The organism is Bacillus cereus group sp. Bc061, assembly GCF_027715825.1.
Classification (GTDB): Bacteria; Bacillota; Bacilli; order Bacillales; family Bacillaceae_G; genus Bacillus_A; species Bacillus_A paranthracis.
In genome coordinates this window covers 115,344-173,014 of sequence record NZ_JAQFTZ010000007.1, presented here as the reverse complement: position 1 = coordinate 173,014, position 57,671 = coordinate 115,344, and the positions used below count along the sequence as shown (strand labels likewise).

Sequence of the window (57,671 nt, the reverse complement as noted above, 5' to 3'; positions counted from 1 at the left end):
CCTTGTAGAAGATACGGTTAGGGAGGAAATACAATGAGAACAAAGTATGTGATGCTTGCTATATGCTTATTCTTTGTCTTTACAATTGTAGGATGTGGTAAGAAACAAGCAGAGGCTGTGGCAATTGATGAGAAGCATGATAAGTGTGATATTTGCCAAATTGGGGTAATGGATAATCAATTTGCAACAGAAATCATTTTAGAAAATGGAAAAGCATTAAAGTTTGATGATATCGGTTGTATGTATAAATGGATGGAGATTAATCCAGGTGAAAAGACGAAAGAAAAATTTGTTCGAGATTATGATTCGAAAGATTGGGTTTCGTTAGAAGACGCTACTTATGTATATGATAAAACAATTACAACACCAATGGCTTATAATGTCATTTCATTTAAAAACAAAAAAGATGCAAAGAGCTTTGTATCTAACTATAAGGGGAAAGTTCTCTCGTATAAAGAGCTAGCAGAGCATAAATGGGAAATGAATAAAGAAATGATGGGGAACACGAAAAAGGGAAATCACGGTGGGCATCATTAATACTAGAAAAAGACAACTGCATAGTTGTCTTTTTCTAGTATTATTCAGGTGCAAATATAGAAAAGGTGTAAAATTTTTAGAAGAACGGTTACAATGGAATGTAGTGACCTAAAGCAACCATGTATGTACTTTTTAGAAATGTATACAAATGCGGTGAAAACGTGCTAAACTAATTGCTTCATAATGCTAATGATGAGGCCATCAGGCGTATCATTCCAATAGGTTGAGAAACATCATATAAGTTTAAGATAATCCAATTAAAGAAGGAATATAAAGTGCTTATGGATAAATGTACTCAAGAAGAGTTATTGTATGTGATGGAGGAATGGTTAAGAAAACATTATCTTTCATAGGAGCTGTAGTTGTGAAAAAACAAAAAATTTTATTATGTATGTTATTAGGACTTTTAATGACGGTAGTGGCTTGCGATAAGCAAGAAGAGCCAGAATCGAAACCGGTTCATGTGAAAAACGAAAAGAAACAAGAGAAGCATAAAGAACAGGAAGAATCTAAAGAAGAAAAAAGTATAAATTTAATGGACAAACAGTTGCTACTTTCTGCCACTCTTGGAGACACAGAAACAGCTATGAAGTTGATTCAAGATGGAGCGAATATAAATGTAGAAGGTGACAACGGAGAAACACCTGTCCTTGCAGCAACGTACCAAAATCATGTAGAGACAGTGAAAGCATTAATTGGTGCAGGTGCTAATATTGAAATTAAAGATGAGAAACAAAGTAATCCACTTCTTTATGCGAGTAGAGAAGGATATACGGATATTGTAAAAGTATTAATTAATGCAGGAGTTAATACGAAAGAAACGACTAAGTCAGGTGGAACAGCACTTATTTCTGCATCTGAGCGTGGCCATGTAGAGGTCGTAAAAGAATTGTTAGAGCATACAGATATTGATGTCAATTATAAAAATGCTCGTGGTGGAACAGCTTTAGTAGAAGCAATTGTATTAGGAAATGGTAGTGAAAATCACAAGAAAGTAATTCAAATGCTTATTGACCACGGGGCAGATGTAAATATGGCCAATAAGGAAAATATTACGCCACTGCAATATGCTGAAAAAAGAGGTTTTAAAGATATTGCAAATATGTTGAGGGTAGCTGGAGCGAATGAAGTAGTACAGCCACAACCGCAACCGGTAGAATAACAAGTATGAAATAATCCCATTTAGATAGACAGAATGAAGAAGTCATTGAGTATGATGGATTCAGTAATGTGTATGTAAATGGGATTTTTGTTTTGGGCATGAAAAATAGATTATGAATGGTATATGGAGTAACTAAGGAGAATATAAATGAGGCTCTCAGAACTTGATTTAATAGCAATTCAGGTAGAGGTTTTATTTGTTCATAATCAAGTAGGAAAAATGAAATATGTAAATGAACAAGGAAATCCGAAAGCACCACGCTGTTTTCTTGGCAGAACTCGTGAAGGGAGTATAACGAGATATCATTGTGATCTGGATGATGAAACGGTAGGTAAGATTGAGAAATTAATTCGAGAACCTTCAAATCATATAGAGATAGCAAAGATTATCCATGTATTAAATGAAGAAAGAACAGTAAAAAATATTTGGATGGGCCCTGCTTTCATGTTCTCTAATAATTTACATAAGCCAACTAGAACAATACAGATAACAGAGAAGAATAAAGAGCTTTTGCGAGAAAATTTTCCTAATCTAATAGAACAGATGGAGTGGAGGCAACCTTACTTTGCAATTGTAAAAAATGAAAAGGTAGTTTCTATATGTTGCAGTGCTAGGAGTACACCTGTAGCTGCTGAGGCGAGTGTGGAAACTTTAGCGGAGAATGGGTATGGTACTGATGTTGTTACAGCCTGGGCGATATCAATACAAGAAGAAAACCGCATTTCACTTTATAGTACTTCTTGGGATAATTATGCCTCACAAGAAGTTGCGAGAAAACTAAAATTGATTAACTATGGAATGAATTTGCATATTACTTGAATTTTAAAGATAGTTGTTTGCTGTTGGGGGTTATTCGTATATCTAGATTAATGTTAAGAAAATATGGTGAATATTAACATTCGATTAACAGCTAATTAACAATCTATCAAAACTGACTTAATAAATGCATACTATAGTAAAGGTAACAAAATAACTAGGGTAGAGAACATTTGAGAACACCCGCTTACATATAACGTGCCACTTTCTTAGGTGTGCTCTATTCCCTAGAGTTCAAATAAGGAGAAAGGTGTTCTATGTAAGTAGGTGTTTTTAGTTTGGATAAAAACAGAAAAGCTAGGTGGAATGAATGTTTAAAGAACCTTATATTGCGATGATAAAGGATTGGAAAGGATACAACACATACAAAAAATTACCGAAAACAGTTTTTCTTATGACGGGTTCAATGCTGGAGTTACCAGAGCGTGTATATGAATTACAGAAACATGGACATGATGTCTTTCTTCATTGTGATTTTATACAAGGTTTAAATACGAATACAGAGGAAGCACTTTTGTATATTCAAGACGTTATCGGAGCACAAGGTATTATTTCAACAAAAGGATCTACAATTCGAAATGCCAATAAAATTGGATTAAAAACGATCCAACGTATTTTTATTGTCGATACTTTATCTCTTACAAAATCAATTGAAAATTGTAAAACGACTAAACCGAATGCAGTAGAGATTATGCCTGGTATTATGCCTTCCATTATTAAGCAGTTAGCAGAGGAAATAGAATTTCCTATCATTGCAGGCGGACTGATTCAAACACGAGAAGATGCGGAAATTGCTATTCGTGCAGGCGCAAGTGCAATTTCAACGAGTCATTATGAAGTATGGATACAAGAAGAAAAAAGGAGTGCAACTTTGTGATTGAATTGAAAAATGTTTCAAAGGTATATAAAAATGCAGAAGAGACAGCGGTTAAGGGGGTATCGGTTCACATTAAAAAGGGTGAGTTTTTTGTTTTAGTTGGGCCTTCAGGATGTGGGAAAAGCACATTATTACGAATGATCGCTGGCCTAGAAGAAATTTCTTCGGGGGATTTAATTATTAATGAACGTGTTGCAAATGATTTAGAGCCGAAAGATCGTAATCTATCAATGGTATTTCAAAATTATGCACTATACCCACACTTATCTGTAGAAGAAAATATTTTATTTGGACTTAAGGTAAGGAAAGTACAAAAAGAAGAGCGGCAAAAGAGATTAATGGAAGCTATTGAAATGGTAGGGCTGAAAGAGTATGTGAAAATGAAACCAGGTCAATTATCAGGTGGACAAAGACAGCGTGTTGCGCTTGCTAGAGCGATTGTGAGCCAAGCACCGATTTGTTTAATGGATGAACCACTTTCGAATTTAGACGCGAAATTACGTGCGCAAATGAGAATTGAAATTAGAGAAATTCAGCAGCGTTTAGGAATTACAATGATTTACGTTACTCATGATCAAATAGAGGCGATGACTATGGGAGATCGCATCATGGTTTTAAATAAAGGAAGCATACAGCAAGTTGGAACACCGCTTGACATCTATAACGAACCAGCAAATGAATTTGTTGCAAGTTTTATAGGGTCTCCTTCGATGAATATAAATGATGGAGAAGTAAACAAAGAAAAAGGTGTATTACATATAGGGCAATTGCAAATTCCGTTATCTATTGGACAGTTAAAGCAATTACCAGAAGGAATAATTCGCATAGGCATGCGTCCTGAGCATATTGCCCTGTCTGAGGAAGGACAAGAAGTTACGCTACAATCTGTAGAAGTATTAGGCAACGAATCTATATTAAACTTCGCAATAAATGGAACAACTTGGAGTGCAAAAGTCATTGGACAGCTAATCCTGAACAAAGGTGACAAAGTAAAATTATTATTCTCACAAGATAAGTTATGCTTCTTTCATCAAAATACGAATGAACGATTAAAAGTGGTAGCTGAAGAAGAGTTGAAAGTGGTGGCGAAATAATGATTGAAGTAGGCAAGTTACCAGCCCAAGCAAAGGTGGCAAAAAAGAAGAATTTATGGAGTAGAACGAAAGATTTAAGAATAGGATTATTATTTTTAGCGCCATCTATTTTATTGTTCTCGATTTTTCTTTTTTATCCATTATTTAGGACGATTTACTATAGCTTTTATTTAACAGATATACACGGAGAAGCTAATCTTTTCGTTGGCTTAGAAAATTATCAATACTTATTTTCTGATCCTGCTTTCTACAAAAGCATAAAGTCAACTTTATTATTTGTTGTATATACAGTGCCTACGAGTATTATACTCGCTTTATTTCTTGCATTGATTGCAAACGGAAAGGTAAGAGGTATTGGGTTATTTCGAGTTCTGTTTTCTTCGACAATGGGAATATCAGTAGCTGCTAGTGCAGTAATTTGGTTATTTTTATTTCATCCAAGTGTCGGGTTATTCAATAATATATTAGCTTCTATGAATCTTCCTGCAATTGCATGGTTAACGAGTCCGGACTGGGCACTATTCTCTGTATCAGTTACAACGGTTTGGGTGAATACAGGATTTGCATTTTTAGTTATATTAGGTGGTTTACAAAATATTGATACGTCTTTATATGAGAGTGCATCTATAGATGGTGCTAGCTATTTATATAAGCTTCGTCGTGTTACATTACCGATGCTATCACCAACTTTATTCTTTATCGTGACAGTAACGTTAATTAGTGCGTTCCAAAGCTTTGGACAGATTGATATTTTAACGCACGGTGGACCAAATGATGCAACAAATTTAATTGTATATTCGATTTATAAAGAGGCATTTGTGAATCATCAATTTGGGACAGCAAGTGCACAAGCTATGGTACTATTTGTTTTCATTTTCATTGCTACATTACTTCAATTTAAGTTTGCTGAGAGAAAGGTGCATTATAAATGATCGTTAAACAGTGGAAACAAAATTTCCTGCTATACATGCTGCTCATAATTAGTGCAGTAATGGTATTTTTTCCTGTGCTGTATGCGTTTTTAATAAGTTTTATGACACCAGACGATATTCAAATGAGAAGGATATTTCCAACTCAATTTACTTTTGATAATTTCATTAATATTTTTCAGAAAGTACCACTTTTTACATATTTATATAACAGCTTAGTTGTATCGACAGTTGTTATGATTGGACAACTTATCGTGTCAAGCTTAGCGGCGTATGCTTTTGTCTTTCTTCAGTTTAAGGGAAGAAATCTTATTTTTTTCCTGTTTATTTCAACGATGCTTATTCCGTGGGAAGCGACGATGGTACCTAACTTTTTAACGATTCAAAACTTTGGCTGGATCAATAGTTTCGCTGGGATGACAGTGCCGTTTTTTGCAACAGCTTTCGGTATTTTCTTGTTACGCCAACATTTTATGACACTTCCGAATGAACTGAAAGAAGCTGCTTTTATTGAAGGGATTGGAAATGTAAGATTTTTGTTCAGCGTTGTAATTCCGTATTGTAAAACGAGTTTTATTACGCTTGGCGTATATAGTTTTTTAACAACATGGAATATGTACTTATGGCCACTTTTAGTGACCACTGATGAAAAGGTAAGAACAGTTCAAATTGGTGTGAAGCAGCTTCAATCTCAAGAAGTTGCAACTGATTGGGGAAGCGTAATGGCTGGCGTTACGGTTATCGTTATACCAACATTGATTCTATTATTTTTAGGACAAAAGCAATTACAACAAGGATTAACAAAAGGTGCAATTAAATAACTAAGAGAAGGTGAGATTAAAATGAGTCTAGTTAAAAAAGGTGCTGCTCTATTAATGGTAGCAACAATGGCATTATCTAGTGCTGCTTGTTCAAATAGTAAAACAGAAGGAAAACCTGAAGCACAGGCGAAAGTAGCACCAGTTGAAAAAAATGGTGATAAAACTGTAATTCGTTTTTGGCATGCGATGGGTGGAAAAACACAAGGGGTATTAGATGGGCTTGTTGCGGACTATAATAAGTCACAAAATAAATACGAGATAAAGCCAGAGTTCCAAGGGACATATGAAGAGTCTTTAACGAAATTTAAAACGATGTCTGCTACGAAAGAAGCGCCAGCTCTTGTTCAGTCGAGTGAAATTACAACAAAATATATGATTGATAGTAAAAAGATTACGCCAATTGATAGTTGGATAAAAAAAGATAAGTACGATACTTCAAAGTTGGAAAAAGCAATTACAAATTATTATTCAGTTGATGGAAAAATGTATTCTATGCCATTTAATTCATCTACACCAGTATTAATTTATAATAAAGATGCTTTCGCAAAGGCGGGCTTAGATCCAGAGAAAGCTCCAAAAACATATGCGGAATTGCAAGAAGCAGCGAAAAAGTTAACGATTAAAGAAGGCGGAAATGTAAAACAATATGGATTTTCAATGCTGAATTATGGTTGGTTCTTTGAGGAATTGTTAGCGACACAAGGCGCTTTATATGTAGATAATGAAAATGGTCGTAAAGATGCTGCAAAGAAAGCTGTATTTAACGGTAAAGAAGGACAGAAAGTATTTGGGATGCTAGATGAGTTAAATAAAGCTGGTGCACTAGGAAAGTATGGAGCAAGTTGGGATGATATTCGTGCCGCGTTCCAGTCTGGACAAGTTGCTATGTATTTAGATTCTTCAGCTGGTGTTCGCGACTTAATTGATGCATCTAAGTTTAATATAGGCGTGTCATATATTCCATATCCAGAGGATTCGAAACAAAATGGTGTTGTTATTGGAGGAGCATCATTATGGATGACGAATATGGTTTCAGAAGAAACACAACAAGGTGCTTGGGACTTTATGAAATATTTAACGAAGTCAGACGTACAAGCAAAATGGCATACTGCAACAGGTTATTTCTCTATTAATCCAGATGCATATAATGAACCATTAGTAAAAGAGCAATATGAAAAATATCCACAGTTAAAAGTAACAGTAGATCAATTGCAAGCGACGAAACAATCTCCAGCAACACAAGGTGCTTTAATTAGTGTATTCCCAGAATCACGAGATGCAGTTGTAAAAGCATTAGAAGCAATGTATGACGGAAAGAATAGTAAAGAAGCGTTAGATGAAGCTGCCAAAGCGACAGATAGAGCAATTAGCATTTCAGCTCGTACGAGTCAAAAATAAGAGAAAGCCGTATCCGAAAAAGGATACGGCTTTCTTTAGGAGATAAGGGATCAAAAAAATGAAGAAGTCTTATCTCTTTTATATGAGTAAAGGGTCTAGAATGAATCTTGTCCTTTTCATTATTTGTTTAACTCCATTGCAACTTGTTTGCCATTTACGAAAACCTCTGCCACTGCTACCATAACTTCCATCACTTTTTTCATATCTCATCTCTCCTTGTTTTTTGTTTCATTTCTTACTTTTAGTATAAGGAAATATAGCAATCGCAACTATCGAATTGGATGACAAGAGACTTACATTGTTGTAAGGATAATCGTTGTATCTGTAATAAATACGGTTTTAAAATACAATTCTGAAGTTTCTGTCGTTTTGAATTATAATTAGAAAGAGGGGGGATAATATGAAAAGAATTCTTGTTATTAGTGATATTCATGGAGAAATAAAAAAGTTCGAACAGTTATTAGAAGAAGCTCAATACGATGCAAAACAGGATCAACTAATTTTATTAGGGGATTATGTAGATCGTGGTCCAAATGCACGTGCAGTAATTGAAAGGGTAAAAGAGTTAAAAGAAGATGGAGCCCTCGTTCTAAAGGGAAATCATGAAGATATGATGATTAAGGCGTTAACGACTGATGAGGAACGTTCATGGAACCATTGGGTAAAAAGGAATGGTGGAGATAAGACATTATATAGCTATGGATTTGTAGAAGAAGATATTGTAGTTAATGAGGAAGACTTCCAAAAACCAATTTTACAATCGCATGTTTTAGAAGATCATGTAAAGTTTATTCAAGAATTAGATCATTACATTGAAACAGAAGAGTACATATTTGTACATGCTGGTGTTGAGCCTATGAAACGAGTTTCTGAATGTGAACCATATACGTTAATGTGGATCCGTAATGAGTTTCATAATGGATATAGTGGCGAAAAGGTTGTTGTATTTGGCCATACGGAAACAAAAACGCTTCACGGTAGTGAGAATTGTGGCGTGTATTTTGGTAGTAATCGAATTATTGGAATTGATGGCGGGGCTGTGTATGGTGGTCAGCTAAATTGTTTGGAATTGCCAAGTAAAAAGGTATATGTAGTAAAAAATTGAAAGAGATAAGGGAAATCTTATTTCTTTCAATTTTTTATTAAGCTAAATTTAAGAAAGAGTCTTTATAATTAATCTTTAAAATTCTGTATCAAGAAAAAGTGTAGAAAGAACGAATTAAAAATGAAGTTACAAAATATAATGATATTCTTTTGTTAGGAAAAGCAGGAATGTGATTATAAATAGAATCGAACGATATGGTGGAAGGTGAGAATATGCGCTTACTCGTAGTAGAAGATAATGCTTCGTTATTAGAGTCTATCGTGCAAATTTTGTGTGATGAATTTGAAGTAGATACAGCATTGAATGGAGAAGAGGGATTATTTCTAGCGTTACAAAATATATATGATGCAATTTTGCTTGATGTGATGATGCCAGAGATGGATGGTTTTGAAGTAATTCAAAGAATACGTGATGAAAAGATTGAAACACCAGTCCTGTTTTTAACAGCGAGAGATTCTTTAGAAGATCGGGTGAAGGGATTGGACTTTGGTGGAGATGACTATATCGTTAAGCCATTTCAGGCCCCTGAATTAAAAGCGAGAATTCGTGCTTTACTACGCAGAAGTGGTAGTTTAACAACAAAGCAGACTATTCGATATAAAGGGATTGAACTGTTCGGAAAAGATAAAGATGTTCAAGTAGATGGACAAAGTATGAAGCTAACATTAAAACAATATGAGCTTCTAGAGTATCTTATTCAAAATAGCGGAAAGATTTTAATGAGGGAACAAATTTTTGATCGTGTTTGGGGATTTGATTCAGATACGACAGTGGCAATTGTAGAAGTGTATGTACATCATTTACGTAAAAAATTAGAGCCATTCGGTTATCAGAAAGATATTCAAACTGTTCGAGGTATTGGATATATATTAAAAGAACAATGAAAAAGGGAAGTATGTTTCAGAAGACGCGTATTCGATTGACTATATTGAATTCATTAGTATTTATCATTTTGATAGGCGTATTAGGTAGTATCATTTATTCTTACACATATAAGCGTATTTATAGTGGAGTAAATGAATCGATAGAAAAAGCCGTTCAACATAGAAAGAATGCAGATGATAAAAAATTCCCTAAAAAAATTAGGGGATATCCTCCAATTGGGGATCCAAGGATAATGGAGTTAACTTGGATAGGAAACACGGTGGAGATAGGTGTTGAAAACGGTAAACGTCGTATTATCTTTGAAGACAATTTGGAAAAGTTTTCGCCAAAGAAATTAGGGATTTTGCAAGATATAGAAGTGCAAGGACTATATTTTAGGACGTTTGCATTTCAACAAGATGGAAAAATAGTTCAAATCGTACGCGATATAACAGCTGAAGAAGAAATGTTAAATACTTTATTTCTAATTCTTACTATAGGTTGTAGCATAGGAAGCCTCTGTGCAATCGGTATCGGCTTTTTCTTAGCTGGCAGGGCACTCGTACCTATTCAAAATTCATGGGAAAAACAGCAGCAATTCGTTTCTGATGCGTCACATGAACTAAGGACACCGCTTGCAGTTATTCAATCAAAAACAGATGTTTTATTCCAGTCACCATCCGCTACGATAGAAGAAAAAGCGATGGATATTTCTACAATTTCAAAAGAATGTAGGCGGTTATCAAAACTCGTTAGTAATTTATTATTGCTAGCACGCTCTGATTCTAATCAAATTGAGATGGATAAGAAAACATTTGAACTCGATAAATTGTTAGAAGAAATAGTAGCTCCATATAAGGAGATTGCTTCTTATCAAGAAAAAGAAATGATATTAAAAGTAGAACGTGGCGTATCTTTTATGGGTGATAGAGAGCGGATTCATCAAATGATGGTCATACTGTTAGATAATGCGATGAAGTATACGAACGAAGGCGGTCATATTCAAATCAATTGCACGCAAACGAGTAGTTCAATTCGTATACAAGTGAAAGATGACGGGATAGGAGTGAAAGAAGAAGATATTCCGAAATTATTTGATCGTTTTTATCAAGGGGATAAAGCAAGAAGTACGTCAGAAGGAGCTGGATTAGGTCTTTCAATCGCAAATTGGATTGTAGAAAAACATTACGGAAAAATATCAGTAGAGAGCAAATGGGAAGAGGGCACTTGTTTTGAAGTGATTTTCCCTAAACACCAAAGAATATAAGTGAGAAGACGATCTTGTTTTTACAAGGTCGTCTTTTTTTAAGGGAAAGTTAAGAAACTATTTTTAACATGTATTATATACAGAAAAGTTCGCCCTATAAAAAGAAGCGATTATAAAAAGGTATTTGAGTAGATTATATCGATCATAATGTTATTTCGATTATGAATAGGGAATGATGGAAAAGAAAGTGTAAGAGGGAGGAATTAATTTTGAAAAAGAAAATGATGATGGTATTCACTATTGGAGTAATGAGTTTAAGTATATTAGGGGGTGCCTCTCCTTCTGAAACATCAAAAAGAAAGACAGATTACACACAGCGCAGCAAAGAACAATTAAACAATGGAAAGATACATGCTGTGCATACAGAAGAAAAGGCGGAGAATTTAGGGATTGAAACGGCAGGGAAAGAACAAATTACGCTAGAAAAAGAAATCCATGAGACGGAAGTAGGAAGAGAAGCAGAACAGTTAGGAATTTCGATTGAAGGAAAAGATGTTGGAACTCTTTCAGAAGAAATCTATGAAACAAAAGTGAAGCAAGAAGCGTTAAAGCTAGGCATATCAATAGAAAATACATCAATTGTAAATTTGATTACTCAAATTAATACGATTAAAATTAACGATGAAGCGGATAAATTAGGTATTTCGACAAATGGAAAAGAAATAGAGGACATTGCAGAAGAAATCTATGGAACGAAAGTAAGAGAGGAAGCAGGCAAGTTAGGTATTTCACCAAAAGGAAAAGAGATAGAAGTGTTAGCGCAAGAAGTATACGAACAAAAAGTACAGGAAGAAGCAAAAGAATATCATATCGATTTGTATGGGAAAGATATATATCAAGTATTAAGCGAAATTAATGAACAAAAAGTGTTACAAATGGCAGATGAGCTTAATATGGATAAAACGAATAGGAACGTTCAAGAATTAGCAGAAAAAATAAAAAAGGATCAGCCTGAAAAAGGAAAAGAACTAAATTTTGTACCAGTGATTCGAACGGATGCGGACGCGTTTTATTCTTATTTAACGAACTAAAAAGGGCGTGAAAGTGATACGGAAGTTTAAGTGGTATATAGGTATGGCTTTACTCGTTATAGCAGTATGGGGGATCTATACAAATGGAATTACAAAGTATGTGGAGAAATTAACATTCTTCAATATGAAAAGTGGAAAACAAGTAGAGTTTAATCGTGATGAAAAGGTCATTTTATCAAATGTACCTTTCATTCAGCAGTTACCAGAGTTAGATAGAGGCTGTGAAGTGACGAGCTTAGCGATGATGTTACAATACGCAGGTATTACAGTGGATAAGATGAAATTAGCAAACGAAATAAAGAAAGTTGATTTTATGAACGATGGTGTACGTGGGAATCCGAATGAAGGATTTGTAGGAAATATTTATACCTTTTCTGAATCAGGATATGGTGTATATCATGGACCACTTTTTCAATTAGCGAAAAAGTATTTACCTAACAAAGCTGTGGACTTAACAGGGAAGAGTATAGAAGAGCTTTATAAGAGTGTAAAATCAGGACAACCGGTAGTCATGATTACGAATGCAACATTTGCGCCATTAGATAAAGATGAATTTACTACATGGGAAACAAATAGTGGAGATGTTTCTATTACGTATAATGAACATTGTGTAGTACTTATTGGATATGATAAAGAATTTGTATATATTCGAGATCCTCTAAGTGATAGTTTAGATGTAAAAGTACCGAGAGAAAGTTTTGAAAAGGCATGGGTGCAAATGGGGAGTCAGGCGATTAGTTACATATAAGATGGGTAAATAAAAGGAAGGAGGCTGAAACAGCCTCCTTCCTTTTATTTATTTTCTGTTGCATTGATTACAAACTGATCATAATATTTTTCATTCACGTATATATTTAATACCCATAATCCAGATGAAGGTAGTGACATAGTGAGTGGGAGTTCGGTTGTAGTAGAATCAATTGTATTTGAAGTAGTCCAAGTTGGTTTAGAAGTTTCTTGTTGAAAGAGTACGGGTGTTGGGGTTACTGATCCTTGTTTTAGTGCAATAATAGATAGTTTTCCAGTTGGCATTTCAGGATCTAAAAAGTACCACATCATTTCATTTTTTTCATTTGCGATAATAGGGCTATCAGCCAGTGCGATTTTTTCTTCGATACCTTTTAAAGGTGTTTTTTCTTGTATGAAGGAGGGTGTTTCTTCCCAATTTACATCTTTTAAAACGCTAAGATGAAAGAAGGAAGGTGCATTAACTTGGGTGGATGACGTGGCGATAGCTTCTTTTTTAGGTGCTTCTGAATCAGGCTGCAATTGCGAGCATCCAGTGATGAGAAAGGAGAAAAGTAGCATAGTTCCAATTTTTTTCATGGTGTCACACTCCTAATTTTTACTGTTAGTGTAATTGTATTTGCCAGAAAGAGGGACAATTCCTTTAAAGTATAAAAAGAGGTCGTAAGTTTTGTACGACCTCTTTTGACATTTTTTATATTTGTTCAGTTGAAATGGTTGGTTCTCGTTCTTTTTGAGGCATCGTTAAGAAAATAACAGAAAGAACGATACATACGCCGCCTAGTAATTGATACGCTCCAAATGATTCATTTAGCCAAGCGATTGAAACGATAGCTGCTACAAGTGGTTCAATGCTAGATAAAATGCTCGTTTCTGTTGCTGCTAAATATTTCAGACTACCGATATAAAGAAGGAAAGAAAGAGTGCCACTTATAATGATAAGGATAAGCATAGAAAAAGTTTTTGGTGTAAAGGTTTGTGAAAGTTGACTCCATCCAAACGAGCGATTAAAAATAAGCAGAGCGATGCCGCCGATTAGCATCCCCCAGCCAATTACTATGGTTGTTCCGCATTCTTTAATAAGAGAAGCTGGATGGAGGGTATAAAATGCAAATCCAATTGCTGTTAATAGGCCAAAAATAATGGCTTCTTTCGATAAAACAATATTTTCAATTGAACCGTTTGTAATAATAAAGTACGTTCCCGTTAGTGCAGTAATAATTGCGAGTAGTTGCATAGAAGCAGGGAATTTTCTTTGTCCAAATGCGACATAAATGGTAATAAAAACAGGACCTAGAAATTGAAATAATGTCGCTGTGACCGCATTACTAATATGAACTGTTTCGATAAAGGCATATTGCGCACCGAGCATGCCGAGAATAGAGAAAATAATAAGTTGTATAGAATGTCTAGAGTGTTTCCAAATTTGAAATATGTTTTGTTTCTTTATAAGTAAAAAAGATAAAATAAATAATCCCGCAAGCAACAAGCGAATTGTTAAAAAATCAATTGATGATACGTTAGTATGTTGAAATAGCCACTGAATCATCGGGCCAGATAATCCCCATAAGGTAGCTCCTGTAATAATCATAATGAGTCCAATCCGTCTACTATTGTTCATAATCATGCATCTCCTCTCGAGTATTTGATTTTTTATGTGTGACATGATAAAAGGAATTATATATAACTTCTGGTACTGTAAAAAGTATCAGATTTTAGTTTTATTAAGGGGTCAGATATTATGTTAGAATTAACGCCTAATTTAAATATGAATAGTAAAAAGGCATTGTACGTGCAATTGTATGAGTATATAAAAAAAGAGATTAAGGATGGAACGATTTCCGCTTTTACAAAATTACCCGCAAAGAGAAAGCTGGCGAGCTATTTACAAGTGAGTAAGAATACAATAGAAGCGGCTTACGAGCAATTACTTGCAGAAGGTTACATTGAGTCGATATCAAGAAAAGGTTATTTTGTATGTAAAGTTGAACAAATGATGGATGTAGAAGGAAGCGAAGCGAAAGTAGAAGAAGTATCGTTTCGGGAGGAGAACTATACATTTGATTTCACACAAACAGGGGTTGATACAAAAACTTTTCCGTTCACTATGTACCGCAAGCTTATAAATGATGTATGGCAGCCGCGTAATAATGATTTACTTTTTCTTGGACACCCTCAAGGAGAATTAAGCTTACGAGAGGAAATTGCGAACTATTTGTATGAATCTAGAGGTGTACGTTGTTCAGCTAGTCAAATTGTATTAGGTGCAGGAACACAAATATTAGTGAAGTTACTTTTTCAATTGTTGAAGGGAAGTAATTACGCTGTTGAAAATCCAGGGTACCATAGGAAAATGGTCGTTTTTGAACAGGGAGAAAAGAAGGTTCAAATGTTGTCTTTAGATAGGGACGGCATTTGTATGGCAGATTTAGAAAATAGCACTGCAAATGTTGTATTTGTAACTCCTTCTCATCAGTTTCCATATGGAATGATTATGCCTATTACGAGAAGGACGCAGCTTTTACAATGGGCAAAGAAAGAAGAAGATAGGTATATTATTGAAGATGATTACGATAGTGAATTTCGTTATTCAGGAAAGCCAATTCCGGCACTACAAGGGTTAGATACAGATGGGAAAGTTATTTATATGGGGACGTTATCAAAAGCTTTGTTGCCCTCATTACGGATGAGCTATATAGTATTACCGAAGAATTTAATTAAAAAGTATCAAAAAGAATATTTATTTTATACACAAAGTGTTTCAAGAATGGATCAAGAAGTGATTAGAAAGTTTTTACATGAAGGTTATTGGGAAAAACATATTCATAAAATGCGTGTCGTCTACCGGAAAAAGAGGGATCGACTTGTTTTTGAAATAGAGAAGTATTTCTCTAATCATATTGAAGTGATAGGAGAAGATTCGGGATTACACATTTTATTAAAAGTACATAATGGAATGCGAGAAGAAGAACTCATTCAAGAAGCTGCAAAATATAGTATTAAAATATATCCTGTTTCTACGTACTATAAAGACGGTACTGCACCTGAAAATGTCGTTTTACTTGGGTTTGCGATCTTATCAGAAGAAGAAATTGCGAAAGCGATTCAACTATTAAATACAGCGTGGTTTAGAAAAAAGTAAAAAAACATCCTCATACATGAGAGGATGTTTTTTATTATTTATTTTCGTCTAAGAATAAGACCATATGCTCTTCGTCCCAATATTGTCCGTTATATTTTAATGAACGTTCTTGTACACCGAATGTTTTAAATCCTAATGATTCATAAAGTTTTTTTGCTCCATCGTTGCCAACAACAACATCAAGCATAACTTGTTCCACCTCTAAAGATTTAGCAAGCTCAAGACATTCTTTAATAAGTGCTTTCCCTGCTCCAAGTCCGCGTGCTTTTGGAGATACATATACAGAACCGATTTTAGCTTTATGTTCTTGTTTTACATATGGTTTCGTTTCCAGTGTTGCAACCCCGATTAATTTTCCATCTTTGAATGCGCCTAGCGTATAGTTTTCATCTTGTGCTAATTTTTGTGCTTTATATTCAATCGCACACTCTTTATTAATAATATCTTCATAAGAAGAGCTGAAAGCTTCAGGGTTTTGCTTTAAACCTTCTACACGAAGTTCTAAGTAAATTTCCGCTTCATCTTTTGTTAATACATGGATATCCAATTATATCACCCTCCAAATCTTTGACAAATGTATCTTTATTTTATATTGAAATAAGAATAATTTCAAAAGCTTAGCTTATATAAGCTGATTTTATGAACAAAATAACACCAGTAGTTTTTACTATTACTGGTGTTTTCACACACATATTATTCAAAAGGTAGCTCAATTATAAAGGTAGTTCCTACCCCTAATTTGCTTGTTACTAGAATGGCACCGTTATGCAATTCCACAATTTCTTTAGCAACAGCTAGCCCGATACCTTTTCCCCCAGTAGCTCTCGTTCTAGATTTATCAACACGATAAAAACGATCGAAAATATGCGGAATATCTTCTTCAGGAATACCTTCACCTTCATCTTGTACACTTATTGTAAAAGAATTTGTTTCTGCGAGTACGCGTATCGTAATAGTAGTGTTTTCTAGTGAGTGTTGATAAGCATTGTGTAATAAATTTAACATAACTTGTTCCATACGTCTTTCGTCTATGCAAACTTCTAAATCATCTTTGCAATATACATGAAGTTGCATTTGTTTATTTGTTAATGTTGTTTTTGTTTTTTCAACCATTCGTTCTAAAAATGGTCTAAGAAGTACTTTTTGTTTTTTTATAACAAACTGGTGTTGTTCTAATTGTACAAGCATAAATAAATCTTGGACGAGGTCAGTTACACTATCTGTTTCATCCTCGATGATTTGCAAGTATTCTTCTCGCTCTTCTTTCGTTAAAGTGTCTCTCTTTGCTACTTTCGCATAACCTTTCATATAGGTCAATGGAGTTAATAGTTCATGGGCGACACTAGCAAGAAATTCATTGCGTTCTTTTTTCATATAAGTTAGTTCACTGGACAAATCTTCAATCGTTTTTGCTAAGCTTCCAAGTTCATCATTCCGTTTAATACCTAATTGAATTGGCTTATTTAATTTTGACATTTTTTCTGTTGCCCTCTTCATTTTTATAAGCGGTTCTGTAATAACACGAGAAAAAACAAAGACAGAAATAGTCGTTAAAATAACAGTCAAAACACTAATGATAAGAAATTGGTTCATGAGTTTAAGTAACATATTTTCTAAGAAAGATGTTTTTAGTAACATATATAACTTTCCTTGAAACTCTGCTGTATTAAGTGAGCTTACAGTTGTGATGAATTTTGATTTTTTCCAGTTCTTTTCGACAACCAATCCGTTTGCTGGAATAGGTTCTGTTTTACATGTAAGCTGTTTTTGCATTGCTTTTGTTACAGGTTCTGAAGTGGAAATAATTTTTCCATTATTGTCCGTTATAATGATAGCTATATCAGAGTTAGCAATTGATTCTGATTCAACTAAGTGTTCAGCCTCATCAGCGATATCGAATTCTGGGTATATAGGACGCTTAGGATTTTTATTGTATTCAGCGCGTTCGCCGTGTTTCTTTTCTTTAGCAAATGTACTCCACTTTGCGCGTTGTGTAATTTTGTTACTATAGCGATTACCTTTTTCTAAAAGAGCGAGTGTTTCCTCTTCAATGCGCATTTTAGAAATACTTTTGTAAAAAGATACGAAAGCAATTGTTTCAATGCATAAAGCTAATATTAAAAAGTATGTCCCGATTTTAAGTGAAAGTTTACTCATTTTCTCACCATACCTTATTCATAATAAAGGGTCAGTGGTATACTAGTTTCCACTGACCGAAGTAATTATTCACTTTTCCATTTATATCCGACCTTATAAACAGTTTCTAAGTAATTTTCAACTGGAAATCCTTTTTTACGTAATTTATCACGGATATTGCGAATATGTGAATCGATTGTTCTATATTCAATGTCTGTTTCATAACCCCAAATTTTTTCGATTAAATCATCTCGGCTATAAGCACGGTTTGTATTTTGTAAAAATAGTCCAAGTAACGAAAATTCGATAGGAGTCAGTGAGATTTTTTCATCATACACTGTGACAGTATGTTTCGTTTTATCCCACTCAATACCATTGAAGCTAACAAATCCATCTTTCTTTGTACGGCGTAATATAGCCTCAATTCGTGCAACTAATACATGCTCATCAAATGGTTTTGTAATATAGTCATCTGCGCCGATCGTAAGACCTTTTACCATATCGTAATTTTGATTACGAGCTGTTAGCATAATGATTGGAACGTTGGAAATTTGACGGATTTGATAGCAAGTATCCCATCCATCCATATTTGGCATCATTACATCTAACAAAACAATATCGAAGTCTTTTTGTTCTATTAACTTTAGTGCTTCAAGGCCAGAGGTAGCTTTCATACAAAAATAGCCACGAGGACTTAAGAACAGATCTAATAATCGTAACATACGTTCTTCATCGTCTACTAATAAAATTTTCACCATAATCTTGTGCACCCCAAACTGTTCATTCTACTTGTATAGTTTACATGAAAATGATAAAAAACTCTTTTTATGTGATTGAGTGGAAGAGTGATTTCTCGCTCAGAGTAATTGACATAAAAAATGCACTAGTTTTGCACAACTATTTTTTATAATAGAAAACGTAGCGACACAAAATACCCTATGTTGCGACATAACGTCATGTCATTTTATTTATAAAATGACAATTCCATTCTATTGTGTATGTGAGATAGAGAGGGTTTTCGTATTCACCTCGCATCGGATAAGAAAAATTTCCTATCTCACACTTTTTTTAAAAGGAGATCATACACATGAATCCAAAAGAAGAAATTTCAAAAAAAGAAAAGCAAGATCGTAATACGGTTGTCATGTGCGTTGCCGTATCTATGGTTATTATTATAAGTTGTGTAAATAAAATTTTGGGGATTTTATAATATAAAAAAAGCTTATTGCTTCTTAAGAAGCAATAAGCTTTTTTCGTTGTTAGGGGGAGTATTTTTATATAATAAACCAAGGTAAAATTGCTAATCCAGAAGTTACAATTGCTGTAGTAAATATTAAAAGCATAGCTCGTTTGTTTTGTTTCATGTCACATTCTCCTCTACATATCAAGTACATGCGATCAGCGTGGGATGTAGTTCCCCACTGAGTAAAGTTTCACTTTATATTTTTAGTATAATGAATGGAAAGGTTTGGTACGATCGATAAAGGTGACATGAAGATTACATTGTTGTAATGAAAAAAGCATCTTTCTTAATAAAAAGATGCTTTTGGAAAACTAGATTGAAGTATTAATCATTTAAGAATAGAACCATATGTTCTTCGTCCCAATATTGACCGTTATGTTTTAATGAACGCTCTTGTACGCCGTAAGTTTGGAAACCTAATGACTCATATAATTTTTTTGCTGCATCGTTACCAACTACAACATCGAGCATAAGTTGTTCTACATGTAATTTATCGGCATTTTCAATAATTGCTTTAATAAGAGCTCGTCCTGCTCCAAGGCCACGTGCTTTAGGGGAAACAAAAACGGAACCGATTTTTGCTTTATGTTCTTGTTTAATGAAAGGCTTTGTTTCTAAAGTAGCAATGCCGATTAAATCGTTATCTTTGAAGACACCTAGAGTATACTTATCCGGATTGCTTAATCGTTTTGCCATAGCAGCTACAGGATCCTCATGTTTAAGAACATCTTCATAAGAAGAGCTAAAAGCTTCCGGGTTCTTCGTTAAACCTTCCATACAAACTTTTAAATATATTTCTGCGTCCTCTGTCGTTAATAAGCGAATTTCCATCGTTGTAACCTCCTTGGTCGATTTCAAATAAAGTGAACCTTTTATAAGATTGTGTATGTGTTTTGTGAGCAGTCTCTTTTAATTTGTAAAAGAATGAAAAGATATATGCTACAATGTTTTGTTTTTTAATATGTAATGAAATTATATATTAACTTTATTAACTATTCAAGTGTTTAATATATTACATTTTTATAACTAAAATAACTCCTCGATTGAGGAGTTATTTTAGTTATTCGATTGATAACCATCAATTCGATGTGGATGCGTGTAAATATTACAAGAGTCATTTCTAATAAATCCTACGACTGTAATGCCTAAATCGTGAGCGAGTTGCAATGCTAGTTTTGTTGGAGCGGATTTAGATAAAACAATTTCACATCCGATTTTTGAAACTTTGAGTAAAATTTCGGATGAAATACGCCCGCTAAATGCAATGATTTTTCCTTTAACAGATATATCGTTGCGTAAACAATGTCCATATATTTTATCTAATGCATTATGTCTTCCAATATCCATTCTTGATAGGAGGATATTGTTTCGATCACATAGCGCGGTATTGTGAACACCGCCGGTTTGGCGAAAGGTAGTAGAAGATTGTTGTAAAGTATTCATTAAGTAAAAGCATTCTTCAGGAGTAATTTTTACATGTATAGCATGTAAATCTTTTGCTTTTGCTGCATCGTTAGCGAAAATAAAACCTTGTCTACCTTTTCCGCAGCAGGAAGTGATGTATCGTTTATTATATAAATTTTGATAGAGCGGATTTATTTTTGATGATGTTACATGGACAATTCCGTTATCTTTTTGAACCCATAGTTCTTCAATATCTTTATAGGAAGAAATAATCCCCTCAGAAATTAAAAAACCAATTACCATATCTTCAATATAATTTGGTGTACATACGACTGTTACATATTCTTCACCATTCAATTTAATAGTAATAGGAGATTCTGTAACAATCTCATCAGTTTGTTTTGAAAATGTACCAGAGTGATAGCGTACAATTGTATAACTCTCTTGCGTAGGTCCCATATGAAATTCCCCTTTTATATGTATTTTCTCCCACATTCATCATAAAACATTGAAAAAATAAAAACATCTATTAGAAGGAAGGTATCAGATTATTTTGGTTATTATTGTATATATACGATATAATAGAAATGTAGAATAGTGAAATTTTCAAGCTTTCGTAGTGATACCTTATAAACATCTAGAATCGACTTCATAAGAAAAGTATTTAGGCAGGGCGTTTCAAAAATATGTACAGTAATTCATTTGTGAAAACGGATTCACAAGTGTGTTGTACAGTTGGTTGTAAGGAGAGGGGAAACTATGGCAGAACAGACAGTCCGTGTAACCGTAGATGGTAAAGAATTTTCAGCATCAGGTGAAAAGACGATACTACAATTATTTAACGAGAGTAATTTGGAACATCCTCAAATTTGTCATGTACCAGAAGTAGATCCAATTCAAACTTGTGATACGTGTATTGTAGAAGTAGATGGGAAGTTAATGCGTGCTTGTTCAACGCAAATAGAGAATGGTATGCATATTGAAAGACAGTCACAGCGTGCGAAAGAGGCGCAGACTGAGGCGATGGATCGAATATTAGAGAATCATTTATTGTATTGTACCGTATGTGATAACAATAACGGTAATTGTAAGGTTCATAATACAGTACATATGATGGGAATTGAAGAACAGAAATATCCGTATGAGCCGAAAGTAAGTGCTTGTGAAGTGGATATGTCACATCCGTTTTATCGGTATGATCCAAATCAATGTATTGCTTGTGGACAGTGTGTAGAAGTATGTCAAAACCTACAGGTTAATGAAACGATATCGATAGACTGGAGCTTAGATCGTCCGCGTGTTATATGGGATCATGGTGTAAGTATAAATGACTCATCTTGTGTAAGTTGTGGGCAGTGTGTAACAGTATGTCCATGTAATGCGTTAATGGAAAAATCAATGTTAGGTGAAGCTGGATTCATGACAGGGTTAAAACCAGATGTGTTAGATCCGATGATTGATTTTGTAAAGGATGTAGAGCCTGGATATAGTAGTATTTTAGCGGTTTCAGAAGTAGAGGCTGCGATGCGTAAGACGAAAGTGAATAAAACAAAAACAGTTTGTACATTTTGTGGTGTCGGTTGTTCATTCGAAGTATGGACGAAAGATCGCCATATATTAAAAGTGCAACCTGTTTCAGATGCACCGGTTAATGGTATTTCCACATGTGTAAAAGGTAAATTTGGATGGGACTTTGTAAATAGTGAAGATCGAATTACGAAGCCATTAATTCGCCAAGGAGATATGTTTGTTGAAGCTTCATGGGAAGAAGCGTTAGAAGTTGTTGCTTCTAACATGCAACATATTAAATCAGAATACGGCAGCGATGCATTTGGATTTATTTCTTCTTCGAAAGTAACGAATGAAGAAAATTATCTTATGCAAAAACTAGCTCGTCAAATATATGGAACAAATAATGTAGATAACTGCTCGCGTTATTGCCAATCTCCAGCAACAGATGGTTTATTTAAAACTGTCGGTATGGGCGGCGATGCTGGAACAGTGAAAGATATAGCTGAAGCAGGCCTTGTCATTATCGTTGGTGCGAATCCAACAGAAGGACATCCTGTACTCGCGACGCGTGTAAAACGTGCTCATAAATTACACGAGCAAAAACTGATTGTAGCAGATCTTCGTAAACATGAAATGGCAGAGCGTGCGGATTTATTTATTCATCCGCGTCAAGGTACAGATTACGTATGGCTTGCTGGTATTACGAAATATATTATTGATCAAGATTGGCATGATAAAAAGTTCATAGCTGAAAATGTGAAGAACTTTGATGAATATAGCACAATGTTAGAAAAGTATACGCTTGATTATACAGAAGAAATTACGGGAATTTCGAAAGAAAACCTGAAAGAAATGGCTCGTATGGTATATGAAGCAGATGGAACTTGTATACTTTGGGGAATGGGTGTAACGCAAAATACAGGAGGAAGTACAACATCTGCTGCCATTTCCAATTTACTGCTTGTTACGGGGAACTATCGTCGTCCTGGTGCAGGCGCATATCCATTACGAGGTCATAATAACGTACAAGGTGCTTGTGATATGGCGACATTACCAAACTGGCTTCCAGGTTATCAAGCAGTATCGGATGATACGCTTCGTGCTAAGTTTGAAAAAGCATACGGCACAACGATTCCGAAAGCACCAGGATTAAATAATATCGCAATGTTACTTGCGGCAGAAGAAGGAAAACTACGTGGTATGTATGTCATGGGGGAAGAAATGGCTTTAGTCGATTCCAATGCGAACCATGTGCAACATATTTTAGCGAATTTAGACTTCCTCGTTGTTCAAGATATGTTCTTATCAAAAACAGCTCGTTTTGCTGATGTTATTTTACCAGCGGCACCAAGCTTAGAAAAAGAAGGAACGTTTACGAATACAGAGCGACGTATTCAAAGATTATATGAAGTATTAAAACCACTAGGTGATTCAAAACCAGATTGGTGGATTTTACAAAAAGTTGCTCGTGCACTCGGTGGGGATTGGAATTACGAAAGTCCAAGTGAAATTATGGACGAAATCGCATCGCTTGCACCGTTATACTCTCAAGCAACGTACGATCGTCTAGAAGGATGGAATAGTTTATGTTGGGGTAGTCATGATGGTAGTGATACACCGCTATTATATGTAGACGGATTTAACTTCCCAGATAAACTAGCTCGTTTATCATTAGATGAATGGGTACCACCAGTTGTAGCGCCAGATGAGTATGATTTACTTTTAAATAATGGACGTATGCTAGAACATTTCCATGAAGGGAATATGACGAATAAGTCGGCTGGTATTTTATCTAAAGTATCTGAAGTGTTCGTTGAAATTTCACCTGAGCTTGCTATAGAGCGCAATGTGAAAGATGGTGGTCTTGTAGAATTAGCATCACCATTTGGCAAAATTAAAGTACAAGCGCTTATTACTGAGCGCGTAACGGGGAAAGAGCTATACTTACCGATGCATGCAACGATAAATGAAGAAGCGATCAATATTTTAACTGGGACGGCAACAGACCTTTATACGTGTACACCGGCGTACAAACAAACGATGGTGAAAATGCGTGTATTACGTGAAAAAGGAAATCGTCCGTTACCATCTTCAAACCCGCGAGATAAAAAGCGTAATCCGCAAAATGGTGTTGAAATCGAGCAAAAATGGCAAAGAAAACAATACGTATCACTCGTGGACTAGGGGGCGGAGATAGTGGCGAAAGAGATTACTTTAATTAAAAAGAAAGTTGTAACAGAGGAAGAGCAGAAACAGCAAGTAGCAGATGAACTTCTAAATGAGCTATCTAATAATCGTGAAGCAGTAGAAGAAACGATGCAGCTGTTAGCGCAGTTACAGAAGGCTGGAATATTAGATGCGGCGATTAGTTTACTTGCTGCTAAGGAAGATGTTTCAAAAATCGCTGTGGAGCAATTAAATCGTGAACCAGTTAAAAATGCACTTAACAACATGATGGGGGCGGGGGAAGCACTGTCCTCAGTTGACCCAGAAGTAACAAAGCAAATCACATCGAGTTTAGTCACTGGATTGCAATTTGCAACAGATGAATTAAAGAGTGGTAAAAAAACAAAAGTGATGGACTTCTTTAAAGTGTTAAAAGATCCAGATATCAATAGAGCCATCACATTCGGATTTAGCTTCTTGAAAGCATTTGGACAAGGGTTAGAGAAAAAATAGAGTAAGTGAAAAGTGATGGGAAGTAGCCATCACTTTTTTCATTGTATGTATAAGAGTGTTCATGTTAAGCGGAATATATTATTATTAAAGGGATGGGTTAGAAATGGAAATGTGGAATCCATCTCAAATATCGTTTTAGAATGTGGAGGAATATATGCAACACCGTAAAAGACTATCTATACCAGGAGTAATGAGACATTCCTTTCAAACTGTTAGATTTGCCTTTTGGAATGTGTTAACATTCCAACTTGCTTATAAATTGTTAGCAGCGATTGTGTTTATCCCACTTTTCGGTATTATTTTCAATAAGTTGTTGTACTTTGGTGGGTATGCAAACGCAACAAATGATGAGTTATTAGCATTTTTGAAAACCCCATACGGGATTTTGGCGATCGTAATTTTATCTATATTGGCATTGTTCCTGATTTTTACAGAGTTTGCAGTACTTATTATCATTTCGTACTTCGCTCATAAAAGGCAAAAGGTGAGATTACGTCCGATTTTATATAAAACAGTAACGTATTTACCTTCTCTGTTTACATATTGCTTACCTGGCTTTGTTTTGTATGCAGTTGTACTATTACCACTATTAAGTATGGGATATAAATCTGCATTGATTCCTGAAATTCAAATTCCTAATTTTATTACAGGTGAACTATTTAAGACAACAATGGGGCAAGTTGGATATTATACTTTCTTTGCTGTAGTTGCCTATTTGAACCTTCGTTGGATTTTTGTTTTACCTATTATCGTTTTAGAGGAGAAGCCGTTCCGTACGGCAGCACGCAAAAGCGCAAACTTAGTAAAAGAAAGCTTCTTTAAAGTTTTGTTCTTTTTAGTAGGTTTTTTCATATCTGTAGGAATTGTTTTTCTTTTATGTGTAGGAGTTTATTTACTTTGTCTGTGGGGAGTATATGAATTTACAAACCCAGAAGGGACATTTGCACTACTAGCAGAGTCAACTATTTCAGTTTTCCTAACAAGTACATTGTATCTATTTAGCTTTATTATGACACCGTTCTATATTATGGCGTTAACAAGATTGTATTTACAAAAGGTTCCAGTCGAAGATGTTTTATTAGAAGAAGGATTAGATTATTCAAAGACGAAGGCAGATAAATGTTTCTTCCAAAAACATCGTTGGAAATTTATTGGTGTATATATTGTAGGAATTATTACGGCGGGAATGGTTGTTGCTTTCATTGTGACCTTTATTACAAACACATATAAAGAACCGATTATTATGGCTCATCGCGGTTATATTTCAAAAGGTGTAGAAAATACGAAAGAAGCTGTGCAGGGAGCTATTGATGCGAAAGCAGACTACGCTGAAATAGATGTATTACAAACAAAAGACGGTGAACTAGCAGTTATACATGATTTGAAGTTGAAACGTCTTGCCAATGCTAACGTTCATGTTTCGGATTTAACGATGGAAGAGTTAAGGCAGCTTACCCTTAGTCAAGATGGTTTTTCAGGACAAATCAGTACGCTGGATGAAATCATTAAGTTGGCAAAGGGTAAAATCAAACTCAATATTGAAGTGAAGCTTCATGGGGGCGAAAAAGACTTTGTAAACAAAGTATTAAAAACGATTAAAGATAATGAATTTGAGAAGCAATGTGTTATTCAAACGTTACATTATCCGCTTATAAAAGAGTTTAAGCGTGCAAATCCAAATATAAAAGTAGGATATATATTATATGCAAGTAGAGCTCACTTAAAGAATGTAAAGGCTGATTTTTATGTAGCGGAAGAATACATGTTAAATAAGAAATTAGTAAAAGAAGCAAGGAAGTTAAATAAACCAATTTACGTATGGACGGTAAATGATATGGAAAGTTTAAAGGGATATTATAAATTGAACGTAGATGGTATCATTACCGATTATCCTGAATCGGCACGTGAAACAATTAAGATGTTAAAAGAGCAAGAAGAGGAAGAAAGTGATCTGTTTGATAAAATTACGGAAACAACAGATGATTTATTTTCCAAGTTATTTATAAGTTATCCAGCTGCTAGTTAAATGCTAGCAGCTGTTTTTTTAGGGAAAGAATATATCCCTAAAGTATTGTTTAAACTTATAACTGTATATGTATACGGCATCATTGGTATTTCTTACATTGTTACATTATTGTCGAATAATAAATGATTGCTGCTTATTTTAAAGGAGTATAATAAAAATAGAGTGATAGATAATGAGATGGAACAACGAGGCTAATAGAATCAATGTTTTATATATTTACACTATTCTAAATATATAAACTTTAAAAATATGGTATGTTAGCGTTTTCATAACTTTTAAGTTATGCTAGAATAAGGACATAAGTTATTAATTATTACAAAAAGAAAAAAGACTTTCTTTTTTCTGTTAATTATAAGGGGGCATTTCATTATGCGTATTGGGGTACCAGCAGAAATTAAAAACAACGAAAACCGTGTGGCAATGACACCAGCAGGTGTTGTACATTTAATTCGTAACAATCACGAAGTATTCATTCAAAAGGGTGCAGGTTTAGGATCTGGTTTCACAGATGCTCAGTATGTTGAAGCGGGAGCGAAAATTGTTGATACAGCTGAAGAAGCTTGGAACATGGAAATGGTTATGAAAGTTAAGGAACCAATTGAAAGCGAATACAAACACTTCAGCGAAGGTTTAATTTTATTCACATACTTACACTTAGCTCCAGAACCAGAATTAACAAAAGCATTAATCGAAAAGAAAGTTGTTTCTATTGCATATGAAACAGTACAATTAGAAAACCGTTCTCTACCATTACTTGCACCTATGAGTGAAGTAGCTGGTCGTATGGCTGCACAAATTGGTGCACAATTCCTTGAGAAGAACAAAGGCGGTAAAGGAATTTTACTTGCAGGTGTTCCAGGGGTTAAACGTGGTAAAGTAACAATCATCGGTGGTGGACAAGCTGGTACAAATGCTGCTAAAATTGCAGTTGGACTAGGTGCGGATGTAACAATCATCGACTTAAGTGCAGAACGTCTTCGTCAATTAGATGACATTTTCGGAAACCAAGTAAAAACTTTAATGTCTAATCCGTACAATATTGCAGAAGCTGTAAAAGAGTCTGATCTTGTAATCGGTGCAGTATTAATCCCAGGTGCAAAAGCGCCAAAACTTGTAACAGAAGAAATGATTAAATCAATGGAACCAGGTTCTGTTGTTGTAGATATCGCGATTGACCAAGGTGGTATTTTCGAAACAACTGACCGTATTACAACTCATGATAACCCAACTTACGAAAAACACGGCGTTGTTCATTATGCAGTTGCAAACATGCCAGGTGCGGTTCCACGTACATCAACTCTTGCATTAACAAACGTAACAGTACCATACGCAGTACAAATTGCTAACAAAGGCTACAAAGAAGCTTGCTTAGGCAACTCTGCATTACTAAAAGGTATTAACACATTAGATGGCTATGTAACATTCGAAGCAGTTGCAGAAGCTCACGGTGTAGAGTACAAAGGTGCTAAAGAATTATTAGAAGCAGAAACAGTATCTTGCTAATACAAGCATTATACAAAACAAAATCGAACAATATATAAACCAACATGATAAGAGCTAAGAGTGAATATCTCTTAGCTCTTCTTGGCAAAAGGGGGCATACATCGTGGCCAACCTATTTAAAAAGAAATCCGTTACGCAATTGTTAGGGGAAAGTAAAAGTAAAACTTTAACGAAAACGCTAGGGGCATTTGACCTAACAATGCTAGGGATTGGTGCGATAATTGGTACAGGAGTACTAGTATTAACAGGATTAGTAGCAGCAAGAGATGCTGGTCCAGCAGTTATCTTTTCATTCATGATTGCAGCGATTGTTTGTGGATTTGCAGCGTTGTGTTATGCAGAAGTTGCATCTACACTTCCGGTTTCAGGTAGTGTGTACACATATTCATATGCGACAATTGGTGAGTTTATTGCCCATCTAATGGGGTGGACATTACTATCTGTATATGTCGTAACAACTGCCGCAGTAGCAGGTGGATGGACAGGTTATTTTAATAACTTAGTGAGTGGATTCGGATTAGAAATTCCAACAGAGTTGTTAAAGATTCCATCACAAGGTGGGATCGTGAATTTACCAGCAGTAGTCATTACATTAGTTTTAACTTGGTTACTATCAAGAGGTACGAAAGAAAGTAAGCGTGTGAATAACATAATGGTATTAATTAAAATTGGTATTGTTATTTTATTCATTGCAGTTGGTGCGTTCTACGTACAACCAGAAAACTGGACACCATTTGCACCATACGGTATTAGCGGAATCTTTGCCGGCGGAGCAGCAGTATTCTTTGCTTTCTTAGGATTTGATGCATTAGCAACTTCTGCTGAAGAAGTAAAAAATCCACAACGTGATTTACCGATTGGTATTATTGCTTCATTAGTTATTTGTACAATTATTTATGTTGTAGTATGTCTCGTTATGACAGGTATGGTTTCTTATAAAGAATTAGATGTACCAGAAGCTATGGCATATGTATTAGAAGTTGTAGGACAAGATAAAGTAGCGGGTGTAATCGCAGTTGGAGCTGTAATTGGTATTATGGCTGTAATCTTTGCTTACATTTATGCAACGACACGTGTATTCTTCGCGATGAGCCGTGACGGTTTATTACCAAAATCATTTGCGAAAATTAATAAGAAAACAGAAGCGCCAGTATTCTCAACTTGGTTAACAGGTATTGGTAGTGCTTTAATTGCTGGATTTATCGATTTAAAAGAATTGTCGAATTTAGCGAATATTGGAGCATTGTTAACATTTGCGATGGTAGGTGTGTCAGTTATTATTCTTCGTAAAACACATCCGAACTTAAAACGTGGCTTTATGGTACCACTTGTACCAACGCTACCGCTTATTTCAATCGCATGTTGTCTATTCTTAATGTTTAACCTACCATTAACAACATGGATCTACTTCGGTATTTGGTTAGCAATTGGAGTAGTTGTATACTTTGTTTATTCGAAAAAACATAGTCATTTAAAAGACGATGGAAGTTCGCAGGATAATTTAGAACAAGCTAATTAAAAGCTTAGTTAAAAGGGATATAAGTATAGTAAGCCTTGTGCGTCTAGGGAACGCGCAAGGCTTTTTCTTTTGTGTAAAGTGTATATTCTTTTTTGTATGAGAATGTAATGGATGCGGAAAATATGTGTAGATCTTTTTAAAATGTGAACGAAATGTTCAAAAAAATGTATGAGATTTCATTGACACATATGAATGGACGCTCATATAATAAAGGTATAAGATATATGAATGATTGTTCATATGTTCAAATAAAGAGGTGAGCTATAATGGCTGGAAATAAAGTAGAAACACCACAAGAGACATGTTCTCAAACGATAATTCATGAAGAAGTTGTTGATCAAGTAAAACAAACAATTCCAACGGATGAAAGTTTAAGTAAAGTAGCAGAATTATTTAAAGTATTAGGCGATCGTACACGTACAAGAATATTACATGCGTTATTTGAAGCTGAAATGTGTGTTTGTGATTTAGCGTATTTATTAGGAATGACACAATCATCTATTTCACATCAGCTTCGTGTGTTAAAGCAAGCGAAACTTGTAAAGAATCGTAAAGAAGGAAAGGTCGTTTATTATTCGTTAGCTGACCAACACGTAATTCATATCTTCGAGCAAGCGTTTGAACACGTAAACGAGGAAGAATAAATAGAACGCGAGGAGGGAGAACGATGGCTGAAGCATTAGTGAAAAAGAAACTGATGTTAGAAGGTTTAGATTGTGCAAACTGTGCAATGAAAATTGAAAAAGGCGTTGGGAATATAGAAGGAGTAAATTCTTGCTCTGTAAATTTCGCGACAAAAACAATGGTTTTAGAAACAGCGCAAAATAAAGAAAGCGAAGTTGTTACAGAAGCAAAACAACTCGTTACAAAATTAGAACCGCACATTAAAGTGCAAGAAGAAAAAAACACAAAAATGGCAAAAGAAGTGTTTATATTAGAAGGTTTAGATTGCGCAAATTGTGCGATGAAGATTGAAAATAAAGTTAAGGAAATGCCGACGGTTTCAGCAGCAACTGTTGATTTCGTATCAAAGAAATTACGAATTGAAGTAGCGAATAAAAGAGAATTAGAAACGACTGTAGCCAATATAACAAATGTCGTTCAAAAGTTAGAACCAGATGTGAAAGTTGTTCGTGAAGAAAAGGGTGGTCATGACCATGGACATAGTCACGATCATGGAGAAGCAAATGTGAAAAAAATGGTAGGACGATTAGTGGTTGGAGGAATTTTGACAGCAATTGCTGCATTAGCTGGCTTACCACAAATGATCACAATTCCGTTATTCGTCCTTGCGTATGTATTAATTGGTGGAGATATCGTTTGGAGAGCAGTAAGAAACATAACTCGTGGCCAAGTGTTTGATGAGAACTTCTTAATGGCAATTGCAACACTAGGAGCTTTCGCAATTCAACAATACCCAGAAGCGGTTGCAGTAATGTTATTCTATCAAGTAGGAGAACTATTCCAAAGTATTGCGGTAAACCGTTCTCGAAAATCAATTACTTCATTAATGGATATTCGTCCTGATTACGCGAATGTAAAGATTGGAAATGAAACGAAACAAGTATCACCAGAAGATGTACAAATCGGCGATTATATTATCGTGAAACCTGGTGAGAAAGTACCGTTAGACGGAAAAGTAGTTGAAGGAACATCAATGGTAGATACTTCAGCATTGACTGGTGAATCTGTACCACGTGAAGTTGAAATTGGAAATGATGTATTAAGTGGTTTTGTGAACCAAAATGGTGTATTAACAATTGAAGTTACAAAAGAATTTGGTGAATCAACTGTATCAAAAATTTTAGATTTAGTTCAAAATGCAAGCAGTAAAAAAGCGCCAACAGAAAACTTTATTACGAAGTTCGCGCGTTACTACACTCCAGTTGTAGTAATTACAGCAGCGATCATGGCGTTTATTCCACCACTTATTTTAGAAGGAGCTACATTCTCGGATTGGATTTATCGAGCTTTAGTGTTCTTAGTAATTTCTTGTCCGTGTGCGTTAGTTGTATCTATTCCTCTTGGATTCTTTGGAGGTATCGGTGGTGCATCTAAAAGTGGTGTGTTAGTAAAAGGGAGTAACTATTTAGAAGCTTTAAATGATGTGAAATATATTGTTTTTGATAAAACAGGCACATTAACAAAAGGTGTCTTCAAAGTTACAAAAATGGAACCGAGCGAAGGTATTACAAATGAAGAATTATTAGAGTATGCAGCATTTGCTGAAGTGTATTCTAACCATCCAATTGCACAATCGATTCGAAATGCATATGGAAAATCAGTTGATGAAAAAATAATCGATGATTATAACGAAATTTCTGGTCACGGTACAGTCGTAAAAGTACAAGGAAAAGAAATTTTTGCAGGTAATGCTAAATTAATGAGAAAAGAGAACATTACATTTAAGCAACCAGAAACAGTAGGTACATTAGTTCACGTTGCTGTAGATGGAAAATATGCAGGTTATATCGTTATCTCTGATGAAGTAAAAGAAGATTCAAAACAAGCAATTCAAAAATTAAAAGAACTAGGTATTAAGAAAACAGTCATGTTAACTGGTGATGCAAAACCAGTTGGTGAAGCTGTTGGTAAAGAGTTAGGTTTAGATGAAGTTCACGCAGAACTATTACCGCAACAAAAAGTAGAAGAGATTGAAAAAATTGATGCAGCAAAGCATGGAAAAGAAAAAGTTGCTTTCGTTGGTGATGGTATTAATGATACACCGGTATTAGCAAGAGCCGATGTTGGTATTGCAATGGGTGGTTTAGGATCAGATGCAGCAATTGAAGCAGCAGATATCGTTATTATGACTGATGAGCCTTCAAAAATTGCAACAGCTGTAAACATTGCAAAACGTACAAGACGCATTGTATGGCAAAATATTATCTTTGCATTAGGGGTAAAAGGATTAGTTTTACTACTTGGTGCTTTCGGTATTGCAACAATGTGGGAAGCGGTTTTCTCAGATGTTGGTGTGACACTACTGGCAGTGTTAAATGCAATGCGTGTACTACGAGTGAAAGATTTATAAAGTGAAACTTTAATCAGTGGGGGGCTTCATCCCCCACTGATTATTAGCCTTCACCAATCGGGCTTTTACGGGCAGTTGATTCCCCATCTAACGTCCTTGCTTTCGCTGTGGGGGTTTTACTGCCCGTTAATGCGGGATAAAAAAGAGGACGCAACTTGCGTCCTCTTTTTTTAGGTTATTCTGTTGAAATTGACTCAATAAAATAATATCAAATACTATTTTACTTTAAAATAGTATAATATTAAAATTTAAAAATAAAACAAATTCGTCTTATTATTTTAATATACTTTTTACAAATATCCATATAGTATTGAAAAAACAGAGAAGGGGAACTTCTCTGTTTACTTTTGTATGTTTTTTTCAACTTGTTCTCGAACAGTTTGAATGTAATTCATTTTATGATCCCAGCATTCTTGACTTAAATCGACAGGGTACTCTTCAGGATTTAAAGTTCGCATATACTCTTCCCAAAATAACGCGAGACTCTGTTCATTGTATTTTTGAATATCCAATATGTCAGGTAGTTCATATGTTCTTTCACCGTTAACGAAAATGTCTTTATGCAGTTCGCGCGCTTCAAAGTTTGTTACAAATTTACTTATATACGTGTGAACAGGGTGAAACATTTTTAAGCGTTCTTCTTTTCCTGGTTCTTCACAATCTAATGCAATATAATCGCCTTCTGCATGATCATTAACTCGGTTGATAATGCGATAAATTCGTTTCAGTCCTGGAGTAGTGATTTTTTCCGGGTTAGATGAAATTTTAATTGTATCATTTAACTTTCCATCAGTATCTTCAATCGCAACGAGTTTATAAACAGCCCCTAATGCTGGTTGCTCAAAGGACGTAATCAATTTTGTTCCAACGCCCCATACATCAATTTTTGCTCCTTGAGATTTTAAATGCATAATGGTGTATTCATCTAAATCGCTAGAAGCAATAATTTTTGTATTTGTAAACCCGGCTTCATCTAGTAGTTTTCTTGCCTTTTTAGATAAATAAGCCATATCACCACTATCGAGGCGAATGCCATAAAAATCGATGCGATCCCCGAACTCTTTTGCCACGCGAATTGCATTTGGAACACCAGATTTTAATGTGTCATATGTATCAACGAGAAAGACACACTTTTTATGAGTTTCAGCGTATTTCTTAAAAGCAACATATTCATCGCGATAAGCTTGAACAAAAGAGTGCGCATGTGTGCCGGCTACAGGTATCCCAAAGCGTTTTCCAGCCCGTACGTTACTCGTAGATGAGAAACCACCGATAAAGGCAGCACGTGTACCCCAAAGGGCTGCATCGAACTCGTGGGCACGTCTTGTTCCGAACTCTAAAAGTTCATCGTTATTTGCAGCGTGCTTCATACGAGCTGCTTTCGTTGCAATTAATGTTTGGTAATTCACAATGTTTAACAGGGCGGTTTCAATAATTTGTGCTTCCCCGAGCGGTGCATCGACACGTAATAAAGGCTCGTTATTAAAGACAACTTCACCTTCTTGCATACTTCGAATCGTCCCGGTGAATTTCATATTTTGTAAATACTGAAGAAATTCTTCTTCAAATTGTAATTCTGCTAAATAAGCGATATCGCTTTCGGTAAAGCTGAAGTTTTCTATGTACTCTACAATTTTTTCAAGGCCAGCAAAAACAGCATAACCGTTCTCGAATGGAAGTTTTCGAAAGTATAAATCAAACACCGAGCGGCGGTTATGAATACCATCTTTCCAATATGTATAAGCCATATTAATTTGATATAAATCTGTATGTAAGGCATAGCTATCGTCTTTATAATAAGTCATCGCGAAAACACCTCCATAATTTGGTTATAGTATACCAATTTTTCACGGATCGTAGCAAAGAATAGATATGAAAGTATAGTCAAGAGGGAAAAAAATGAAATATTGCATATTTTTTAGAAAATTAACATTTATCAATTTATATTTCTCAAGATTTTATGTATTATTAAAGTAATGGGGGTAAATGAGAATGGAGGAGGACAATGCAACAAACATTAGAAAAAATAGGCAAACAAGTCTTTTACAAACGGCTACAGCAAAAAATGACACAAGAAGAATTATGTCAGGGCATTTGTTCTGTCTCATACTTAAGTAAAATCGAAAATGGAAAAATCGAAGCATCAGAAGAGATTCTACAATTGCTCTGCGCAAGATTAGAAATTGCCGTGACGGATTTGAGAGATGTAGAAGAAGATGTGAAGGGGAAGCTGGATGAATGGTTAAATGCATTAGTTCATTTGGACAAGCCACAAGTAGAGCGCATATATGAAGAATTACAAGGTGAAATGAAGCATGTTTTGGATTTTGAAATTATAAATTATTATAAACTGCTTTATACGCGTTATTTAATTATGAAACGAGATTTTTCTGCTGTTGAAGAAGAATTAGAGAGCTTAAAAAAGATGTACAAAAAGTATTCACCATTCCAGAAATTATTATATACGTATAGTAAAGGTCTATATTATTTTTTACAGCATAAATATAAGAGGGCATTGGAATACTTGACTCGAACAGAAGTAATGGCAAAGGAACAAGGTTATCACGAAAATGGAATATATTTCAATTTAGCTCTTGTTTATAATGAATTGGAAGTTGAACATATGACTTTACATTTTGCTAATGTAGCAATGGAAGGATTCAAGAATGAATATAAGTTTCGTTATGTGATAAATTGCCAGTTACTTATTGCATTGAGTTATATACAAAAAAAACAATATAATGAAGCACTATCTATTTATAATAATATTTTGAGGGAAGCAAATTCTTTTGCCGATAAAGAAAATATAACAGCTATTGCTTTAAATAATTTAGGCTTCCTGTACTACAACTTAAAAGATTATGCAAAAGCTAAAGATTATTATTTGCAATGCTTAAAGTACAAGAAGGAAGAGGATTTAAATTATATTGATGCAGTGTATGAAATCGCTTTACAGTGTATTGAATTAAAAGAATTTGAAGAAGCGAAAGATTGGATTGATAAAGGGATAGATATCGCGAAGAGGGATGAAAAGTATAAAAGTATGCTATATATACTTTTAATGCTTAAGCATAAATACTTTGAAACTAAAGATGTTTATAAAAAGTTTTTAGAAGTTGAGGCAATCCCATTTTTTAGAGGCGAAGAAAATAAAAAAGAATTAAAACTGGTTTATTTAGAACTAGCAGGATACCACGAAGAATTATTAGAGTTTAGAGAAAGTAATAATTATTATAAATTAGCAATTAATTTATTAGAAGAAAAGGGAGGAAAATAGTATGAAAAAGAAAATAATTATTGGTGCTTTAGCTTTGGTAGCTGTACTGGTGGTATTGGAACCGCAATATGCTTGGACATCGGATATCTATGGTCAAGGAGAAAAAGTAGTTGAATTGGTAAATTCTTAATAAAAACCCCCTTTCCAACCGGAAAGGGGTTTTTCAATATTTGTTCCTCAAAATTCTACAAAACTTGAGAAAAAAATTAATTGAATTTTTAGTATATTAATAGTGGAAACATAATGCTAATATGAAACTACTCTTTTTCAAAAAATAATTTATTAGGGGGAAGGTTCATGAAAAAGAAAAGTTTAGCATTAGTGTTAGCGACAGGAATGGCAGTTACAACGTTCGGAGGGACAGGCTCTGCATTTGCAGATTCTAAAAATGTGCTCTCTACGAAGAAGTACAATGAGACAGTACAGTCACCGGAGTTTGTTTCTGGGGATCTAACTGGGGCAACTGGTAAGAAAGCAGAATCTGTTGTGTTTGATTACTTAAACGCAGCAAAAGGTGATTACAAGTTAGGGGAAAAGAGTGCGCAAGATTCTTTCAAAGTGAAACAAGTGAAGAAAGATGCTGTAACTGATTCAACAGTATTACGTTTGCAACAAGTATATGAAGGAGTACCTGTATGGGGTTCTACGCAAGTAGCTCACGTAAGTAAAGATGGTTCTTTAAAAGTATTGTCTGGAACAGTTGCACCTGATTTAGACAAAAAAGAAAAGTTGAAAAATAAAAATAAGATCGAAGGCGCAAAAGCAATTGAAATTGCACAAAAAGATTTAGGGGTAACACCTAAATATGAGGTAGAACCAAAAGCGGACTTATATGTATATCAAAACGGTGAAGAAACAACATATGCATACGTTGTAAATTTAAACTTCTTAGACCCGAGTCCAGGAAACTACTACTATTTCATTGAAGCAGACAGCGGTAAAGTGTTAAATAAATATAATAAATTGGATCATGTAGCAAATGAAGATAAATCACCAGTTAAGCAAGAGGCGCCTAAACAGGAAGCGAAACCAGCTGTAAAGCCTGTAACAGGAACAAATGCAGTGGGTACTGGTAAAGGTGTATTAGGAGATACGAAGTCGCTTAATACAACGTTATCTGGCTCATCTTACTACTTACAAGATAATACGCGCGGAGCAACGATTTTCACATATGATGCGAAAAATCGTACTACATTGCCAGGAACATTATGGGTAGATGCAGATAATGTTTTCAATGCAGCGTATGATGCAGCAGCGGTAGATGCTCATTACTATGCGGGTAAAACATATGATTACTATAAAGCTACTTTTAATAGAAACTCTATTAATGATGCAGGAGCGCCATTAAAATCAACAGTTCATTATGGAAGTAGATATAATAATGCGTTCTGGAATGGCTCTCAAATGGTATACGGAGATGGTGATGGTGTAACATTCACTTCATTGTCTGGTGGAATTGATGTAATTGGCCATGAATTAACGCATGCTGTTACAGAGTATAGCTCAGATTTAATCTATCAAAATGAATCAGGAGCATTAAATGAAGCTATTTCAGATGTTTTTGGTACTTTAGTAGAATTCTATGATAACCGTAACCCAGATTGGGAAATTGGTGAAGATATTTATACGCCTGGTAAAGCAGGAGATGCGCTTCGCTCTATGAGTGATCCAACGAAATATGGTGATCCAGATCATTATTCTAAGCGTTACACTGGTACTAGTGATAACGGTGGGGTTCATACGAACAGTGGTATTATTAACAAACAAGCTTATTTATTAGCAAATGGCGGTACGCATTACGGTGTAACTGTAACTGGTATTGGTAAAGATAAGCTAGGTGCAATTTATTACCGTGCAAACACACAATATTTCACGCAATCTACTACATTTAGTCAAGCGCGTGCTGGTGCAGTACAAGCTGCAGCTGATTTATATGGTGCGAACTCTGCTGAAGTAAATGCAGTTAAGCAATCATTTAGTGCTGTTGGTATTAACTAACGATCTAAAGGATAGCTATTAATAAAATACCTCAAAAATAAAGAAGGAGCATAGGCTCCTTCTTTATTTTTTTCTCCATTTTTTCCACAAATAAAACAATCCAATAGCGCCCGCGATTGTTACAATCCACTTCGCTTCATTTGTTCCGTTCATGACATGATAAGCAGAATATACCTCGATTAATAATGCCGGTATTTTACCTATTGTACTGGCAATACTGAAGGATAGTAATGACATTTTGCCTAGAGCTGCAAATAAAGTCACGATACTAGACGGAATGAAAGGAATGAGGCGGAACGATAGGACGAGTAGAAAGGCCTCTCTACCCTCTACATAAAGTAGGCGTTCTACCTTTGGATACTTATTTACTTTGCTGTGAGTGAATTTCTGAAGACCTATACGATAAATATAAAACGAGATAATAGCCCCTAACGCCTCACCAGCGATCGAAATAATAGTTCCATTTGCTACACCAAAGAGCTGTATGTTAATAGCGGTCAAAAAAATACTAGGGATAACACCTAAAAGACTAATGACTATGTTGATTAAGATACTAAGTGGAATTGCGATTGAATAATAGTCTGTTAAGAAGTTTTGAATTGTTTCAGCCATTGTTTAAAATCCTTTATCTTTTTTTGCATTACACCATATTTCCATTGTATAGGCAAGTACAAATTTACATAATGTAGAAAAACGTTGATAAAACACCATTAATATACCTTATATAGGTATTGGGTATATCTGATGAGGGGTATATTTCAATGACTTGAAAAACACCAAATAAACCCTTTATTTAAAGGTTTTATTTGGTGTTTTTATAGGTATTTAATCTTGGGAAATAATTATAAAAACATAGGGGTATATTTATGTAAGGGCGAAAATAGCGGTTTTATGAAAAACGGGTGGTAATTTGGCAAAATAGATGAGGAATTTAAAAAATGTTGTATGTTTTTTCGGTGTGAAATTGACTTTTAGTGAAGTTACGATAATAATCATGAAAGAGGTGATATGATGAAACGAATAAGTAGTCTTTTCTTGAGTAGTTTATTGGCATTAATACTGATCTTAAGTGGATGTGCAGGAAAAGAACAAAAAACAGAGAAACAAACAGGGAATCAATCGACATCAGTAGAAAAAATTAGTGATAATATTTTAGACGAAATGGAAGGGCCACCTAAAAATGGTCATACGATTGAAAGACATGTAGGCAAATCAGAAGAAGATTTGAAGAATCGCTTGAAGACAGATAAAGTATCAGCAGCAAGTACATACTATGACAAGGAAACGGCAACGAAAGCTGTAAAAGATAGTTTGAAGCAGCATGATAAGGAAATTCAAGATTGGTTAAAAAATTCTAAAGAGGCTCGTCTCGTATTAAATACAACACATTCATTTCCGGTTGGAAAAACGGTAATAAAGAAAAATATGAATGTAAAAGACAAGTTAGTCAAAACTGTTACTGTTTTAGCGAGAGATAAGTCAGGGGATTTAGGATATAAAATCATTACTTCTTATCCATCTGATAAATAAGAAGGGGGAGTAAATATGTATACGACATTACAATATTTTTTCAAATCGTATTGTACGTTAAGTATCCATGAAGATGAAATAGTAGGCGTGATGGAAGAGTTTATAGAGCAAGAAGACGAAGAAATTGTTTTGAAATTACGCGATGAATTATTATATATGAAGAAAAAGGATGCTTGGGAAGAGGCGTGCGTATTAGCTGCGAAGCAAGGAAATCGTATGTGGTCGTTAGAAGAAACGAAAGACCATCTTGCAACCTTTTTATTATTATTGCAAAAGAAAAAGGCGTGAGTAGATCACGCCTTTTTTGTTTTTGAAATTTTTTTGTTTGATAGTGTCTTATTGTTTTGGAGCGCTTTTATATACGCTTTTTGAAATTTGTCCATTAGATATTACTTCACCGTTTTGTGTTACTTTTTTATACGTAACTGCTGTTATTTTATCATTAGTCCTACTAATTACTTGAGAAGAAACTTCAACATTTTTACCAGTATTTGTGCCGAAAATACGTGTAGTAATACTACCTCCATTTGAAAATGCTTGAATATAAATATGATTGCCTGTATTGTTTTTAAATTTTAAATCTGGACCATAATCTGCTACTGCTGCATCTTGCCCAAGTGGTAAATAATTTACGGGCATAGAATGGTTGCTTCGAGAAACAATTCCTAAATCTGCTCTTAAAGCTGCGCTATATAAAGTACTACTCACTTGGCAAACGCCTCCGCCTGCACTTTGTATAACTTTCCCTTGTGAATATACAGCTGCGGATTTATAACCATGAGCAGCATCCGTTACGCCAACGCGGCCATTAAAACTAAATGTTTCATCAGGTGCGACAATCACTCCACTTAAAGTATTAGCTGACTTATTTACGTTAAAGGATTGATTCCCATTACGGCCAGCCATTGGAGTTGAATATTCAGCAATTACTTCTTTAATCCCCATTTTCTGTATATCTTCTGTAGAACGTTCAGGCTTTAATAGTGTAACGGGTAATGTAACGTCAGATGTGCCAGAAGTAATGGCTTGCCGCGTTAAATCAGTTAACTTTTCTTTATCGATTTTTTCTCCATTTTGGCTCTGGCTAATATTTACTGTAGTGCCTTCAATACTTAATTCTGCATTAACAGGATTTTTTAATGTTTCATTATATTTATCCTTCATAAAGCTTTTATAAGCAGTTGTATTTAATTGAGGTGTTAATTTATAGTCACGTTTTAATTCACCGTTCTCAGCTTGTTTCCGCATTTTGTAACGATTTATTGCGTTGCCTTCTTGTTCTTTAAAGATTTTGTCGATAATATCTTTTTCTTTATAATTTATCCCTAAATCTTTCCATGTGTAAGTTTGTTTATCGTTTTGGAATATGTACGTAAGTGATTTTTGATCTAATTCAGTGATTTTTTGATTAATAATAGCTTGAATATCTTTTTTATTTTTTCCATCGAGAGAAATACCTTCAAATGTAGTATTGGGTAATGCAGTAGTATCTAATTGATTATTTAGTTTGGATACATATTGATATCCGCCAACACCGCCAACACAAAGTAATATGCCTCCAGCAATTGCAGAACCGATCAGTATTTTACTTAGCTTCATTTATTTCCCCCCAGAAATTTTTGTATAAATATATGTATTACATTTTTTGTATAAAAATGATGAAAATAACATTATGTACGTACTAGTATACTATTATTTTCACTGTGTGTGTAATGTTTTTATAAAATATGTTACACTGTTGTAATAATTGTCTCTTTTTGTCACAATATGTACGAGAAATATGTTGAAAATTATAATAAAAAGGCTGTCTAGAAAGTTCTAGCAGCCTTTTTATTATAATTTTTTATGTTCATTTTTATTCGTAACACCGAGATGTTCTTGTAGTGTTGTCGAAATATTATCGACGCTTTTTTCGTTTGGAACGTAATAATAAATACCACCTATATATTTATCAGTACCTTCTACTTGCAATTTGTCCATTTTTAAGTTTGAACCCATTGAATTTTTCGCAATTGTCATCATATCATCAAAAGTTAAATTTGTTTTTAAGTCTTTATCAACAGCGTCTAATAAACCACCGATTTTATTAATGGAATTCAGAGATAATGCCTTTTCAGCAATAGCTTCTAAAACAAGCTGTTGTCGTTGACCGCGCATATAATCACTATCGATATGACGAGTTCTCGCTAGTGCCAGTGCTTCTTCTCCATTTAAATGTTGACGTCCCTTTTTAAGGTGAATTGCATCTGCTTCATCTTTACTATTTTGTTCTGTGAACTCCACTGGAACATCTACAGTAATGCCACCAAGGGAATCAACAATTTTGATAAAGGATTTAAAGTTGAATTTTACATAGTAATCAACTGGAACATCTAAAAATTTCTCAACTGTATCAATCGTGCTGTCTACACCACCGAATACGTGCGCATGTGTAATTTTATCGTATTTATCACGTGATTTAATATAGACACGTGAATCACGTGGAATACTGACAAGCTTAACAGATTTATCGTTTTTATTAATGGTTGCAAGTAATAGTGCATCTGTACGAGTTGCTTTCCCATAATTCTTGTCCCTAATATCACTTTCATCAACACCCATAATAAGTACGGAAATGTTGTCAGTCATAGGTTTAACGGCTTTTTCACGTTTGCTGGATTTGTCTCCGCGACCAAGTTCAGAATAGGCATTACTTAGAATTGATTTTGCTTTACTGTATATATGGAAGGAGTAGCCTCCTGCTCCAAGTGCTATAATCAGTAATGGAATAAGAAGGAACCAAAGTAGACGTTTTTTCTTTGAGCGTCCCTTTTTGGCTCGAGTATCTTTGTGCATATCGGATTTCATCATTTTTTCTCCTTTAAAACTATCAAAGTATATACATCTAGAAGCGCATTTAAACACATAAAAAATATTGTACGCTAAATAAAAGCGATTGTACATGTATAAAAAATAGATGTCTTGATTATTTATAAAGACATCTATTCGTTATTGTATACAAAAGATAGGGATAAGAAAATGATAAAATTTTACCTAATTACAACATAATGCTTACGATAATTGCAGATAAAATGCTAACGAGAGTCGCTCCGTATAGTAATTTAAGGCCAAATCTGGCAACGACGTTTCCTTGTTCTTCGTTTAATCCTTTTACCGCACCTGAAATAATGCCGATAGAAGAAAAGTTGGCAAAAGAGACGAGGAAGACAGAAATAATACCAACTGTACGAGGAGAAAGGCTATTAGAAATTTTACTAAGATCCATCATTGCTACAAATTCATTCGTTACAAGCTTCGTTGCCATAATGCTACCAGCCGCGACAATTTCAGAACTTGGTACACCGATAAGAAACGCAATTGGTGCAAAGACGTAGCCGATTAATTGCTGGAAAGTAATGCCGAATATAATGAGGAATAGATCATTAATGCAGCTCATTAATGCGACGAATCCGATAAGCATAGCACCGACAACGATAGCTACTCGAAAGCCATCTAGAATGTACTCTCCAAGCATTTCAAAAAAGCTTTGCTTTTCGCCTTTTAGTTCTAAAATATCTTCGTCATCCCTCACGTCGTAAGGGTTAATGATAAGTACGATAATAAAGCCGCTAAATAAATTGAGAACGAGTGCGGTTACTACATATTTAGGTTCGATCATTGTCATATAGGCACCTACGATAGACATAGATACAGTTGACATGGCAGATGCACAAAGTGTATAAAGACGGTGTTTTGGAATTTGAGCTAATTGTTTTTTGACCGTAATAAAAACTTCTGATTGGCCGACAATGGCAGATGCGATAGCATTGTAAGACTCTAATTTCCCAAGACCATTTATTTTGCTAAGGAAGTAACCAATCCAACGAATGAAAAATGGTAGTATTTTGAAATGTTGTAGTATACCAATTAAGACGGAAATGAAGACAATTGGTAATAAGACAGTAAGGAAAAAGGGCATTTCACCTTTATTGGCAAGGCCGCCAAATACGAAGTTTATACCATCAGCAGCATACTCGAGTAGCTTTGTAAACAAACTGGAGATGAACCGAATAAGTATGAGACCGATTTCTGTATTCAATAATAAATAGGTTAAAATTAACTGTATAAGAAGCATGATGAAAATAGGTTTAAATTTAATATGCTTCTTATTGTTACTAGCGATATAAGCAAGGAAGAAGACGACGATAAGTCCTAAGAAAAAGGTAATAAATTTCATAGTAAGCCCCCTAAAAGAGATATTCTGCTATATATGTTTTTCATTTCAAGGGAGAATATGCATCTTTGGTAAAGAAAGGAATAGAGAGAGTATGAATATATGTAGAGTACACCACGTTGCAATTATTTGTTCAAATTATGATGTGTCAAAAGATTTTTATACTAGGATATTAGGTTTTGAAGAGGTAAATGAGGTATATAGAAAGGAACGAGATTCTTATAAGTTAGATTTATGTGTAGGGGGAGAGTATCAAATTGAATTATTTTCATTCCCAAGTCCGCCTGAGCGCCCGAGTTTTCCAGAAGCGTCTGGACTTAGGCATTTAGCATTTGCTGTTACAAATATAGAAGAAGCCGTGCAACATTTAAGTCAATGTGGTGTTGAAACTGAGGCGATACGTATTGATGAGATAACCGGGAAAAAATTTGTTTTTTTCCAAGATCCGGATGGTTTACCTTTAGAATTGTATGAGGTTTGAAATTGGTGAATTTTATATAGGGTTGCTTTTGAGTAAATGAAGAAACTAAAGTGAAACTTCTTTTTTAAAGGAGGTGTCACTTTAGCTAAGAAAGCTAAAGGATATATGTGGATATTTTAAAATTACTGATGGTAGTCATTCTTATTGCATTAACAGGTTTTTTTGTAGCTGTTGAGTTTGCAATTATTAAGGTGCGTAGCAGTCGTATTGACCAACTCGTTAGTGAGAAACGACGAGGAGCATTGGCAGCAAAAAAAGTAACTTCAAATTTAGATGAATATTTATCAGCATGTCAGTTAGGTATTACCATTACCGCTTTAGGGCTTGGGTGGTTAGGCGAGCCGACTATAAAACATTTACTAGAGCCGTTGTTTTTAAAACTACACCTATCTTCTGCAATTGCAAGTACCGTTTCATTTATTATTGCTTTTGCAGTTATTACGTTTTTACATGTTGTTATTGGTGAACTTGCTCCTAAGACGTTCGCCATACAAAGAGCAGAGCAAGTTAGCTTATTATTATCGAAACCACTTATTTATTTTTACCGAGTAATGTATCCGTTTATTTGGGCTTTAAATGGTTCAGCAAGGCTTGTAACAGGGTTATTCGGATTACATCCGGCTTCTGAACATGAAGTTGCTCATTCGGAAGAAGAATTACGATTAATCTTATCTGAGAGTTATGAGAGCGGAGAGATTAATCAAAGGGAATTTAAATATGTAAATAATATTTTTGAATTTGATAATAGAGTGGCAAAGGAAATTATGGTGCCTCGTACGGAAGTTGTAGGTTTATATGAGGACGAACCATTTGAAACACATATTAAAATAATCGCACAAGAAAAATATACGAGGTATCCTGTATTTGGTGAAGATAAAGATGAAATCATTGGAATGGTTAATGTAAAGGATTTATTTATTCGTTATATGGATGGTAATCGGGACGAGGAGTGCTCGATTATGCCATATACAAGGCCGGTCATTGAAGTGCTAGAAAATATTCCAATTCATGATTTACTATTACAAATGCAAAGAAAACACATTCCATTAGCTGTGTTGTATGATGAATATGGTGGTACAGCTGGGATTGTTACATTAGAAGATATTTTAGAAGAAATTGTTGGGGAAATTCGAGATGAATACGATGAAGATGAACACCCGCCTATAGAGCATATAAGTGAAGGGTGTAAAATCGTAGAGGGGAAAGTGCTTATTAGTGAAGTAAATGATTTATTTGGCATACACTTAATCGCTGATGATGTAGATACAATTGGTGGATGGATTATGGTACAAAAGCAAATCGTTGCTGAAGGAGATATTATTGAAAAACACGGCTTTTCTTTTAAAGTTCTGGAAAAAGATATGCATCAAATTAAACGAGTGGAAATAAAGAAGGGAGAAGAATGATTTTCTATAAAAGATATATATAGAAAATTAAATGTTTGCGCTTTCAAAAAAGGTACTATATAGTGAAGGTGGACACTGAAAAATTCTTCTGAATGATACTCGTATTTTTAGAGGGCGAATTTTTTAAATAGGGATTTAGAATGAAAAGTATAGGTGATGAAAATGATAGCAACGAAGGATATACGTATAGAAAAAGATTTTTTAGGTGAAAAGGAAGTACCAAGTAGAGCTTATTACGGTGTACAAACATTACGTGCGGTAGAAAACTTCCCGATTACAGGATATCGCATCCATCCGTCACTCATTACGGCAATGGCAATTGTGAAAAAAGCGGCGGCACTTGCAAATATCGATACTGGTTACTTGGCGAAAGACATTGGACATGAAATTGCGGAGGCAGCGCAAGAAATTGTTGATGGGAAATTCCATGATCAATTTATCGTAGATCCAATTCAGGGCGGTGCTGGAACTTCTATTAATATGAATACAAACGAAGTAATTGCTAATCGAGCGTTAGAACGTATGGGATATGAAAAAGGCGAGTATGCAAAAATTAGCCCAAATACGCATGTAAACATGGCTCAGTCAACGAATGATGCGTTCCCAACGGGGATTCATATTGCAACTCTTATGATGTTAGAAGAACTTCTTATTACAATGGAAGAACTTCATGCTGCTTTCCGTGCAAAAGCAAACGAGTTCGATCACGTCATTAAAATGGGACGTACGCATTTACAAGATGCTGTTCCAATTCGTCTTGGACAAGAATTTGAAGCGTATAGCAGAGTGCTTGCGCGTGATATAAAAAGAATTAAACAATCTCGCCAACATTTATATGAAGTGAATATGGGGGCGACAGCTGTTGGTACGGGATTAAATGCAAACCCTACCTACATTGAACAAGTGGTTAAACACTTACGAACATTTAGCGGATTCCCACTTGTTGGTGCAGAGCATTTAGTTGATGCAACACAAAATACAGATGCATACACAGAAGTATCTGCAGCGTTAAAAGTATGTATGATGAATATGTCTAAAATTGCGAACGACCTTCGTATTATGGCATCTGGTCCACGTGTTGGATTGGCGGAAATTCAATTACCAGCTCGTCAGCCAGGTTCATCTATTATGCCAGGTAAAGTAAATCCTGTTATGGCAGAAGTAATTAATCAAGTCGCTTTCCAAGTAATTGGTAATGATCATACAATTTGCTTAGCGTCAGAAGCAGGACAATTAGAGTTAAACGTAATGGAGCCTGTGCTCGTATTTAATTTAATTCAATCTATTAGTATTATGAATAACGGATTCCGTGTATTCCGTGAATATTGTATTAAAGGAATTACAGCAAATGAAGAACTGCTGAAGCAATATGTTGAGAAAAGTGTTGGAATTATTACAGCAGTTAACCCTCATATTGGTTATGAAGCAGCATCTCGCATTGCACGTGAAGCAATTGAAACAGGAAAATCTGTTCGGGAGTTATGTTTAGAACATGGTGTACTGACAGAAGAAGAATTGGATATTATTTTAGATCCATTCGAAATGACGCATCCTGAAATTGCTGGAGCTTCTTTATTAAAGGATAAGAAGATGTAATGTAAAAAACACCGATCCATTTGGATCGGTGTTTTATTTTAAAAGATATTAAATACAGCGTTTAATTGAAGTAAGCTAATGATAGCTAAGAAGATTAGACTGTATTTCATTGCTGTTTTAAATAAGGCAGATTCTTTACCAACTAGTCCAACTGCTGCACAAGCAACTGCTACAGATTGAGGTGAAACCATTTTTGCCATTGTACCACCTACTACGTTTAAGGCAACAAGAGTAGAAGGAACGATGTTTAATTGATCTGCAGTTACTGCTTGAAGCGGTGCGAATAATGAACCACTTGATACTACTGATCCTGTAATGAATACGCCGATCCATCCTAAGATTGGAGAAAGAATTGGGAATGCATTACCAGTAGAAGAGAATGCAAGTCCAAGTGTAGATGACATACCAGAGTAGTTTTCTACGTAAGCTAACGCGATAACGCTACAGATTGTATATACTGGAGCTTTTAGCTCTTTCATTGTTTCAACCATTAATTCTTTAACCATTTTACCTTTAACGCGGTACACGATAAGTGAAACGATAATTGCTAATACAATTGCAGTAGTTGTAGATGAGAATACATCAAATTTGAAAACAGCTGCGAAAGGTGTATCAGCTTTTGTAATTGGTGTAGTTTTCATAACAGCATTATGAAGACCAGGGAATTGAATATTGAATACTAAGTTTGCTAGTGCACCATCCGGAGCAAATAACGCTTTAATTGGTTTTAAATTAAAGATTGTTACGAATGCAGTTAAGAATACGAATGGAGACCAAGCATATAAAATTTGATTGAATGTATGAGATTCTTTTTCTTCTTGTTTTTCTTCTTTAGTAGAAGATTTTGGCTGCCAAACACGTAAGAATAATGCAAGAGAGATCATACTTACAACGGCTGCGAAAATATTAGTAAGTTCTGCACCTAAGAAGTAAGTTACAACGAACTGAGTAATTGCGAAAGAAATACCACTTACAAGAATACCTTGCCAAGTTTCTTTAATACCTTTAATTCCATCGACCATTGAAACAAGTAAGAAAGGTAATACAATACTAATGAATGGTAAAATAAGAACAGTTTGACGACCGATAGTTAATGCATCAAGTTCAGTTAATTGTGCTGGTACTGTAACTGGGATACCCATAGCACCCATAGCACCACCAGCGATATTAGCTACTAAACAAATACCTGCTGCTTTTAATGGGTTAAAGCCCATACCTACAAGTAGTGCAGCTGTAATAGCAACTGGAACACCTAGACCAGCTGCGCCTTCTAAGAAAGCACCGAAAGAATAAGCAATTAATAATACTTGTAAACGTTGATCATTTGTAATACTTGAAATGCTATCACGAATGATGTTGAATTGTTCTGTTTTAACAGTTAATTTGTAAAGGAAAATTGCTGCGATAACGATAGTACATATTGGATAAAATCCAGATAAAATACCGAATCCGGCAGATGCTACAGCTACTGTTGCTGGCATTTTATAAACGAATATAGCAAGAATAATAGCGACAATCACACTGTAAAGACCAGCGATATAACTTTTCATTTTCAGTCCCATTAAACAAATGATGAAGCAGAAAATTGGAAGTGCTGCGATTAGAGCAGATAACCAAATATTGTTTAATGGGTCATAAATTTGTGTCCAAGTACTCATAATAATGACAACTCCTATCTATTATATGTGAAGAAATTCACATTATTTGTGAAACTATTCACAATCAACTTACATGCTTAGTATATTCTTCTTCAACACTATTGTCAACGTGAAAAAGTATAATTATTCCATAATAGTGTTAAAAGAAATATTTTGTTCATAAAGTAGACAAAAAGCCCACCCAAATCTATTTGAGTGGGTGGGATAAATTATTTGCATATTCTTTTCTTTCAGTTGTTTATATATTATTGATCCTACAGTTCTCTAGTAGAGAACGTCTTTTTATCGAATATGAGAAAGTATGTTGAAGTATGTAATATTTGCTAGGTTGGTACAGCTTGCCTCATTCAATCAAGTAAGAAAGGGGAAATAAATACATTTAATAGGAAGGATTTCATCACAGTTTAAGCTATTGAATACTATTTAAAAAGCAATAAGTTAAAATTTAATGTTATGATATCTCTTTTTACTGAAAATTCCTTTTAGCATAACAAAGAGGTTAAATATAACCCAAAAACGTTACGATAGGTTATCAATTATAGACGGTATTTTACAATATCATTACTGCACGTTGCAATGAGGTGAAAATATAACAAAAAGCCTGATAAAACAACGTTTGCAAGCAAAGTATTTGCAGTCCGTTGTTTTGCTTTTTCGTTATATCATATAGTATAATATTCAAAATCAGCAAGGAATTTTTCCTGAGTTCTTTGTTGGTTAAGGTGGAAAAAATTTTCAGCTTTATAGGTTGATAAAGTTATGTCGTAACAGGAAATATAAGAACAGATATATAAATAAATAAAAAGAAAATAAAAACGAAAATGAGGGGAACTTTATGAGCCAAAATCAATTCGAATGTCATATTTCAGAAGAAGATGTACAAATGTTAAGAGCGTTAGCGCATCCGTTGCGTCTACGCCTAGTAATGGAACTAATGCAACGTGGAACATGTAATGTAACACAATTACAGGAAGTGTTAGAAATTCCGCAATCAACAGTTTCGCAACATTTAACGAAATTAAAACAAAATAAAGTAGTACGCTTTGAACGACGAGGACTAGAAGTGTATTATCAAATTCATAATGATAAAGTAAGTGAAGTTGTAAAAACATTATTTTCTTAAAATTTGAATATTATGGAAAAAGACGTATGGGACATACGTCTTTTTTTATTTGTCAGAAAGGTAACATGAGAGAAAATGTTGGAATGTAAGGAAGAAAAGGCTATTAATTAACATGCTGCTATATGGAATATATTCTAAAAGGAAAAGAAAAGATAGAAAGGAGTGTAATAAGTCAAAGGAGGGATAGTAGAATGGATGTAAAACGTGTGAAACAAATTTTATCTTCTTCAAGTAGAATCGACGTTACATATGAAGGTGTACCAGTATGGATTGAGAGCTGTGACGAGCAGAGTGGGGTTGCTCAAGTGTATGATGTATCTAATCCTGGAGAAAGCGTTCACGTGAACGTGACGGCTTTAGAGGAGAAGTAATAGAAAAGACGCTTCTGATTTTAGAAGCGTCTGTTTTTGTATTATTCCATCATACTCGCAACTTTTTTAGAGAAGAGAAGGAGTACAAGTCCTAAGACGATAACGATAATGCCAATACTTGCAAATACTTCAAGGTATCCTAATGATTGTGTAAAGGAAGCAAGTTTACCAGCTAACCAGTTAGCCATACCTGAACCAGCTAACCATACACCCATTAGTAATGATGCTAATTTAACAGGTGCAATTGCACTTACCATTGATAGACCGATTGGTGATAAGAATAGTTCTCCAATTGTATGGAACATATAAGTGATAACGATGAATAATAAGTTTGCTTTAACAGTTATATCAGCTTCACTACTTCCAGTTTTTAGAACCGCTAATGTTAAAACAAGGTAACCTATACCTAGTAAAATCATACCAAATGCCATTTTTGTTGGTATTTTTAAATCGCCACGCTTTGATTTAGAAAGTTTTAACCATAGCATAGATACGAATGGTGCAAGTAGTACGATGAACGCTGGATTAACGGATTGGAACCAAGATGTTGGGATTTCCCATCCAAAAATTGTACGATCAACAAATTTATCTGTATAAAGTGTTAAAGAACTACCAGCTTGTTCAAAGCCTGCCCAGAAGAATACTACGAAACAAGTTAAAATTACAATTGCCCAAGTGCGGTTTTTTTCTTGTTTTGTTAAAGGTTTCTTTTCGACTGCAGGTTGATTTTTTGTTTTTTTACCAACAACTGTTGTTCCTGCTGTACCAAGATAGCGAGGAGCTAATAAGTTGAAAACAATTTGTCCAATAATCATACCGATACAAGCTGCTAAGAATCCGTATTTATATCCCATAACCATAACGCCATCAACGCTTGTTTTAAAGAAATCTTCTGCTAAAAATCCACAAATAAGTGGAGCGAAGAAAGCACCTACGTTAATACCCATATAGAAGATAGTAAATGCACTGTCACGACGTGAATCATTTTCACTATACAATTCACCTAACAGTGTAGAAATATTTGGTTTGAAGAACCCATTACCAATAACTAATAGTATTAATCCTAGAAATAGTCCTGTTTTTGTATTCATTGAGAATAGTACAAAGTTGCCGATTGCCATAATAATTCCGCCGAGAGTAATGGCATGACGTCTTGTAATATAATGATCCGTTAGCCATCCACCTATAATTGGCATGAAATATACTGCCGCTGTAAAAGTACCATATAATTGCACTGCAAACGCCTTATCAAATCCTAACCCGCCACTAACCGCAGCAGTCGTTAAGTAAAGAACTAAAAGGCCACGCATTCCATAATAACTAAATCTTTCCCACATTTCTGTTAAGAACAACAAGTACAATCCTGGTGGATGTTTTTTTGGTGATTGTTGCTCTCCAGCTTTGTCTAATTTTAAAGCTGCATCCATTTTTGTTTCCCCCTAATCCTGTATAACGGATATTTATGTAATCATTTTAATTTACAAAATATTTAGAAGTCAATAGAATTATATGGAAATAGAAAGAAAATTTCTAAAAAAGTTCTATTTTACTTCGACCGTTACTGTATTTTGCCCTGAAAACAAGATGATAAGCGTTTTCAAATGTAATAATTGAATTCTAAAAGAAAATAAAATAGTGATTAATCAGAAAATTTAGATTAAAATATTTATTCTGATATAGAGAAAATATATTCTATTTACTTTTATAATATAACATATTGGGAATAAAAATACAAAATGAAATAATGTGACATTTAAGTGAATTGAAAAATAACCAGCTCCATAGAAGGGGAGCTGGTTAGGGAAATACTATTTAACAAAGCGTTTTTCGATATCATCTAATAGTAGGTTAGCAGCCATTACACCGCCAGCAGTATTCCAAATCACATCGTCAACTTTGTATGCTTTATTATTTTTCACTGCATTTAAATTTTTAAATAGTGGATCATTGATATATTCTTTTTCTAATTCAGAGCCTTTTTTCTCATTTCCTTTATCGAATGTGAAGTAGAACAATACATCGCCATCCATTGCAGAAATACGTTCTTTAGATACGTTACGCTCTGCGAAGTCATCTTTATTTTGATCGCCAGGACGTTTAAATCCAAGTTCTTTTAAAATAACACCAGAGAATGTATCACCATGATAAATACGAACATCACCAGGCATGAAGCGAACCATAGAGATTTCTTGATTTACTTTATCACCTAGTTTGGCTTTTAAATCTTTCATACGTTTATCGTAATCAGCTAAAACCTTTTGGCCTTCTTTTTCTTTATTTAATGCTTTCGCATAAAACTTGAAGTTATCTTTCCATTCACCACGTAATGTTTCAGAGAACACAGTAGGTGCAATTGCTTTTAGTTGCTCGTACACTTTTTCGTGACGCATTTTGTTACCGATAATTAAGTCTGGTTTTAAAGAAGCGATTGTTTCTACGTTCACTTGTCCTTCATCACCAACAACTTTTACATCTTTCATTTTATCTTTAATATGTGGATACCATGGATCACCAGTCCAAGATTTTACAGCCCCAACTGGTTTAACACCTAATTCAAGTAAAGCTTCAGTACCTTCATTTGTTAAAATGACTACACGTTTTGGATTAGCAGGAACTTCTGTTTTACCCATTGCATGTTCCACAGGAATCATTTCTTTTTTCGTATCTTCTTTTGATTCTTCTTTCGTATTTGATTTTCCACAAGCACTTAAAAGTAGTGAAAAGGCTAATAAAAATACAAATACTGTAAACGATTTCTTTCGCATGAAATTCATTATGTACCCCCTACATAGTGAGAATTTTTTTCAATAGCAAGCATGATATTAAGCCTTTATCTTTAGATTGTCAATACATACGGTTGAAAATAATTCTCATTTCCGTTGACAATGAGAATTAAGTTGAAATACACTTACAACGTATCATTATACATTGAAGGGGAAACGCTGCATGTTATTAAAAACAAATCGAGCAAAATGGGTTGGATTATTTGTTGGGATCATTGCAGTCATTACTTGTATTTGGGGCAGTATTATTTTCGGATATACAAATACGAGTTGGAAATTAGCGTTAGATGCTTTTTTCCATTTTAATGGGTCCAATGAACATATTATTATTCAAAATGTGCGTCTACCAAGGGCATTAATTGCAGCGAGTGTTGGTGCTAGTTTAGCCATTGCAGGTTGTCTTATGCAAACTTTAACGAAGAATCCACTTGCTTCTCCAGATTTTATTGGATTAAATTCAGGTGCTGCTTTCTTCATCGTTGTAGCAATTGTTATTTTTTCCGTGACATCATTATCAGCTTTCACGTGGATTGCCTTCTTAGGGGCAGCAATTGCAGCTGTACTTGTATTTGCTTCTAGCTCTTTAGGAAAAGAGGGGACAACGCCTCTTAAATTAACGTTAGCAGGAGTGGCAATTAGTGCGTTATTTTCATCATTAACACAAGGATTACTTGTGTTAAATGAAAAGGCGCTTGAAGAAGTATTATTTTGGCTTGCCGGATCTGTGCAAGGAAGAAAGTTAGAAATGTTACAATCAGTATTCCCGTATTTATTAATAGGCTGGATTGCATCTATTATGATGGCAGGGAAAGTAAATACATTGATGATGGGGGAAGACGTTGCAAAAGGACTTGGTCAAAGAACGATTTTAATGAAATCATTCGTACTACTTATTATTGTCCTGTTATCCGGTGGTTCAGTTGCGGTCGCAGGTCCTATTGGGTTTATTGGTATTGTTACCCCGCATTTTGCCAGATTTCTTGTTGGAGTAGATCATAGGTGGAGAGTACCGTATAGTGGTTTGTTAGGTGCAATACTATTGATTTTAGCTGATATAGCAGCAAGATATGTCATTATGCCACAAGAAGTACCAGTAGGGGTTATGACAGCATTTATTGGGGCCCCATTCTTTATTTATATTGCACGTAAGAGAGGGCTTAGCAAATGAAGAAGTATATTCCGTTTCGTATAGGAAAAGGCGGGCTCTCGTTTTTAATGTACAAACGAGCTTGTCTCGTCTTATTCAGTTTACTAGTTGTTTTAATAGGATTGTTTTTTGCGAGTGCAGGTATGGGAGACATGAAAATTGCTCCTTATGATGTATGGCAAGCAATCACTGGAAATGGCGATGCGATGTCCAATATGGTTGTAAATAAGTTTCGTATGCCGCGTATTTTAATTGCTATCCTTGTAGGAATCGCACTTGCTGTAGCAGGATGTATTTTACAAGGGCTCGTTCGAAATCCACTTGCTTCTCCGGATATCATCGGGATTACAGGTGGTGCAAGTGTTGCAGTTGTATTATTTTTAGCTATATTTAGTGATAAAAATAATGCGCTAACTGTAAGCATTCATTATATGCCGTTAGCAGCTTTTATTGGGGCAACGATTGTAGCACTTTTTGTATATTTATTTGCATGGAGAAATGACGGATTATCACCGATTAGTCTTGTTTTAATTGGTGTTGGTTTTTGGGCATTAACGAAAGCGGCAACGACTTTGTTTATGTTGTTAGCGCCAATTTACCAAGCGAGTCAAGCGAATGTATGGATTACAGGCACTGTTTACGGGTCTTCATGGCAAAACGTCATGGTACTTGCGCCGTGGGTTCTTATTTTAACGGTAATATCATTTATAGCTGCTAGACATTTAAATGCGCAAGAGCTAGGGGATGATATTGCGGTAGGACTTGGTGTTCCTTTAACGAAGTCACGCATATTTATGTTATTACTTAGTACAGCTTTAATTGGTGGAGCAGTTGCCTTTGCTGGAGGAATTGGATTTGTCGGTTTAATGGCACCTCATATTTCACGAAGACTAGTTGGTTCTTTATACGGTGCATTACTCCCGGTTGCGGCTATTGTCGGTGCGATTTTAGTACTTGCTGCAGATTTAATTGGGCGTACAGTTTTCACCCCACTTGAAATTCCAGCAGGGGTATTTACATCAGCAATTGGTGCACCTTATTTTATTTATTTACTTTATAAAAGTCGGAATTCATAAAGGAAGATGAATATGCAAAAAGCATTGGAGACGAAACGTTTGACGTTGTCTTACGGTGAAACAATTATTATTGATGAGTTGAATTTAGAAATTCCAAAAGGTGAAATTACCATCTTTATCGGTTCTAACGGTTGCGGGAAATCGACCTTATTACGTTCACTAGCTAGATTATTAAAACCAACAGCTGGTGACATTTTGTTAGATAGTCAAGCCATTCAAAATATGCAAACGAAGCAAATCGCTCGTCAAATGGCAATTTTACCGCAAGGACCGCAAGCGCCAGAAGGGCTTACAGTATTGCAACTTGTAAAGCAAGGACGTTATCCGTATCAAACATGGCTGAAGCAATGGTCAGAAAAAGATGAGGAAATGGTACAGAAAGCACTTGCAGCAACAGGTATGACAGAATTTGCTGAGCGTGATGTGCATGCTCTTTCAGGTGGACAACGACAACGTGCTTGGATTGCAATGACGCTTGCGCAAGATACAGATATTATTTTATTGGATGAGCCTACTACCTATTTAGATATGACTCACCAAATTGAAGTGCTAGATTTATTATTCGAATTAAATGAAACAGAACAAAGAACAATTGTTATGGTACTACACGATTTAAATTTGGCCTGCCGTTATGCAGACAATATTGTAGCCATTCAAGATAAACAAATATATGCACAAGGTAAGCCAGAAGAAGTAGTAGATGAGAAGCTAGTACGTGATGTATTCCGAATGGAATGTCAAATTAGTACGGATCCGTTATTTGGGACGCCACTTTGTATCCCGCATGGAAAAGGAAGACGTGTACGTAAAGAAGTTGCTCATGCAATGAGATAAAGAAAAAGACGATGAGGAAATCATCGTCTTTTTTATTTTCGGCAAGAGAATAAGAGAAAGAGGGGAATACGTAAACGACGTTCATATTCTTCCGCGCTTTGAAAATAAGTTTGATCTGGTGTAGCTTCTTTTAAATTTGTAATTGTAAATCCAGCTTGTTGTAATAGTGTAAAATATTCTTCCGTTGTACGATGATATTTAATAACTTCTTGATCAATCCAAGGTTCAACCCGTTTGCCTAGTTTAAAGTAATCATCGACAAGCCAACTCGTTCTTTTTCCGCTCGTTTGCAAGCTTTCAAATGAAGAGGTAATAATAGGGTGTTGAACGCTAAAAGAAAAGGTTCCATTTGTCTTTAAAGTTTCGTACACATTTTGAAAAATGATAGTAAGATGTTCGATATAATGTAAGGCGAGTCTAGATGTTACTAAATCAAAAGTAGAAGGAGGGTATGTGTAGTCTTTGAGGTTTAAAAAATGAACGGCGCCATTTTTGTTTTCTAGTTGTTTTTTAGCTTTTTCATACATAAGTTCGGAGCCTTCAATACCGGTGTAAGAGTGGCAGTCTTTTTCTAATAATTCCTTGCCAAATTTTGCGTCCCCACAGCCTAAACCGAGAATTTTCTTTCCTTTCACATCACCAATGAGTTGAAAGAAGGCTGGTTTTTCAAGTGATTCATTTGGGCTATTTTCTCGGTATCTTCGTTTCATATATTGTTCAAAAAACGCTTCGTTATTATATACATCAGATTCAGTAAATGCCATGATTGAAGCCCCCTTGCATATTTTTTTATTCTACCAAATATGAAAAGTAAATGATAGATTTCTTGTAATGAATCATATATAATCTAGAATTGTAAGCGGTTACTTTAAACTATTTTTCTATAATAAATTCTGAAAACGTGTTAAGCTAGTAGAGGGATTATTAGAACTATTAAGACAATAATTCGCTTACATGAACGATGGGAGGCTTCACGATGTCTAGTAAAACACTTGCGAAATTTTTAGAAGAAAATTTAGAGGATTTAAAATCAAAGGGGCTTTATAACGTAATTGATCCGCTCGAAAGTTCAAATGGACCGATCATTACAATTGGCGGAAAAGAATATATTAACTTATCTTCAAACAACTATCTTGGATTAGCAACAGATAGCCGTTTGCAAGAAGCAGCAATTGGTGCAATTCATAAGTACGGCGTTGGAGCAGGAGCGGTTCGTACAATTAACGGTACTTTAGATTTGCATATTAAATTAGAAGAAACAATTGCAAAGTTTAAACATACAGAAGCAGCAATTGCTTATCAATCAGGATTTAATTGTAATATGGCAGCGAT

At 34.9% G+C, this 57,671-nt stretch carries 52 protein-coding genes (1 of these 52 only partly in view); 36 read left to right on the top strand and 16 right to left on the bottom strand.

All coding sequences use genetic code 11. The features are described 5' to 3' along the window. Positions 1-33: 33 nt before the first annotated feature. The 13 genes from PDQ40_RS20930 (at position 34) to PDQ40_RS20870 (ending at position 12,649) form a co-directional block, all read left to right on the top strand. On the top strand, positions 34-537 hold the full coding sequence (locus tag PDQ40_RS20930; RefSeq protein ID WP_001259405.1) for a nitrous oxide reductase accessory protein NosL: 504 nt from the start codon (positions 34-36) through the stop codon (positions 535-537). Between the two features lie 289 nt (positions 538-826). Beyond that, a complete protein-coding gene (locus tag PDQ40_RS20925) occupies positions 827-1,699 on the top strand; it encodes an ankyrin repeat domain-containing protein (RefSeq protein WP_002170332.1) in 873 nt (290 codons plus the stop codon). Positions 1,700-1,846: 147 nt separating this feature from the next. Next, a complete protein-coding gene (locus PDQ40_RS20920; protein WP_001239731.1) occupies positions 1,847-2,518 on the top strand; it encodes a hypothetical protein in 672 nt (223 codons plus the stop codon). 307 nt (positions 2,519-2,825) lie between these two features. Then, a complete protein-coding gene (locus PDQ40_RS20915) occupies positions 2,826-3,392 on the top strand; it encodes a glycerol-3-phosphate responsive antiterminator (protein ID WP_000472009.1) in 567 nt (188 codons plus the stop codon). Further along, positions 3,389-4,486 (top strand): ABC transporter ATP-binding protein, encoded by a 1,098-nt coding sequence (locus tag PDQ40_RS20910; RefSeq protein WP_000571386.1) that lies wholly within the window; start codon positions 3,389-3,391, stop codon positions 4,484-4,486. Before PDQ40_RS20915 ends, PDQ40_RS20910 begins: the two co-directional genes overlap by 4 nt. Continuing rightward, complete coding sequence (locus PDQ40_RS20905; protein WP_000573563.1) at positions 4,486-5,418, top strand: carbohydrate ABC transporter permease; 933 nt, start codon at positions 4,486-4,488, stop codon at positions 5,416-5,418. Before PDQ40_RS20910 ends, PDQ40_RS20905 begins: the two co-directional genes overlap by 1 nt. Next, the gene (locus PDQ40_RS20900) at positions 5,415-6,236 is read left to right on the top strand and encodes a carbohydrate ABC transporter permease (RefSeq protein WP_000635931.1); all 822 of its coding nucleotides are present in this window, start codon (positions 5,415-5,417) and stop codon (positions 6,234-6,236) included. Before PDQ40_RS20905 ends, PDQ40_RS20900 begins: the two co-directional genes overlap by 4 nt. Positions 6,237-6,257: 21 nt before the next feature. After that, positions 6,258-7,634, top strand: coding sequence for an ABC transporter substrate-binding protein (locus tag PDQ40_RS20895; protein ID WP_000060603.1), 1,377 nt, complete (start codon positions 6,258-6,260; stop codon positions 7,632-7,634). A gap of 400 nt (positions 7,635-8,034) precedes the next feature. Next, on the top strand, positions 8,035-8,739 hold the full coding sequence (locus PDQ40_RS20890; protein ID WP_000821995.1) for a metallophosphoesterase family protein: 705 nt from the start codon (positions 8,035-8,037) through the stop codon (positions 8,737-8,739). A gap of 212 nt (positions 8,740-8,951) precedes the next feature. After that, positions 8,952-9,623 carry a response regulator transcription factor gene (locus PDQ40_RS20885; protein WP_001238612.1) on the top strand — a complete coding sequence of 224 codons (672 nt, stop codon included), beginning with the start codon at positions 8,952-8,954 and terminating at the stop codon, positions 9,621-9,623. Positions 9,624-9,634: 11 nt separating this feature from the next. Beyond that, positions 9,635-10,870, top strand: coding sequence for a sensor histidine kinase (locus PDQ40_RS20880; protein WP_000486860.1), 1,236 nt, complete (start codon positions 9,635-9,637; stop codon positions 10,868-10,870). 209 nt (positions 10,871-11,079) lie between these two features. Further along, positions 11,080-11,901, top strand: a complete 822-nt coding sequence (locus PDQ40_RS20875) for a transporter (RefSeq protein ID WP_214328573.1) — start codon at positions 11,080-11,082, stop codon at positions 11,899-11,901. Between the two features lie 13 nt (positions 11,902-11,914). Continuing rightward, on the top strand, positions 11,915-12,649 hold the full coding sequence (locus PDQ40_RS20870) for a C39 family peptidase (protein WP_002163756.1): 735 nt from the start codon (positions 11,915-11,917) through the stop codon (positions 12,647-12,649). A 44-nt stretch (positions 12,650-12,693) separates the two neighbouring features. Here PDQ40_RS20870 and PDQ40_RS20865 read toward each other — a convergent pair whose 3' ends face one another. Together PDQ40_RS20865 and PDQ40_RS20860 are read right to left on the bottom strand one after the other, a co-directional pair. Further along, positions 12,694-13,227: a DUF4871 domain-containing protein gene (locus PDQ40_RS20865; RefSeq protein WP_000719663.1), complete on the bottom strand. Its 534-nt coding sequence runs from the start codon at positions 13,225-13,227 to the stop codon at positions 12,694-12,696. Between the two features lie 115 nt (positions 13,228-13,342). Beyond that, on the bottom strand, positions 13,343-14,269 hold the full coding sequence (locus tag PDQ40_RS20860; protein WP_270691615.1) for a DMT family transporter: 927 nt from the start codon (positions 14,267-14,269) through the stop codon (positions 13,343-13,345). A 120-nt stretch (positions 14,270-14,389) separates the two neighbouring features. Here PDQ40_RS20860 and pdxR point away from each other — a divergent pair, with 120 nt between their 5' ends. Then, a complete protein-coding gene (pdxR, locus tag PDQ40_RS20855) occupies positions 14,390-15,790 on the top strand; it encodes a MocR-like pyridoxine biosynthesis transcription factor PdxR (RefSeq protein ID WP_000891905.1) in 1,401 nt (466 codons plus the stop codon). Between the two features lie 34 nt (positions 15,791-15,824). On the opposite strand, the gene PDQ40_RS20850 is transcribed toward pdxR, so the two are convergent. The 3 genes from PDQ40_RS20850 to PDQ40_RS20840 all read right to left on the bottom strand — a co-directional run bounded on the left by PDQ40_RS20850 (position 15,825) and on the right by PDQ40_RS20840 (position 18,684). Then, positions 15,825-16,337 (bottom strand): GNAT family N-acetyltransferase, encoded by a 513-nt coding sequence (locus PDQ40_RS20850; RefSeq protein WP_000351212.1) that lies wholly within the window; start codon positions 16,335-16,337, stop codon positions 15,825-15,827. Between the two features lie 146 nt (positions 16,338-16,483). Further along, on the bottom strand, positions 16,484-17,947 hold the full coding sequence (locus PDQ40_RS20845; RefSeq protein ID WP_000041002.1) for a sensor histidine kinase: 1,464 nt from the start codon (positions 17,945-17,947) through the stop codon (positions 16,484-16,486). Positions 17,948-18,012: 65 nt separating this feature from the next. After that, complete coding sequence (locus PDQ40_RS20840; RefSeq protein WP_000238954.1) at positions 18,013-18,684, bottom strand: response regulator transcription factor; 672 nt, start codon at positions 18,682-18,684, stop codon at positions 18,013-18,015. 329 nt (positions 18,685-19,013) lie between these two features. On the opposite strand from PDQ40_RS20840, the gene PDQ40_RS20835 reads away from it, so the two are divergent. Beyond that, positions 19,014-19,136 (top strand): hypothetical protein, encoded by a 123-nt coding sequence (locus tag PDQ40_RS20835; protein ID WP_001068392.1) that lies wholly within the window; start codon positions 19,014-19,016, stop codon positions 19,134-19,136. Positions 19,137-19,493: 357 nt separating this feature from the next. Here the strand turns inward: PDQ40_RS20835 and PDQ40_RS20830 are convergent, their stop codons facing one another. Both PDQ40_RS20830 and fdhD read right to left on the bottom strand, forming a co-directional pair. Further along, positions 19,494-20,000, bottom strand: a complete 507-nt coding sequence (locus PDQ40_RS20830; protein ID WP_000405875.1) for a GNAT family N-acetyltransferase — start codon at positions 19,998-20,000, stop codon at positions 19,494-19,496. Between the two features lie 225 nt (positions 20,001-20,225). Continuing rightward, positions 20,226-21,032 carry a formate dehydrogenase accessory sulfurtransferase FdhD gene (gene fdhD, locus PDQ40_RS20825; RefSeq protein WP_000529211.1) on the bottom strand — a complete coding sequence of 269 codons (807 nt, stop codon included), beginning with the start codon at positions 21,030-21,032 and terminating at the stop codon, positions 20,226-20,228. A 300-nt stretch (positions 21,033-21,332) separates the two neighbouring features. Here fdhD and fdhF point away from each other — a divergent pair, with 300 nt between their 5' ends. From fdhF to PDQ40_RS20790, 7 genes are all read left to right on the top strand, one after another. After that, positions 21,333-24,269 carry a formate dehydrogenase subunit alpha gene (fdhF, locus tag PDQ40_RS20820; protein ID WP_000840656.1) on the top strand — a complete coding sequence of 979 codons (2,937 nt, stop codon included), beginning with the start codon at positions 21,333-21,335 and terminating at the stop codon, positions 24,267-24,269. 12 nt (positions 24,270-24,281) lie between these two features. Further along, on the top strand, positions 24,282-24,764 hold the full coding sequence (locus PDQ40_RS20815) for a DUF1641 domain-containing protein (RefSeq protein ID WP_001040528.1): 483 nt from the start codon (positions 24,282-24,284) through the stop codon (positions 24,762-24,764). A 154-nt stretch (positions 24,765-24,918) separates the two neighbouring features. Next, positions 24,919-26,790 carry a glycerophosphoryl diester phosphodiesterase membrane domain-containing protein gene (locus PDQ40_RS20810; protein ID WP_001164743.1) on the top strand — a complete coding sequence of 624 codons (1,872 nt, stop codon included), beginning with the start codon at positions 24,919-24,921 and terminating at the stop codon, positions 26,788-26,790. 369 nt (positions 26,791-27,159) lie between these two features. Then, positions 27,160-28,293: an alanine dehydrogenase gene (gene ald / locus PDQ40_RS20805; RefSeq protein ID WP_001219742.1), complete on the top strand. Its 1,134-nt coding sequence runs from the start codon at positions 27,160-27,162 to the stop codon at positions 28,291-28,293. A gap of 103 nt (positions 28,294-28,396) precedes the next feature. Further along, on the top strand, positions 28,397-29,812 hold the full coding sequence (locus tag PDQ40_RS20800; RefSeq protein WP_001284877.1) for an amino acid permease: 1,416 nt from the start codon (positions 28,397-28,399) through the stop codon (positions 29,810-29,812). A gap of 266 nt (positions 29,813-30,078) precedes the next feature. Further along, complete coding sequence (locus PDQ40_RS20795; protein WP_000918377.1) at positions 30,079-30,456, top strand: ArsR/SmtB family transcription factor; 378 nt, start codon at positions 30,079-30,081, stop codon at positions 30,454-30,456. Between the two features lie 23 nt (positions 30,457-30,479). After that, positions 30,480-32,846 carry a heavy metal translocating P-type ATPase gene (locus PDQ40_RS20790; protein ID WP_000796589.1) on the top strand — a complete coding sequence of 789 codons (2,367 nt, stop codon included), beginning with the start codon at positions 30,480-30,482 and terminating at the stop codon, positions 32,844-32,846. A gap of 341 nt (positions 32,847-33,187) precedes the next feature. On the opposite strand, the gene PDQ40_RS20785 is transcribed toward PDQ40_RS20790, so the two are convergent. Further along, a complete protein-coding gene (locus tag PDQ40_RS20785) occupies positions 33,188-34,651 on the bottom strand; it encodes a nicotinate phosphoribosyltransferase (RefSeq protein ID WP_000222900.1) in 1,464 nt (487 codons plus the stop codon). 200 nt (positions 34,652-34,851) lie between these two features. On the opposite strand from PDQ40_RS20785, the gene PDQ40_RS20780 reads away from it, so the two are divergent. The 3 genes from PDQ40_RS20780 (at position 34,852) to PDQ40_RS20770 (ending at position 38,121) form a co-directional block, all read left to right on the top strand. After that, positions 34,852-36,123, top strand: coding sequence for a tetratricopeptide repeat protein (locus tag PDQ40_RS20780; RefSeq protein WP_001187927.1), 1,272 nt, complete (start codon positions 34,852-34,854; stop codon positions 36,121-36,123). Position 36,124: 1 nt separating this feature from the next. Beyond that, positions 36,125-36,253: an NprX family peptide pheromone gene (locus PDQ40_RS20775; protein ID WP_000726843.1), complete on the top strand. Its 129-nt coding sequence runs from the start codon at positions 36,125-36,127 to the stop codon at positions 36,251-36,253. Between the two features lie 167 nt (positions 36,254-36,420). After that, positions 36,421-38,121 (top strand): M4 family metallopeptidase, encoded by a 1,701-nt coding sequence (locus tag PDQ40_RS20770; protein ID WP_000730399.1) that lies wholly within the window; start codon positions 36,421-36,423, stop codon positions 38,119-38,121. 63 nt (positions 38,122-38,184) lie between these two features. Here PDQ40_RS20770 and PDQ40_RS20765 read toward each other — a convergent pair whose 3' ends face one another. Next, complete coding sequence (locus tag PDQ40_RS20765) at positions 38,185-38,733, bottom strand: TVP38/TMEM64 family protein (RefSeq protein ID WP_000852206.1); 549 nt, start codon at positions 38,731-38,733, stop codon at positions 38,185-38,187. A gap of 399 nt (positions 38,734-39,132) precedes the next feature. Here PDQ40_RS20765 and PDQ40_RS20760 point away from each other — a divergent pair, with 399 nt between their 5' ends. Next, positions 39,133-39,651, top strand: a complete 519-nt coding sequence (locus tag PDQ40_RS20760; protein ID WP_000822707.1) for an RNase A-like domain-containing lipoprotein — start codon at positions 39,133-39,135, stop codon at positions 39,649-39,651. Positions 39,652-39,666: 15 nt separating this feature from the next. Next, on the top strand, positions 39,667-39,939 hold the full coding sequence (locus tag PDQ40_RS20755; protein ID WP_000288788.1) for a hypothetical protein: 273 nt from the start codon (positions 39,667-39,669) through the stop codon (positions 39,937-39,939). A gap of 48 nt (positions 39,940-39,987) precedes the next feature. Here the strand turns inward: PDQ40_RS20755 and PDQ40_RS20750 are convergent, their stop codons facing one another. The 3 genes from PDQ40_RS20750 to PDQ40_RS20740 all read right to left on the bottom strand — a co-directional run bounded on the left by PDQ40_RS20750 (position 39,988) and on the right by PDQ40_RS20740 (position 43,867). After that, on the bottom strand, positions 39,988-41,250 hold the full coding sequence (locus PDQ40_RS20750; protein ID WP_000777348.1) for a VanW family protein: 1,263 nt from the start codon (positions 41,248-41,250) through the stop codon (positions 39,988-39,990). A gap of 234 nt (positions 41,251-41,484) precedes the next feature. Next, entirely contained in the window at positions 41,485-42,498 is a 1,014-nt protein-coding gene (locus tag PDQ40_RS20745) for an LCP family protein (RefSeq protein WP_000834032.1), read from the bottom strand. A 190-nt stretch (positions 42,499-42,688) separates the two neighbouring features. Then, positions 42,689-43,867: a NupC/NupG family nucleoside CNT transporter gene (locus PDQ40_RS20740; RefSeq protein ID WP_000668837.1), complete on the bottom strand. Its 1,179-nt coding sequence runs from the start codon at positions 43,865-43,867 to the stop codon at positions 42,689-42,691. Between the two features lie 91 nt (positions 43,868-43,958). Here PDQ40_RS20740 and gloA2 point away from each other — a divergent pair, with 91 nt between their 5' ends. The 3 genes from gloA2 (at position 43,959) to aspA (ending at position 47,347) form a co-directional block, all read left to right on the top strand. Beyond that, positions 43,959-44,345, top strand: coding sequence for an SMU1112c/YaeR family gloxylase I-like metalloprotein (gene gloA2, locus PDQ40_RS20735; RefSeq protein WP_001017666.1), 387 nt, complete (start codon positions 43,959-43,961; stop codon positions 44,343-44,345). A gap of 107 nt (positions 44,346-44,452) precedes the next feature. Further along, positions 44,453-45,751 (top strand): hemolysin family protein, encoded by a 1,299-nt coding sequence (locus PDQ40_RS20730; protein WP_000353305.1) that lies wholly within the window; start codon positions 44,453-44,455, stop codon positions 45,749-45,751. Positions 45,752-45,913: 162 nt separating this feature from the next. After that, positions 45,914-47,347 (top strand): aspartate ammonia-lyase, encoded by a 1,434-nt coding sequence (aspA, locus tag PDQ40_RS20725; RefSeq protein WP_074540606.1) that lies wholly within the window; start codon positions 45,914-45,916, stop codon positions 47,345-47,347. A gap of 38 nt (positions 47,348-47,385) precedes the next feature. Here aspA and PDQ40_RS20720 read toward each other — a convergent pair whose 3' ends face one another. After that, positions 47,386-49,005: an L-lactate permease gene (locus tag PDQ40_RS20720; RefSeq protein WP_000109110.1), complete on the bottom strand. Its 1,620-nt coding sequence runs from the start codon at positions 49,003-49,005 to the stop codon at positions 47,386-47,388. A gap of 835 nt (positions 49,006-49,840) precedes the next feature. Here PDQ40_RS20720 and PDQ40_RS20715 point away from each other — a divergent pair. Both PDQ40_RS20715 and PDQ40_RS20710 read left to right on the top strand, forming a co-directional pair. Continuing rightward, positions 49,841-50,128 carry an ArsR/SmtB family transcription factor gene (locus PDQ40_RS20715; protein ID WP_000081427.1) on the top strand — a complete coding sequence of 96 codons (288 nt, stop codon included), beginning with the start codon at positions 49,841-49,843 and terminating at the stop codon, positions 50,126-50,128. 191 nt (positions 50,129-50,319) lie between these two features. Further along, entirely contained in the window at positions 50,320-50,499 is a 180-nt protein-coding gene (locus tag PDQ40_RS20710; protein WP_000382683.1) for an acid-soluble spore protein H, read from the top strand. 41 nt (positions 50,500-50,540) lie between these two features. Here PDQ40_RS20710 and PDQ40_RS20705 read toward each other — a convergent pair whose 3' ends face one another. Both PDQ40_RS20705 and PDQ40_RS20700 read right to left on the bottom strand, forming a co-directional pair. After that, positions 50,541-51,926 carry a peptide MFS transporter gene (locus PDQ40_RS20705; protein WP_000338322.1) on the bottom strand — a complete coding sequence of 462 codons (1,386 nt, stop codon included), beginning with the start codon at positions 51,924-51,926 and terminating at the stop codon, positions 50,541-50,543. A 381-nt stretch (positions 51,927-52,307) separates the two neighbouring features. Beyond that, positions 52,308-53,273: an ABC transporter substrate-binding protein gene (locus tag PDQ40_RS20700; protein ID WP_001010263.1), complete on the bottom strand. Its 966-nt coding sequence runs from the start codon at positions 53,271-53,273 to the stop codon at positions 52,308-52,310. A gap of 172 nt (positions 53,274-53,445) precedes the next feature. Between PDQ40_RS20700 and PDQ40_RS20695 the strand changes: the two genes are divergently transcribed. From PDQ40_RS20695 to PDQ40_RS20685, 3 genes are read left to right on the top strand one after another with little or no spacing between them, the layout of a single operon-like run. Next, positions 53,446-54,450, top strand: coding sequence for a FecCD family ABC transporter permease (locus tag PDQ40_RS20695; RefSeq protein WP_000925237.1), 1,005 nt, complete (start codon positions 53,446-53,448; stop codon positions 54,448-54,450). After that, the gene (locus PDQ40_RS20690; protein ID WP_000760066.1) at positions 54,447-55,505 is read left to right on the top strand and encodes a FecCD family ABC transporter permease; all 1,059 of its coding nucleotides are present in this window, start codon (positions 54,447-54,449) and stop codon (positions 55,503-55,505) included. Before PDQ40_RS20695 ends, PDQ40_RS20690 begins: the two co-directional genes overlap by 4 nt. Before the next feature lie 12 nt (positions 55,506-55,517). Then, complete coding sequence (locus tag PDQ40_RS20685; RefSeq protein ID WP_001167951.1) at positions 55,518-56,339, top strand: ABC transporter ATP-binding protein; 822 nt, start codon at positions 55,518-55,520, stop codon at positions 56,337-56,339. Between the two features lie 32 nt (positions 56,340-56,371). Here the strand turns inward: PDQ40_RS20685 and PDQ40_RS20680 are convergent, their stop codons facing one another. Then, a complete protein-coding gene (locus tag PDQ40_RS20680; RefSeq protein ID WP_214328580.1) occupies positions 56,372-57,103 on the bottom strand; it encodes a class I SAM-dependent DNA methyltransferase in 732 nt (243 codons plus the stop codon). 212 nt (positions 57,104-57,315) lie between these two features. On the opposite strand from PDQ40_RS20680, the gene PDQ40_RS20675 reads away from it, so the two are divergent. After that, positions 57,316-57,671: the start of a glycine C-acetyltransferase gene (locus tag PDQ40_RS20675; protein ID WP_000095906.1), read on the top strand. The gene runs 835 nt beyond the window's last position; only the first 356 of its 1,191 coding nucleotides appear in the window; the start codon lies at positions 57,316-57,318; its stop codon lies off the right edge, out of view.

Coding starts and splice junctions, on each gene's coding strand:
- PDQ40_RS20930 (WP_001259405.1), top strand. CDS start 34: ATGAGAACAAAGTATGTGATGCTTGCTATATGCTTATTCTTTGTCTTT.
- PDQ40_RS20925 (WP_002170332.1), top strand. CDS start 827: ATGTACTCAAGAAGAGTTATTGTATGTGATGGAGGAATGGTTAAGAAA.
- PDQ40_RS20920 (WP_001239731.1), top strand. CDS start 1,847: ATGAGGCTCTCAGAACTTGATTTAATAGCAATTCAGGTAGAGGTTTTA.
- PDQ40_RS20915 (WP_000472009.1), top strand. CDS start 2,826: ATGTTTAAAGAACCTTATATTGCGATGATAAAGGATTGGAAAGGATAC.
- PDQ40_RS20905 (WP_000573563.1), top strand. CDS start 4,486: ATGATTGAAGTAGGCAAGTTACCAGCCCAAGCAAAGGTGGCAAAAAAG.
- PDQ40_RS20900 (WP_000635931.1), top strand. CDS start 5,415: ATGATCGTTAAACAGTGGAAACAAAATTTCCTGCTATACATGCTGCTC.
- PDQ40_RS20895 (WP_000060603.1), top strand. CDS start 6,258: ATGAGTCTAGTTAAAAAAGGTGCTGCTCTATTAATGGTAGCAACAATG.
- PDQ40_RS20890 (WP_000821995.1), top strand. CDS start 8,035: ATGAAAAGAATTCTTGTTATTAGTGATATTCATGGAGAAATAAAAAAG.
- PDQ40_RS20885 (WP_001238612.1), top strand. CDS start 8,952: ATGCGCTTACTCGTAGTAGAAGATAATGCTTCGTTATTAGAGTCTATC.
- PDQ40_RS20880 (WP_000486860.1), top strand. CDS start 9,635: ATGTTTCAGAAGACGCGTATTCGATTGACTATATTGAATTCATTAGTA.
- PDQ40_RS20865 (WP_000719663.1), bottom strand. CDS start 13,227: ATGAAAAAAATTGGAACTATGCTACTTTTCTCCTTTCTCATCACTGGA.
- PDQ40_RS20860 (WP_270691615.1), bottom strand. CDS start 14,269: ATGAACAATAGTAGACGGATTGGACTCATTATGATTATTACAGGAGCT.
- pdxR (WP_000891905.1), top strand. CDS start 14,390: ATGTTAGAATTAACGCCTAATTTAAATATGAATAGTAAAAAGGCATTG.
- PDQ40_RS20845 (WP_000041002.1), bottom strand. CDS start 17,947: ATGAGTAAACTTTCACTTAAAATCGGGACATACTTTTTAATATTAGCT.
- PDQ40_RS20840 (WP_000238954.1), bottom strand. CDS start 18,684: ATGGTGAAAATTTTATTAGTAGACGATGAAGAACGTATGTTACGATTA.
- PDQ40_RS20835 (WP_001068392.1), top strand. CDS start 19,014: ATGAATCCAAAAGAAGAAATTTCAAAAAAAGAAAAGCAAGATCGTAAT.
- PDQ40_RS20830 (WP_000405875.1), bottom strand. CDS start 20,000: ATGGAAATTCGCTTATTAACGACAGAGGACGCAGAAATATATTTAAAA.
- fdhD (WP_000529211.1), bottom strand. CDS start 21,032: ATGGGACCTACGCAAGAGAGTTATACAATTGTACGCTATCACTCTGGT.
- fdhF (WP_000840656.1), top strand. CDS start 21,333: ATGGCAGAACAGACAGTCCGTGTAACCGTAGATGGTAAAGAATTTTCA.
- PDQ40_RS20810 (WP_001164743.1), top strand. CDS start 24,919: ATGCAACACCGTAAAAGACTATCTATACCAGGAGTAATGAGACATTCC.
- ald (WP_001219742.1), top strand. CDS start 27,160: ATGCGTATTGGGGTACCAGCAGAAATTAAAAACAACGAAAACCGTGTG.
- PDQ40_RS20795 (WP_000918377.1), top strand. CDS start 30,079: ATGGCTGGAAATAAAGTAGAAACACCACAAGAGACATGTTCTCAAACG.
- PDQ40_RS20790 (WP_000796589.1), top strand. CDS start 30,480: ATGGCTGAAGCATTAGTGAAAAAGAAACTGATGTTAGAAGGTTTAGAT.
- PDQ40_RS20785 (WP_000222900.1), bottom strand. CDS start 34,651: ATGACTTATTATAAAGACGATAGCTATGCCTTACATACAGATTTATAT.
- PDQ40_RS20780 (WP_001187927.1), top strand. CDS start 34,852: ATGCAACAAACATTAGAAAAAATAGGCAAACAAGTCTTTTACAAACGG.
- PDQ40_RS20775 (WP_000726843.1), top strand. CDS start 36,125: ATGAAAAAGAAAATAATTATTGGTGCTTTAGCTTTGGTAGCTGTACTG.
- PDQ40_RS20770 (WP_000730399.1), top strand. CDS start 36,421: ATGAAAAAGAAAAGTTTAGCATTAGTGTTAGCGACAGGAATGGCAGTT.
- PDQ40_RS20765 (WP_000852206.1), bottom strand. CDS start 38,733: ATGGCTGAAACAATTCAAAACTTCTTAACAGACTATTATTCAATCGCA.
- PDQ40_RS20760 (WP_000822707.1), top strand. CDS start 39,133: ATGAAACGAATAAGTAGTCTTTTCTTGAGTAGTTTATTGGCATTAATA.
- PDQ40_RS20755 (WP_000288788.1), top strand. CDS start 39,667: ATGTATACGACATTACAATATTTTTTCAAATCGTATTGTACGTTAAGT.
- PDQ40_RS20750 (WP_000777348.1), bottom strand. CDS start 41,250: ATGAAGCTAAGTAAAATACTGATCGGTTCTGCAATTGCTGGAGGCATA.
- PDQ40_RS20745 (WP_000834032.1), bottom strand. CDS start 42,498: ATGAAATCCGATATGCACAAAGATACTCGAGCCAAAAAGGGACGCTCA.
- PDQ40_RS20740 (WP_000668837.1), bottom strand. CDS start 43,867: ATGAAATTTATTACCTTTTTCTTAGGACTTATCGTCGTCTTCTTCCTT.
- gloA2 (WP_001017666.1), top strand. CDS start 43,959: ATGAATATATGTAGAGTACACCACGTTGCAATTATTTGTTCAAATTAT.
- aspA (WP_074540606.1), top strand. CDS start 45,914: ATGATAGCAACGAAGGATATACGTATAGAAAAAGATTTTTTAGGTGAA.
- PDQ40_RS20720 (WP_000109110.1), bottom strand. CDS start 49,005: ATGAGTACTTGGACACAAATTTATGACCCATTAAACAATATTTGGTTA.
- PDQ40_RS20715 (WP_000081427.1), top strand. CDS start 49,841: ATGAGCCAAAATCAATTCGAATGTCATATTTCAGAAGAAGATGTACAA.
- PDQ40_RS20710 (WP_000382683.1), top strand. CDS start 50,320: ATGGATGTAAAACGTGTGAAACAAATTTTATCTTCTTCAAGTAGAATC.
- PDQ40_RS20705 (WP_000338322.1), bottom strand. CDS start 51,926: ATGGATGCAGCTTTAAAATTAGACAAAGCTGGAGAGCAACAATCACCA.
- PDQ40_RS20700 (WP_001010263.1), bottom strand. CDS start 53,273: ATGAATTTCATGCGAAAGAAATCGTTTACAGTATTTGTATTTTTATTA.
- PDQ40_RS20695 (WP_000925237.1), top strand. CDS start 53,446: ATGTTATTAAAAACAAATCGAGCAAAATGGGTTGGATTATTTGTTGGG.
- PDQ40_RS20690 (WP_000760066.1), top strand. CDS start 54,447: ATGAAGAAGTATATTCCGTTTCGTATAGGAAAAGGCGGGCTCTCGTTT.
- PDQ40_RS20685 (WP_001167951.1), top strand. CDS start 55,518: ATGCAAAAAGCATTGGAGACGAAACGTTTGACGTTGTCTTACGGTGAA.
- PDQ40_RS20680 (WP_214328580.1), bottom strand. CDS start 57,103: ATGGCATTTACTGAATCTGATGTATATAATAACGAAGCGTTTTTTGAA.